Annotated in this window: 59 protein-coding genes, 1 tRNA gene and 1 pseudogene (2 of these 61 cut by a window edge); 18 read left to right on the forward strand and 43 right to left on the reverse strand. The window is 38.9% G+C overall.

All coding sequences use genetic code 11. The features are described from left to right. The 4 genes and pseudogenes from deoC to thrC all read right to left on the reverse strand — a co-directional run. Window positions 1-104, reverse strand: the start of a protein-coding gene (deoC, locus tag bhn_RS08750) for a deoxyribose-phosphate aldolase (RefSeq protein WP_071176338.1). Its footprint begins 556 nt before the window's first position; 104 of the gene's 660 nt are visible here — the first part of the coding sequence; its start codon is at window positions 102-104; its stop codon lies off the left edge, out of view. An 86-nt stretch (window positions 105-190) separates the two neighbouring features. Then, window positions 191-1562, reverse strand: a pseudogene (locus bhn_RS08755) (citrate/2-methylcitrate synthase). 23 nt (window positions 1563-1585) lie between these two features. Further along, window positions 1586-1927, reverse strand: coding sequence for a hypothetical protein (locus tag bhn_RS08760; RefSeq protein WP_071176340.1), 342 nt, complete (start codon window positions 1925-1927; stop codon window positions 1586-1588). A gap of 10 nt (window positions 1928-1937) precedes the next feature. Then, window positions 1938-3431 (reverse strand): threonine synthase, encoded by a 1494-nt coding sequence (thrC, locus tag bhn_RS08765; protein ID WP_071176341.1) that lies wholly within the window; start codon window positions 3429-3431, stop codon window positions 1938-1940. Between the two features lie 119 nt (window positions 3432-3550). Between thrC and bhn_RS08770 the strand changes: the two genes are divergently transcribed. Continuing rightward, window positions 3551-4348: a hypothetical protein gene (locus tag bhn_RS08770; RefSeq protein WP_083385860.1), complete on the forward strand. Its 798-nt coding sequence runs from the start codon at window positions 3551-3553 to the stop codon at window positions 4346-4348. Here the strand turns inward: bhn_RS08770 and bhn_RS08775 are convergent, their stop codons facing one another. The 3 genes from bhn_RS08775 to glyA form a co-directional block, all read right to left on the reverse strand. After that, on the reverse strand, window positions 4349-5230 hold the full coding sequence (locus tag bhn_RS08775; RefSeq protein ID WP_071176342.1) for a YitT family protein: 882 nt from the start codon (window positions 5228-5230) through the stop codon (window positions 4349-4351). Between the two features lie 104 nt (window positions 5231-5334). Next, window positions 5335-6618 (reverse strand): glycoside hydrolase family 3 N-terminal domain-containing protein, encoded by a 1284-nt coding sequence (locus bhn_RS08780; protein WP_071176343.1) that lies wholly within the window; start codon window positions 6616-6618, stop codon window positions 5335-5337. 757 nt (window positions 6619-7375) lie between these two features. Further along, entirely contained in the window at window positions 7376-8614 is a 1239-nt protein-coding gene (glyA, locus tag bhn_RS08785; protein ID WP_071176344.1) for a serine hydroxymethyltransferase, read from the reverse strand. Between the two features lie 125 nt (window positions 8615-8739). Between glyA and bhn_RS08790 the strand changes: the two genes are divergently transcribed. Further along, entirely contained in the window at window positions 8740-9711 is a 972-nt protein-coding gene (locus bhn_RS08790; protein ID WP_071176345.1) for a diacylglycerol/lipid kinase family protein, read from the forward strand. Between the two features lie 63 nt (window positions 9712-9774). Here the strand turns inward: bhn_RS08790 and bhn_RS08795 are convergent, their stop codons facing one another. The 15 genes from bhn_RS08795 to argC all read right to left on the reverse strand — a co-directional run bounded on the left by bhn_RS08795 (window position 9775) and on the right by argC (window position 25952). Beyond that, complete coding sequence (locus tag bhn_RS08795) at window positions 9775-10482, reverse strand: phosphatase PAP2 family protein (protein ID WP_071176346.1); 708 nt, start codon at window positions 10480-10482, stop codon at window positions 9775-9777. A gap of 70 nt (window positions 10483-10552) precedes the next feature. Beyond that, window positions 10553-11578, reverse strand: a complete 1026-nt coding sequence (locus bhn_RS08800) for a glycosyltransferase family 2 protein (protein WP_071176347.1) — start codon at window positions 11576-11578, stop codon at window positions 10553-10555. A gap of 6 nt (window positions 11579-11584) precedes the next feature. Then, a complete protein-coding gene (locus tag bhn_RS08805; RefSeq protein WP_071176348.1) occupies window positions 11585-12220 on the reverse strand; it encodes a DUF1653 domain-containing protein in 636 nt (211 codons plus the stop codon). Window positions 12221-12287: 67 nt separating this feature from the next. After that, window positions 12288-13313, reverse strand: coding sequence for a DNA polymerase III subunit delta (holA, locus tag bhn_RS08810; protein ID WP_071176349.1), 1026 nt, complete (start codon window positions 13311-13313; stop codon window positions 12288-12290). Window positions 13314-13389: 76 nt separating this feature from the next. After that, entirely contained in the window at window positions 13390-15705 is a 2316-nt protein-coding gene (locus bhn_RS08815) for a DNA internalization-related competence protein ComEC/Rec2 (RefSeq protein WP_083385862.1), read from the reverse strand. Window positions 15706-15725: 20 nt separating this feature from the next. Next, window positions 15726-16595, reverse strand: a complete 870-nt coding sequence (locus bhn_RS08820; RefSeq protein ID WP_161487314.1) for a GerMN domain-containing protein — start codon at window positions 16593-16595, stop codon at window positions 15726-15728. A 62-nt stretch (window positions 16596-16657) separates the two neighbouring features. Then, window positions 16658-18157: a sensor histidine kinase gene (locus bhn_RS08825; protein ID WP_071177486.1), complete on the reverse strand. Its 1500-nt coding sequence runs from the start codon at window positions 18155-18157 to the stop codon at window positions 16658-16660. A 14-nt stretch (window positions 18158-18171) separates the two neighbouring features. Further along, complete coding sequence (locus tag bhn_RS08830; protein ID WP_071176352.1) at window positions 18172-18852, reverse strand: response regulator transcription factor; 681 nt, start codon at window positions 18850-18852, stop codon at window positions 18172-18174. 18 nt (window positions 18853-18870) lie between these two features. Then, window positions 18871-19485 carry a helix-hairpin-helix domain-containing protein gene (locus bhn_RS08835; protein WP_071176353.1) on the reverse strand — a complete coding sequence of 205 codons (615 nt, stop codon included), beginning with the start codon at window positions 19483-19485 and terminating at the stop codon, window positions 18871-18873. 79 nt (window positions 19486-19564) lie between these two features. Beyond that, window positions 19565-21067, reverse strand: a complete 1503-nt coding sequence (locus tag bhn_RS08840) for a sugar ABC transporter substrate-binding protein (protein WP_071176354.1) — start codon at window positions 21065-21067, stop codon at window positions 19565-19567. After that, window positions 21064-22263 (reverse strand): aspartate aminotransferase family protein, encoded by a 1200-nt coding sequence (locus tag bhn_RS08845; protein WP_330393193.1) that lies wholly within the window; start codon window positions 22261-22263, stop codon window positions 21064-21066. The genes bhn_RS08840 and bhn_RS08845 overlap by 4 nt, the downstream gene beginning before the upstream one ends. A gap of 21 nt (window positions 22264-22284) precedes the next feature. Next, window positions 22285-23181, reverse strand: a complete 897-nt coding sequence (gene argB / locus bhn_RS08850) for an acetylglutamate kinase (protein WP_071177488.1) — start codon at window positions 23179-23181, stop codon at window positions 22285-22287. Between the two features lie 10 nt (window positions 23182-23191). Continuing rightward, the gene (gene argJ, locus bhn_RS08855; protein ID WP_071177489.1) at window positions 23192-24415 is read right to left on the reverse strand and encodes a bifunctional ornithine acetyltransferase/N-acetylglutamate synthase; all 1224 of its coding nucleotides are present in this window, start codon (window positions 24413-24415) and stop codon (window positions 23192-23194) included. A 14-nt stretch (window positions 24416-24429) separates the two neighbouring features. Continuing rightward, a complete protein-coding gene (locus bhn_RS08860; RefSeq protein WP_071176355.1) occupies window positions 24430-24873 on the reverse strand; it encodes a GNAT family N-acetyltransferase in 444 nt (147 codons plus the stop codon). A 23-nt stretch (window positions 24874-24896) separates the two neighbouring features. Further along, window positions 24897-25952: an N-acetyl-gamma-glutamyl-phosphate reductase gene (gene argC / locus bhn_RS08865; RefSeq protein WP_083385866.1), complete on the reverse strand. Its 1056-nt coding sequence runs from the start codon at window positions 25950-25952 to the stop codon at window positions 24897-24899. Between the two features lie 263 nt (window positions 25953-26215). On the opposite strand from argC, the gene bhn_RS08870 reads away from it, so the two are divergent. The 5 genes from bhn_RS08870 to bhn_RS08890 all read left to right on the forward strand — a co-directional run bounded on the left by bhn_RS08870 (window position 26216) and on the right by bhn_RS08890 (window position 29954). Next, a complete protein-coding gene (locus bhn_RS08870) occupies window positions 26216-27439 on the forward strand; it encodes an argininosuccinate synthase (protein ID WP_071176357.1) in 1224 nt (407 codons plus the stop codon). Window positions 27440-27442: 3 nt separating this feature from the next. Beyond that, window positions 27443-27736 (forward strand): DUF1294 domain-containing protein, encoded by a 294-nt coding sequence (locus tag bhn_RS08875; protein ID WP_071176358.1) that lies wholly within the window; start codon window positions 27443-27445, stop codon window positions 27734-27736. A gap of 20 nt (window positions 27737-27756) precedes the next feature. Continuing rightward, complete coding sequence (locus bhn_RS08880) at window positions 27757-28521, forward strand: LytR/AlgR family response regulator transcription factor (RefSeq protein ID WP_071176359.1); 765 nt, start codon at window positions 27757-27759, stop codon at window positions 28519-28521. Window positions 28522-28614: 93 nt separating this feature from the next. Next, window positions 28615-29451, forward strand: a complete 837-nt coding sequence (locus bhn_RS08885; RefSeq protein ID WP_071176360.1) for a DegV family protein — start codon at window positions 28615-28617, stop codon at window positions 29449-29451. 17 nt (window positions 29452-29468) lie between these two features. Next, window positions 29469-29954 carry a DUF5721 family protein gene (locus bhn_RS08890; protein ID WP_071176361.1) on the forward strand — a complete coding sequence of 162 codons (486 nt, stop codon included), beginning with the start codon at window positions 29469-29471 and terminating at the stop codon, window positions 29952-29954. Window positions 29955-29959: 5 nt separating this feature from the next. Here bhn_RS08890 and bhn_RS08895 read toward each other — a convergent pair whose 3' ends face one another. The 18 genes from bhn_RS08895 to bhn_RS08980 all read right to left on the reverse strand — a co-directional run bounded on the left by bhn_RS08895 (window position 29960) and on the right by bhn_RS08980 (window position 44934). Continuing rightward, a complete protein-coding gene (locus bhn_RS08895; protein WP_071176362.1) occupies window positions 29960-30319 on the reverse strand; it encodes an Hpt domain-containing protein in 360 nt (119 codons plus the stop codon). A gap of 90 nt (window positions 30320-30409) precedes the next feature. Further along, entirely contained in the window at window positions 30410-31477 is a 1068-nt protein-coding gene (prfA, locus tag bhn_RS08900; RefSeq protein WP_071176363.1) for a peptide chain release factor 1, read from the reverse strand. Between the two features lie 47 nt (window positions 31478-31524). Then, complete coding sequence (prmC, locus tag bhn_RS08905; protein ID WP_071176364.1) at window positions 31525-32364, reverse strand: peptide chain release factor N(5)-glutamine methyltransferase; 840 nt, start codon at window positions 32362-32364, stop codon at window positions 31525-31527. Between the two features lie 6 nt (window positions 32365-32370). Beyond that, the gene (locus bhn_RS08910) at window positions 32371-33429 is read right to left on the reverse strand and encodes a DUF1385 domain-containing protein (RefSeq protein ID WP_071176365.1); all 1059 of its coding nucleotides are present in this window, start codon (window positions 33427-33429) and stop codon (window positions 32371-32373) included. Window positions 33430-33509: 80 nt separating this feature from the next. Next, entirely contained in the window at window positions 33510-33716 is a 207-nt protein-coding gene (rpmE, locus tag bhn_RS08915; RefSeq protein WP_026488091.1) for a 50S ribosomal protein L31, read from the reverse strand. Window positions 33717-33825: 109 nt separating this feature from the next. Further along, window positions 33826-34449: an RNA polymerase sporulation sigma factor SigH gene (gene sigH, locus bhn_RS08920; protein WP_071176366.1), complete on the reverse strand. Its 624-nt coding sequence runs from the start codon at window positions 34447-34449 to the stop codon at window positions 33826-33828. Window positions 34450-34454: 5 nt separating this feature from the next. Further along, window positions 34455-35204 carry a 23S rRNA (guanosine(2251)-2'-O)-methyltransferase RlmB gene (gene rlmB / locus bhn_RS08925; RefSeq protein WP_071176367.1) on the reverse strand — a complete coding sequence of 250 codons (750 nt, stop codon included), beginning with the start codon at window positions 35202-35204 and terminating at the stop codon, window positions 34455-34457. Window positions 35205-35219: 15 nt separating this feature from the next. Next, the gene (locus bhn_RS08930; protein WP_071176368.1) at window positions 35220-35657 is read right to left on the reverse strand and encodes a Mini-ribonuclease 3; all 438 of its coding nucleotides are present in this window, start codon (window positions 35655-35657) and stop codon (window positions 35220-35222) included. Then, window positions 35642-37066, reverse strand: a complete 1425-nt coding sequence (gene cysS / locus bhn_RS08935) for a cysteine--tRNA ligase (RefSeq protein ID WP_071176369.1) — start codon at window positions 37064-37066, stop codon at window positions 35642-35644. Before cysS ends, bhn_RS08930 begins: the two co-directional genes overlap by 16 nt. Before the next feature lie 25 nt (window positions 37067-37091). Then, a complete protein-coding gene (gene ispF / locus bhn_RS08940) occupies window positions 37092-37637 on the reverse strand; it encodes a 2-C-methyl-D-erythritol 2,4-cyclodiphosphate synthase (protein WP_071176370.1) in 546 nt (181 codons plus the stop codon). Window positions 37638-37686: 49 nt separating this feature from the next. Continuing rightward, complete coding sequence (locus bhn_RS08945; RefSeq protein ID WP_071176371.1) at window positions 37687-37992, reverse strand: AzlD domain-containing protein; 306 nt, start codon at window positions 37990-37992, stop codon at window positions 37687-37689. Then, entirely contained in the window at window positions 37985-38701 is a 717-nt protein-coding gene (locus bhn_RS08950; protein WP_071176372.1) for an AzlC family ABC transporter permease, read from the reverse strand. The genes bhn_RS08945 and bhn_RS08950 overlap by 8 nt, the downstream gene beginning before the upstream one ends. 23 nt (window positions 38702-38724) lie before the next feature. After that, window positions 38725-39918 (reverse strand): alanine--tRNA ligase-related protein, encoded by a 1194-nt coding sequence (locus bhn_RS08955; protein WP_071176373.1) that lies wholly within the window; start codon window positions 39916-39918, stop codon window positions 38725-38727. Window positions 39919-40018: 100 nt separating this feature from the next. Beyond that, entirely contained in the window at window positions 40019-40537 is a 519-nt protein-coding gene (locus bhn_RS08960; protein WP_071176374.1) for a CarD family transcriptional regulator, read from the reverse strand. Between the two features lie 140 nt (window positions 40538-40677). Beyond that, on the reverse strand, window positions 40678-41232 hold the full coding sequence (locus bhn_RS08965) for a GNAT family N-acetyltransferase (RefSeq protein ID WP_071176375.1): 555 nt from the start codon (window positions 41230-41232) through the stop codon (window positions 40678-40680). A 1-nt stretch (window position 41233) separates the two neighbouring features. Next, on the reverse strand, window positions 41234-41671 hold the full coding sequence (locus tag bhn_RS08970) for a hypothetical protein (protein WP_071176376.1): 438 nt from the start codon (window positions 41669-41671) through the stop codon (window positions 41234-41236). Next, a complete protein-coding gene (locus tag bhn_RS08975) occupies window positions 41668-43569 on the reverse strand; it encodes an EAL domain-containing protein (RefSeq protein ID WP_083385870.1) in 1902 nt (633 codons plus the stop codon). The genes bhn_RS08970 and bhn_RS08975 overlap by 4 nt, the downstream gene beginning before the upstream one ends. 60 nt (window positions 43570-43629) lie before the next feature. Continuing rightward, on the reverse strand, window positions 43630-44934 hold the full coding sequence (locus bhn_RS08980) for an alpha-amylase family glycosyl hydrolase (RefSeq protein WP_071176378.1): 1305 nt from the start codon (window positions 44932-44934) through the stop codon (window positions 43630-43632). Between the two features lie 201 nt (window positions 44935-45135). Between bhn_RS08980 and bhn_RS08985 the strand changes: the two genes are divergently transcribed. Next, window positions 45136-45209, forward strand: a tRNA-Met gene (locus bhn_RS08985). A 119-nt stretch (window positions 45210-45328) separates the two neighbouring features. Here bhn_RS08985 and bhn_RS08990 read toward each other — a convergent pair. Both bhn_RS08990 and bhn_RS08995 read right to left on the reverse strand, forming a co-directional pair. Next, window positions 45329-46642 (reverse strand): tyrosine-type recombinase/integrase, encoded by a 1314-nt coding sequence (locus bhn_RS08990; protein WP_071176379.1) that lies wholly within the window; start codon window positions 46640-46642, stop codon window positions 45329-45331. Window positions 46643-47104: 462 nt separating this feature from the next. Continuing rightward, window positions 47105-48244: a hypothetical protein gene (locus tag bhn_RS08995; RefSeq protein ID WP_071176380.1), complete on the reverse strand. Its 1140-nt coding sequence runs from the start codon at window positions 48242-48244 to the stop codon at window positions 47105-47107. A gap of 203 nt (window positions 48245-48447) precedes the next feature. On the opposite strand from bhn_RS08995, the gene bhn_RS09000 reads away from it, so the two are divergent. The 10 genes from bhn_RS09000 to bhn_RS09045 all read left to right on the forward strand — a co-directional run bounded on the left by bhn_RS09000 (window position 48448) and on the right by bhn_RS09045 (window position 56326). Beyond that, window positions 48448-48909 (forward strand): hypothetical protein, encoded by a 462-nt coding sequence (locus bhn_RS09000; protein ID WP_071176381.1) that lies wholly within the window; start codon window positions 48448-48450, stop codon window positions 48907-48909. Between the two features lie 302 nt (window positions 48910-49211). Beyond that, the gene (locus bhn_RS09005) at window positions 49212-50027 is read left to right on the forward strand and encodes a hypothetical protein (RefSeq protein WP_148661933.1); all 816 of its coding nucleotides are present in this window, start codon (window positions 49212-49214) and stop codon (window positions 50025-50027) included. An 11-nt stretch (window positions 50028-50038) separates the two neighbouring features. Beyond that, a complete protein-coding gene (locus bhn_RS09010; protein ID WP_071176383.1) occupies window positions 50039-51649 on the forward strand; it encodes a hypothetical protein in 1611 nt (536 codons plus the stop codon). After that, entirely contained in the window at window positions 51612-52247 is a 636-nt protein-coding gene (locus bhn_RS09015; protein WP_071176384.1) for a hypothetical protein, read from the forward strand. Before bhn_RS09010 ends, bhn_RS09015 begins: the two co-directional genes overlap by 38 nt. 4 nt (window positions 52248-52251) lie before the next feature. Next, the gene (locus bhn_RS09020) at window positions 52252-52551 is read left to right on the forward strand and encodes a hypothetical protein (RefSeq protein ID WP_148661934.1); all 300 of its coding nucleotides are present in this window, start codon (window positions 52252-52254) and stop codon (window positions 52549-52551) included. 9 nt (window positions 52552-52560) lie between these two features. Beyond that, on the forward strand, window positions 52561-52887 hold the full coding sequence (locus tag bhn_RS09025) for a hypothetical protein (RefSeq protein WP_071176386.1): 327 nt from the start codon (window positions 52561-52563) through the stop codon (window positions 52885-52887). A 2-nt stretch (window positions 52888-52889) separates the two neighbouring features. Next, a complete protein-coding gene (locus tag bhn_RS09030; RefSeq protein WP_071176387.1) occupies window positions 52890-54407 on the forward strand; it encodes a hypothetical protein in 1518 nt (505 codons plus the stop codon). Between the two features lie 124 nt (window positions 54408-54531). Continuing rightward, entirely contained in the window at window positions 54532-55452 is a 921-nt protein-coding gene (locus bhn_RS09035; RefSeq protein WP_071176388.1) for a DUF5688 family protein, read from the forward strand. Window positions 55453-55688: 236 nt separating this feature from the next. After that, entirely contained in the window at window positions 55689-55991 is a 303-nt protein-coding gene (locus tag bhn_RS09040) for a nucleotidyltransferase family protein (protein ID WP_071176389.1), read from the forward strand. Continuing rightward, window positions 55991-56326, forward strand: a complete 336-nt coding sequence (locus tag bhn_RS09045; protein ID WP_071176390.1) for a HepT-like ribonuclease domain-containing protein — start codon at window positions 55991-55993, stop codon at window positions 56324-56326. Before bhn_RS09040 ends, bhn_RS09045 begins: the two co-directional genes overlap by 1 nt. Before the next feature lie 341 nt (window positions 56327-56667). Here bhn_RS09045 and bhn_RS09050 read toward each other — a convergent pair whose 3' ends face one another. Further along, window positions 56668-57671: the 3' portion of a cellulase family glycosylhydrolase gene (locus tag bhn_RS09050; protein ID WP_071176391.1), read on the reverse strand. Its footprint extends 595 nt past the window's final position; only the last 1004 of its 1599 coding nucleotides appear in the window; the start codon falls outside the window, past its right edge; it ends in the stop codon at window positions 56668-56670.

Raw genomic sequence — 57671 nt, forward strand, 5'->3', positions numbered from 1 at the left:
CCGTATTTAACAGCCTCATCACAAAGAGCCACAATTCCTTCCCATGTAGCATCTGCCTGAAGCAGAGTATGATCAATAAGTTTTAAGATTTCTTTTTCTTCCATTGCAATATTTCCTTTCTGAATATATAACACTAAATATTATATACTAAATATTCTGATTGTAGAACCCTATCAGTATATATGTATTTTTAGCGTTCATCAACAGGAATATATTCCCTTACGTGGTTCGATGGCCATATATGCAGGACGAATGATCTTGCCGTTATTAGCAAGCTCTTCCATTCTATGAGCACTCCAGCCAACGATCCTTGCAATAGCAAAGATAGTAGGATAAAGCTCTTCTGGAAGATCAAGCATTCTATAAACAAAACCTGAGTAGAAATCCACATTGGCACTTACGCCTTTATACATAGTGCGCTCTCCACTGATAACCTGTGGTGCAAGGCGCTCTACGAGTTTATAGAGCTCAAACTCTTTTTCTTTTCCCTTTTCAACAGCAAGTTTTTCTACAAAGCTCTTTAAGATAACAGCTCTTGGATCAGACTTTGAATAGATAGCGTGTCCAATACCATATATGAGTCCCGCTCCGTCAAAGGCTTCTTTGTTAAGGATCTTATCAAGGTAGGCTCTGACTTCTTCTTCGTCCTCCCAATCCTTAACATTGGCTTCAATATCATCAAACATGTGAACCACTTTGATATTAGCCCCACCATGTCTAGGTCCTTTAAGAGATCCTATCGCAGCAGCAATCACAGAATAGGTATCTGTCATACTTGAACTTACTACGTGTGTGGTAAAAGATGAATTGTTACCACCGCCATGCTCCATATGAAGCACGAGACAGATATCAAGAAGCTTGGCTTCAAGCTCTGTATACTGACTATCTGGTCTTAAGAGATAAAGGATAGTCTCTGCTGTTGATAATTCCTCCAGCGGAGGATGGATAATAAGTGAATTACCCTCGTGATAATGATTGTATGCATGATATCCATAGATTGAAAGAAGTGGAAACATGCTTATCAGCTGAAGTGACTGACGCAGTACATTTGGAAGCGAAACATCATCAGCATGATCATCATAGGAATAAAGTGTGAGTACACTTCGCGCCAACGTATTCATCATATCGCGGCTAGGAGCCTTCATTATTACATCTCTAACAAAGCTTGGTGGAAGGCTCTTATAAATACCAAGCAGTTTTTCAAACTCGAAAAGTTCTTTGCCAGTTGGCAACTTATCAAATAATAGCAGGTATGTACATTCCTCGAATGCATATCTGTTTTCCCTGACTGCAGCATCTATCAGCTGATGAACGTCATATCCTCTAAAAAAGATCTCACCATCTGCTGGCACTTCCTGTCCATCAACTACCTTTTTGGCTACAATCTCAGAAATCCTTGTCAGTCCTGTAAGTACACCCTTACCATTTAGATCACGAAGCCCTCTCTTAACGTCATATTTTAAAAACAGATCATTTTCAATAAGATCAGCTTCTCTAGAAAGATTGGAAAGTTCAACAATCTCCGGCGTGTTTTCTGAATAATATCCCTTACCTAAATCCATACGCACCTCCTTATAATTGTGTTTTAATAAAATCTAGCTTTCCCCTTTTCGATAAAAACATTTCCGATCACATAGAAAACCAAAACACCTATGTAAATATAGACGTGTAAATCTCCTCTGCTGTATAGATCGCAAAAAATGCCGGTCATACCAAGAAGCACAAGGATAAAGCCCTGAGCAAAATGCCTTGGGAAAGCATATTTCTTGAAGCCTTCCCTGTCCTTAAGCTTGTGCACATTAACCTTTGGAGAAATCATAAAACCGACTTTGATCACATCATTTACTCTCATCTGTTCTGCATAGTAAATGAGTAGAGCGCCGCCGAGAATTATCAAAATATCTGCAACATTACTAAATGAATTCATTTATCTCACCTCAGATTCCAAGAAAGTTCTTTACTGCCTTTTCCATTTCTGTTCTATCTACAACAGTCTTGTGTCTGATCTCAGCTGTTCTGATAGATGTGACAGCTTCTGGAATATCTACCTTAGAGATAGCTGAAAGTTCATCAGCAAGAGCAAAATCATCCTTAGAATCATCACCATGTCCAAGTGCATTCATAACGCTTCTTGTGAACTTAAATGGACTTGCTGTTGAAGCGATAACTGTTACCTTATCATCTCCTGTTTCTTTCTTGTATTTATCATAAACAGCGCTTGCAACAGCTGTGTGGGTATCAATAAGATAGCCTGCACCATCAAATACTTTTTTGATAGTTGCAAAAGTCTCTTCCTCTGTAGCATATCCGCCATAGAAAGAATCCAGTTTTGCACGCATATCATCTGTTATTTCATACTTGCCATCATTTGAAAGCTTAGCCATAAGATCTGCGTCCTTAACAGAATCATTGCCGGCAATATGATAAATAAGCCTCTCAAGGTTAGATGAAATAAGAATATCCATTGAAGGTGATGATGTTAAAACAAAATCACGGTTTCTGTCATATTCACCTGACTTAAAGAAGTCAAATAATACCTTGTTTGAATTGGAAGCACAGATAAGCTTAGCAATTGGTACGCCCATATTCTTGGCATAATAAGCAGCAAGGATATTGCCAAAATTACCTGTAGGAACTACAACGTTGATCTCATCGCCGTCAGCAATCCTGCCCTCTTTAAGCAGCTTACAATATGCATAAACATAATATGCGATCTGAGGAACAAGTCTTCCAATATTGATAGAGTTTGCTGAGGAAAACTGGAATCCCTTGCTATCCATAAGTTCTGCGAGAGCCTTATCAGTAAAGAGCTTCTTAACTCCAGTCTGAGCATCATCAAAGTTTCCTTCGATACCAATAACGCAAGTATTGTCACCCTTTTGTGTTACCATCTGTCTTTCCTGAATAGGGCTTACGCCGTGCTTTGGATAAAAGACAATGATCTTAGTGCCAGGAACATCTGCAAATCCTGCAAGTGCAGCTTTACCTGTGTCTCCACTGGTAGCTGTAAGAATGACGATATCATTCTTTACTGCATTCTTCTTGGCAGCTGTAGTCATAAGATATGGAAGGATTGAAAGAGCCATATCCTTGAATGCAATTGTTGATCCGTGATAAAGCTCAAGATAGAAAGCTCCGTCTGCTTCTGATAATGGAGCAATCTCCTGTGTATCAAACTTAGAATCGTATGCGTGAGAAATGCAATACTTAAGCTCCTCTTCGGTATAGTCTGTAAGAAGAAGCTTCATAACTTCGTAAGCTGTTCCCTGATAATCTAGATCTGCAATTTCTCTAAGTGATTTTTCAAGATGTGGAATATGGTCAGGAACATACAAGCCACCATCTCCAGCGAGGCCTCTAAGTATAGCCTCTGACGCTTTAATATTCCCCTTTTCCCCTCTGGTACTACTATACAAAACTTCCTTTGCCATTGCTTTTACTCCTCATTTATTGGTAAAATAATAATAAGTATACCATAATACTCTAGGAAATATCCACTTTTATTTTAGCGCTTTGAATCATTAAAGTTTTTTCTTAACTGGGGGATCTATTGAATAACAAGAAAATCGTTGGAGTATATTACACCTCTTTAAAAGATGGCACTCCGTCCTATAGAGCTTCTATAACCTACTGCGGAAGGCATATTGCCCTTGGTTCCTTTGACAATGACAAGGACGCTGGCAATGCCTATAAAGACGCAAGCAAGATTCTGAACAATCCAAAATATGACATAAGTTCATACGATAAAAAAATGACTCTTCCTTTCGATAAGTATGTCTCTTTGGTCAATTACAGAGACAAGGGTATGTACATTTCAAACCCTATCTATCTGGAAAAGAAGTATTTTTTGTATTACCTGTCTCCTGATCTGGCCCTTAAATTTGATATTGATGACCTCTTTTACTATTCATCTCACAAGATCATGAAAAGAGGTTCTCATCTTTTCGTAGCTGATTACGGCAGCCAGCTTTCAGTTCTACAGCGCTACGGTATCAAGAGCTACGCAGTTTTGGGAAGAGATTATAGATTTGCCAACAACGATCCAACGGACCTTAGATACGAGAATATTATTATTCTCAACAGATACCATGGTGTAAGACAGTTTGCAGAAAAAGGCTTTATCAGATATAAAGCTGTCATACACGTAAAAAGCAACTATGTTATAGGCAAGTATAACTCAGAGGCAGAAGCTGCCATCGCCTACAACAAAGCTGCTGATATGCTCATAAAACAAGGTATAGATAAAAACTATGAACTAAACTATATAGAAGAGCTCACTGCTTCACAGTACGCTGACATCTATATGAAAACGAAGATCTCTCCAAAGATCAGTACCATTACTGGATGATCAGTCACGAGGTTTCATGTAGAAGTTACCCATTATCTCTTCTGTTCTGATAGAATTGATAAAGGCGTTTGGATCAAGGGACTTTATCTTTGGAATAAGCTTTCTGATATCTGAAGCGCTTACTATTGAGTAAACGATCTTTTTATTCTTGTGGGCAAAAGAGCCCTCTCCATCAATAAGTGTTGCTCCATGTCCACACTCAGCATATATCATAGCGCATACTTCATCTGGCATATCCGTGATTATGAAAAGTGTACGTTGCTGGTATGTCTTGTAGAGCATGTGAAGTGCCTGTGTTGAAACATACTGGTAAATTATGGAATAAAGCGCTTTATCCCAACCAAACATAAATCCTGCAATTGTAAGAAGTACTACATTACCACCAAGAATTATAGGGAATGCGTCCATTCCTTTTTTCTGTGAAAGGAAAATGGAAATAAAATCTGTACCGCCACTGGTTGCATCAACTTCAAGACACATAGTGATAGCTATAGAGTTCAGGATACCACCAAATACTGCTACAAGAAGTGAATCATGAGTTACAGTCATAACTGGAATAAGGTCAACGAAGAAACCGTTGAATATAACCATGATCATTGAGAACAAAGTGAACTTCTTGCCTATATAACGGAAACCTATATATACAGGTATCGCATTTAATATGATATTGATCGGGGTGTAAGCAATCTGAATGCCACAATACTTGGCTGCTGCTCTCTGAATAACAATAGTAAGACCCTGCGCACCGCCAGGGATAAGTCCGCCACCATTGATGAAGGTCTGTATATTAACAGCCATAAGAAAAGCTGCTAGTAATACAACTATCAGCCTGATGGTGTCTCTTTTAAGAGTTGAGATGATCCTTGTTTGTTTCTCTGACATAAATATGCCCTTTACATTTATATATTTTACGAGCTTAGTATAACTCTTTATATGTAAACTGGCTAGATATTTTTTTGATTTATGTAAACAAATTCAAGGAAACGTCAGCCTACGATCTCATCTACTCTGTCAGCATATTTGATCCTGTATATCCTGATCAAAGACTCATTGATCCTGTCTTCCGAAATCTCTCCGCTATTAACTGCTGATAAAAGACCTTCATAAGCTGCTGTAAAATCTTCCGGACAATAGATCATGTCAGCGCCAGCCTTGATGGCTTCTACGGATGACTGCTCAGGAGTATAGTACTCTGTGATCGCACCTTCATTCATAGCACCTGTTATTACAATTCCTTCAAATCCAAGTGCTCCTCTAAGCTCATCATCTATGATTACTTTTGAAAGTGATGCAGGAGTGTTATCTCCAGCAACCTGAGGGAATGAAGCATTTGACATCTGTATTGCGCTGATATTAGCATTATCAATAGCATTTTTAAAAACTGTATACTCTCCGGTAACAAGTTCCTCTTTGCTCTTATCTACAACCGCCATCTGCTTGGATGTATCTGCACTTGCTGGAAATGCCACTGCGCAGGCACTTACTCCAGACTCCTGAATACCATTCACCAGAGAAGCAGTGATATCCTGGACTGCAGCTATATCTGTACCATAATCTCCACTCTCAGTTATATCCATGTAAGGAGCAAGATCAAAGTTAAATCCATAGCCAAACATAGCAGCACCAATGGCTGAACCTGCATTATAAGCCGCATCAGAACTATCTATGTCTGAAACGTCCTCAATACCGATAGCACTAGTTATAGCACCATTACCATTTTCATTAGTCATAGTAAAAAGAGGATACTTGCTCATAGACGCTGTAGTACTAAGCATCTCTGAAATCTGCTCTGCGGATTTGATATTCTTTTTGGAATATACGATTCCTCCAACAGCATAGGTAGAAAGGGCATCCTGTGTACCTGATCCTGCCTTGATCGCTGTATCAACACCTGTAAGCTGTTCTGGTGTTACTATGAAAAGAGCTGCCACCTTATCTTCAATTGGCATCTCACTTATACAACCGTTAACAACCTCATCCAAAAGGTCTTCTTGCGTCATTTCCTGAGGTTCCTGCTCAGTTTCAGGAGTTTCTATAACAACAGACTGCGCACTTGCTTCTTCTGCAGCTTTCTGTTCTTCTTCTGCCTGCTTTTCTACTTTATGACCATCAAATACTTTTTTGACACTTATAATGCCAAAAGCTCCTGCTCCAAAAATAACAAGAACAAAAACTGCCAAACAAATATATGCTATTAACTGACTACGCTTTCTTCTTTGTCTACGCGCCAATCTCTTTTCATCAAAATCCTGTTCGTCGATTCTACTCATAATATCCCCATATCAAAACTTAATTTCTAGTCATATTTTAGCATATATTAGTACCGTCTGCACAAAAAATCAGGGCAGAAGCTTCATCATATTACCTGCTTCTGCCCTTATACCGAGTACTCATCTTCTAAACTAAATATTTCGTCCAATGGACTGTTCCTCCGAATTTCTCAGCCATTTTTTCCATTTACTTTTGCATTCATATGCTGTGGCTGCAAGGTATTTATATTGCAATTACCACCAATCATGTACTCAAATTGCTGTATTACTACTTCTTTTGAACTTAGAACTTTTGATTAAATAGAACCTATTACTTAGTCTGGTGGTCCGTACCATCCTTTCTTCGAATATTTTAACTACCTATCCCTTTGGAGTGTACCTACCTTTCTTTCTCCCCGTCCCCAATTGTATATTTCGACTGGAGAAGTATTTTTTATGTTATTTTCTTGATGATTTTATTATAGATATGCCTCTATAATTTGTCAATACACTTTCTCATTTTTATTTAATTATTTTGAATATATCGTGCTAATTGTAAAATATTCTGCGTATTTTTATAATTGTATATGCTTTTCATACAATTATGCAGACTTTATATCACCAATCTCAAATGCAGAAAATAAGAGGATCTTCAGGTTATAAAATTTTTATACTTTTTACTTTTGGGTTAAAAAATCAAAAGGGCTGTAATTAGAATTGTTTTTCTTTTTAAAACAACTTCTAATCACAGCCCTAAATTATAGGAGTAAAAAATCGATCAATCTAAAGGATATTTATCAGTAAGAGTCTTGATGATAGCGCGGGCTTCATCGTTCTTTTCGCCCTTGCTCTTGATGACTACTGCTATTGCTTCAGCAATCTTATCCATATCATCAGTATTCATGCCTCTTGTGGTAACAGCAGGTGTACCAAGGCGGATTCCACTGGTTACAAATGGAGACTGCTGCTCATTTGGAATAGTATTCTTGTTTGCAGTGATATGTGCATCATCAAGCCATGCCTCAACCTCTTTACCTGTAAGACCATAATTTGTAAGATCTACAAGCATAAGGTGGTTGTCTGTTCCGCCAGATACGATCTTGATGTCTCTCTTCATAAGACCATCGCAAAGAGCCTTTGCGTTATCAACAACATTCTGAGCATATGTCTTAAATTCAGGAGAAAGAGCTTCTTTAAAGCAGACTGCCTTAGCAGCAATAACATGCTCTAATGGTCCCCCCTGTATTCCAGGGAATACTGCCTTATTGATCTTGAACTTATCCTGTGCTTCCTGATTCCAGAGAATAAGTCCGCCACGAGGTCCGCGAAGTGTCTTGTGAGTAGTTGTAGTAACTACATCAGCATATGGGAATGGGCTTGGATGAACGCCAGCAGCAACAAGTCCAGCGATATGTGCCATATCTACCATAAGGATTGCACCACAGGCATCAGCAGCTTCTCTAAATTTCTTGAAATCTATTGTTCTGCAGTAAGCTGACGCACCAGCAATGATAAGCTTAGGCTTATGCTCTACAGCAAGCTTGTACATAGCATCGTAATCAAGCACACCGTTCTCATCTACTCCGTAAGGTACAACTTTAAAATATGTACCAGAGATGTTAGCTGGGCTTCCATGAGTTAAATGACCGCCCTGGCTCAGGTTCATTCCCATGATAGTATCACCAGGCTGAAGAAGCGCAAACTGAACAGCAAGATTTGCCTGTGCTCCTGAATGAGGCTGTACATTTGCATAATCACAATTAAAGAGCTTCTTTGCTCTCTCAATAGCAAGCTTTTCTACTTCATCTACAACATAACAACCACCATAGTATCTTTTACCTGGAAGTCCCTCTGCGTATTTGTTAGTAAGTGGACTGCCCATAGCTGACATAACAGCCTTACTGGTCCAGTTCTCTGAAGCGATAAGTTCAATATGATCATTCTGTCTTGATACTTCTGCTTCGATCAAAGATGCAATCTCTGGGTCTACTTTTCTTACTTCTTCAAGCGAATACATTTCTTACTCCTCCCACTATTCAATTCTACAATTTAATGTGTTAAAGTCACATCTCGCATATCGTACCATACTATCCAAAAAAATGCTATAATGTTTTCGATTAATTCTTTTAACAGGAGTGTCTTATGTATTACTGCATAGTGAATCCTTCAGCCCGCTCAGGAAAAGGAAAAGAAATCTGGAACAAACTCGAGTACAAATTCTTAGAAAAAAAATTAGACTATAGACCTTACCTTACTAAGGGACCAGGTGATGCCACAAAGATAGTCAGAAATCTTATGGAAAACCCGGATGAAGGTATAGAAGCACCTTTTAAGATAGTAGTTCTTGGAGGAGACGGAACGCTTAATGAGGCCATCAACGGAATAACTAATTTCGATGATGTACTTCTTGGCTACATTCCCATCGGATCTTCAAATGATTTTGCAAGGGATCTGTCTTATCCTAAAGATGTGGATGAACTGTTGGATTCAATTATAAAGGGCGAAAAGACAAGATCTTTGGATCTCGGAAAGCTGACATACAACAATATGACCAAGCCTTTATCAAGGCTGCATGACGACACAGTATCAAACACAAGATATTTTGATGTAAGTTCAGGAATAGGTTTTGATGCAGCTGTATGCGAGGAAGCTTTATCTTCCGGAACCAAGAACTTTTTAAACAAGATTGGTCTAGGTAAGCTCACCTATGGTCTCATAGCTATCAGACAGCTTCTTAAGGCTGATAAGATACCCTGCGACATTGAACTTGATGACGGCACTACCGTGCATTTAAAGCGCTTTATCTTTATTGCTGCCATGGTACACCACTACGAGGGAGGCGGTTTTAATTTTGCACCAAAAGCTGACCTTACAGATGGTAAATTCGATCTGTGCTACGCAGGTGATATGCCTCCAGCAAGGATGATGTTTGCTCTTCCATTTTCATTTTTTGGCAATTACTACTGGATCAAGGGCATAGGCCATCACGTCGTTCAAAAAGCAACGATCAAGACCATGATTCCTATGTGGGTTCATACAGATGGCGAAGTATCTGTTAAATCTGACAATATTACAGTTGAATGCCTTCAGCAGAAGTTATCAATGATGTGCTGATAAACACTAAATATAAAAACCGGTATGAGTAATCTCATACCGGTTTTAAAATGTCATATCTGTTTAATTGTAATACGCAAGCTTTTCTTCTCTCTTCTTGCAGAAGGTTTCCATGAAGGATGTGTGATATATCAAAAGATAGAACACAGTAGCCATTATGAAGGCTGTTATCACATCATACATAGAATGCTGCTTGATGAAAAGAGTTGAAAGAATGATTGAAATTCCAATAAAATCACTTATTGCCTTTGCCAACTTATTAAATCTCTTACTGCGATGAATTGCTATCATTGTTCCAAGAGAATTATAAACATGGATACTTGGCCACAAATTAGTTGGTGTATCACTAGCATAAATAATGCCAACCATATGGGTAAAGATATTGTCTCTTGGAAATACCGCAGGTCTAAGCTGGTGCATATTAGGAAAGACTGTAGAAATAACAAGGAAAATAGTCATTCCAGTAGCTAAAAAAATGAAATTCTTGTAGTAATCTTCTATGTCACACATCAGCATAAAAAATACCAATGTAAGAGACACATACAAAAACCACATGTAGTACGGGATAACAAAGGCCTCAACAAATGGAATAATGTCATCTACTGCTGTATGGATCACTGCATAGTGAGCAAATCTATGTCTCTCTATACAGATAAACCAGATCATGTAGATTGGAGCATAGATCATGATCGGTTTAAAAAGCATAAGCAGATCATGGAAGTACTCCATGTCAAGCGGCCTTCCTATCCATCTTTCGATTTTTTCTTTCATAATAATATTGCCCCTCATGTAACAAAAACAAAACAAATTTGCTTGGAACTACTCTAGCACACTTTAATTATTAATTAAAGTGAAATATTTTCTGAAGGAGTTTATATCCTGCTAAAGTAATCTTTCTTCCGCCCTTTCCTGGAAGATAGATATATGTTCCTTCGATACTGTATCTGATCTTGACATAGAGCCAGAAATTCTTTTCCTTTATATAGTCAAGAAGTTCTTTTCTCTTAGCAAGATTTTCCTCTGTATCCTCAGTAATAAGGAGTACAGATGAAATAGCTGTAATGATCTCGAGATAGTTGAACATGTACTTATGTCTTTCTCTCTGAGAACGGATCATTCCATAATTTTCTACATAATAGTCGATCATAAGCTTGTTAACTCTAAGCTGCTGATCAATTCTTGAAAGCATGATCTTCTGGTTAACAGACTGATCTTCACGTCCAATGTAGTAATAATAGAAATTAACATCAAGGTAATACATTGTCTTAACAAATGGCAATGGATTGAAAACATAGATGTTATCCACATAGAATGTGTGCTCAGGAAGCTTTAGTCCACAATCCTTCAAAAGCTTTGTTCTAAAGATAACAGAATGCATTAACAGGTAATGTCCCTTAGGTGTTCTCTTAACATCTTTCCATGTAAAGAGCTCCTCAATAGGGAACATAGTGTTATAGCGCATTACCTTATGTCTTTTCTCTCCAACCTTGTTATAAACAAAGTTACTGATAAGAAGGTCAAGCTGTGTCTCTCCACCAGCAAGCTCTGCCAGTGTTGAAAGGATCTTTCTGTAAGCTATCTCTTTTACCCAGTCATCAGAATCTACAACCTTAAAGAAAAGACCTGTAGCATTCTCAATTCCGGCATTAACTGCGCTTCCATGTCCGCCATTTGGCTTATGAACTGCTTTAACGATGGTAGGATATTTCTTGGCATATTCATCAGCAATCTCTGCTGTTCTATCCTTTGATCCATCATCTACAATTATGATCTCGACTTCTTCTCCACCTACTAAAAGTGAATCAATACACTTGCTCATGTAGGCTTCAGAATTGTAACAAGGTATCGCAACTGAAAGTAATTTCATTATCTATTAACTCCTTAATCTAGTGCTTTCAAATTTTTCCATTGTTGTAAGGCAGGTACGAAGGTCTGCATATCTGTCATAGACATCGCCCTCTTCTACAACCACACCAAGAGACATGGCCATGATATCGATCATATCGTTGGTGATAACAGGTCTTAACTTGGATAAGATGTCATTTTTGTCCGCAGCAAGATCTGCATCCATGAACTCTATAACAAGTGGATCAAGATTGAGTTCCTCGGCTTCAGCATCTACTGTCTTATCCATTACCTCAGAATGTTTGTATGGCTCGTTTCTAAACTGTTCTCTTATAGTCTCAGTAGTTGAATGGTTCACTTTCTTTTCTTCTGCCTTGACTTCAGCCCCGCTCTCAGGCATCTTCTCGGTCTTTGGCTGTTCAAGCAAAGCCTTCTCAACCTTTTCAAAACGATATTTCTGTGTAACTTCAGGATACTTGACCCTGTCTACTTCAGACATAAACATTGAAAGAGGTCTGCAATATGTCTTGTAGTCGCCATAGAGCGCCTGGTAAACAACCAATTCCTCTCTGGTCTCTGAATGTATCGCTATAGTGACGATCTGATACAGATTTCCCTTAAAATGTCTGTATATCTCCTGTGGTATTGGTCTTGGTCTATCCACTGTGCTCCTCCTATAAAAACATTTTGCACATCTACCTAGTATAACCCTATAAATATCTTTTTTCAAATTAAGCCTTAGGTCTCTTGGTTGTGCATCCTATTATCACTATCTCAACGCAAATAACGTAATCAAGCTTACCCGTCTTAACTGCCTCATCATTGGAAGCACAAAGTTCCAGTGCATCACGAAGCTCGTTAAAACTAAATTCTCTTGCCCAGTTCTGATATTTTCCAACAAGGAAAGGCGCTATTCCTGCAGCACTTGCTATCTGTCCCTTCTCCCTATGGTTATCAGTCATTTCCTTTATCTGTAGCATAAGATTAAACTGTCTTGTAATAAGAGCCAGAATCTTGGCTGGTGGTTCCTTTAACGCAAGAAGATCATAATACAGGTCGATAGCTCTTTTTTGATTTCTGTCAGCTATAGCATCTGTCATTGCAAAGATCCTGCTGGTGATCCAGTTAGCACATACTGCTTCAATGTCCTCTTCTGTAACTTCGCTCCTATCTATGCAATAGCACACAAGCTTCTCTATCTCGCTACTTATATTGGACATATCAGTTCCAACACGCTCTATAAAAAAAGAAAGCGCTCTGCCTGATATATTCTTGCCCTCAGACTTAAACTTGCTGTAAACCCACTTTTTAAGGGTTTCTTCATCCTGCTCGTCGCATCCCATCTCGAGTCCTAACTTAGAAGCCGCCTTAAAGATGTCTTTTCTCTTATCTACTTCTTTCTCAACAAATATAAAGAAGGTTGTCTCTGATGGGGCCTTAAGATATTCTGCAAGCTCAGCACATCCGCTCTTAAAAAAACCACTGTTCTCAACAAGAATGACTCTTTTATCTGATAAAAAAGGAAGTGTCTCAGCCATATCAATGACTTCAGCTGGATTGATGGAATCTCCCTCATACCTTGTAAAATTCATGGAATCAGCTCCGCCTCCAAGGGCTTTAACAAGCTTATCCCGATTCTGCAATCTAAGGTATGCTTCCTGTCCATATATCAAATAGCACTGCTTAAAAGTACCATTCTTGATGTCTTCATTAAGTTGTCTTTGCTTAGCAGGAAAGTCTGATGTCTTTACAGCCATTTGTCTAATCTCCCAAAAAACTTGCTTCAGGAATTATTCTAACAGATATGGAAGATCTAATGCAATAAACACGGTTTTAGTCCAAAAATGCACGGATATTCATTTTATTGCCGTTGATCTTTACAGTAATATTACCTGATTCATCTGTTCTATATATCCTGGTCCCTGAATTCTTCAGCCTTTCAAGAAGCTCAGCATGTGGATGGCCGTAGGAATTACCTTCACCGCAGCTGATACATGCAACTTTTGGACTTAAAAGTTCTACAAATTCAGTATCTGTAGTATATCTGGATCCATGATGAGCAACCTTCAATAATGTCAGATCCTCATATTCAGCTTTATCTTTTTTGATGTCTGCCACAAGGTGCTCCTGCCCTTTTCCTTCAACATCTCCTGTAAAAAGAGCTTTGAACTGTCCATACTTTAGATAAAGAACCGTAGAATACTCATTTGCTCCTTCTACTGTCATATCTTTTTGTGGATTAAGACAGGTAAGTTCAAGGTCCTTGAATGCTATTTTTTCGCCGCAGCTGATGTAACTAACAGGGATTCCCAGCTCTTTTGCTGCCTCCTCAAGTTCCAGATAGCCCTTTTTCCTGCATAACTTATACACATCTGGAAGTATCAGATTGTTGATAACAAAATCATCTTTTTTCACAAGATCAAAGATCTCTAATATGCCTGAAATATGATCTAAATCTTCATGAGTTATTACCACAGCGTCAAGTTTCCCAATGCCTTCATAGGATAAATATGGAATTATAGAGTATTTTCCGACTTTCTTTTTGCTTGTACTACCTCCGTCTATCAAAATGGTTTCATGGTGCGTTCTTAATAAAATGGAGTCTCCCTGGCCAACATCTATCATAGATATCTGAAGGTCCGGGAGATTTTTATATAAAAGGATGACGGTAGCTGATATCAAGACTAACCACTTCCCACAATATCTATAACGAAGTACCTTATTATTTATCTTCACTTTTGGAAATATGATAATAAGTGCCATAAGCACATAATACAAAACTATCTTCCACTTCTGAGAATGCCCAAGATAAAGGATCTTGCCTGGAAGAATGCCGGTTCCAAGACATAGTGTACTGTAGATCTTAAGTATCACATGTATCAAAAAAGCCTCTATATCAACAAATATCCCTACTCCCATTCCTAAAAGAGCCATAGATACAATGGAAAGCAGAAAATATGCTATGCAGCCAGTAAGTAATAAAATGATCCCAAGAATCATAAGTGGTTCCATTAATGGCAACACAACAATATTTAGAAAAAATGAGTATATCGGAAATGTATAATAAAAGCTGACATAGACTGGAAGCGTCATGATAGTGACACAGATTCCTACTTTCATGCTCTCCATGGTTTTATCAGCATATCGTTTAATAAAGCCATCTTTCTTATCATCAACAAACCTCATTTTTCTTAGCCTTTTCCCATCATTTTGTGAAAAGAGATTTGGCTTAATAAGTGCTATTGCAACTACCGCAGCAAAAGAAAACAAAAAGCCACTGTTATACAGATATAATGGCTGATCAAAAATAAGAAGCAGTTCTGAAAGAGCCAGGGCTGAAAGTACATCATAGGTCCTTCCTAGCACCTTTGAAAGTATCATGACCACAAACATGCATATCGCTCTAAAGGCTGATGTACTAAGACCACACATACTACCATAGAGAAACATTATAGCTATAGATATTGATGTTCCTAACACCATAGGAAGCTTTAGTTTTTTTAGAAGTTTATATACTCCCATTCCCAGTATAGAGATGTGGAGACCACTAACAGCTAAAACATGCATAATACCACTGTTTTTGTATAGTTCTTTTACCTCATCATCCATAAAAGCCTTGTCACCCAAAAGGACAGCCTTCATGATAGAGGAATCATTCTTATCAAGCCTGTTATCCAGGATATATTCCAGGAACCGTCTAAGCCTATAAAGATTTTCCTTGATGAAATCTCTTTTGCCATCTGAAGCGTAAATCCTGGCATTATACAATCTATATGCAATTTTTAATGACGAATAATACAGACGACTGTCGAACTCTCCAGGATTTCTGGGAGATGAGAAGGCGCTTACTTTGCCGCCCAAAGAAACCATCTCTCCAACAGAAGGCTTAAAACCATCATTTTCGAGATAGCATTCAACATATTTAAAATTTCCTTTTAACCTATCACTGGGAATCAGATAGATAACTAGAACTTCTTCTCCTGTAAGCCCCAATCTGACTTCCTTCTCGGAAACAATTCCTGTCATTTCAATGAAGGAGCCATCTTCCGCCACAGGAGAATAGTTCGTTAATGTAGAAACAGAAAATTCAAGATAGATAAAGACAATCGCCGTAATGATCAAGGAAATGAAACATAACGGCCGTTTCATAAAAACAAAACTCCTAAAACTTATTCTATAATATCCAGATTCCTCTCATATGAACCCGAAATAACAAAATCCATGTAAGTGAATGTAAGCTCACCGTTTACGGACAATACAACCTTATTCACATTCGAAAACTCAACGATGGAGTTTACTACTGAGTAAAGTGCAACCTCAGCTGTTACATTATTGGGCTGTGTCAAAAATGCCGAGTCAAAGTCTACATAGCAGACACCATCTTTGATGCTGATACTGTTAAGCTTACAATCCTTGTTGATAGTCGGAAAAGCTATGTTGGTATTTGGTCCGCCAATGACCTGCTCTACCACAAGCCTCTCCATGGAAATATTACTGTTGTATACTACAGATCTATAAACAGGAACAAGCTTGTCTCCTGTTTCATTTGCAAAATAAAGCTTAAGCTCGATCTTTTCATAGGTGTTGATCTCATTACCAACATTATAGATGAACTGATCCGCAGACATATTGCCAATGATATTGCCATAGTGGTCAGTAAGCGGCGTTCCTTCAATCTGAAATGTTACGTAATCAATAAAATCAAGCTGTGAGAAGGTTCTTACTATTGCAGCTCTGTTTAGTATCTCAATAGTTCTTCCAAGCTCGTTGTAGTTTCTTCCAAAATTAAGTGTAAGTATCTTATCCTTTAAAGAATAACCTGAAAGCGTGACATTCTTGATAGGTGCCACGTAATCACGCTTGTCTGAATCCGTCTTTAGCACATCAAGAAGTTCATTTATTATGCCTTCTATATCATCTTCACCAGCTTCAATATTGTAGACCTTTGAAATGATGCCGGTCTCCTCTGGATTGATATAATATACCTTAAAGTTTTCTTCATCTTCGCGGCTTCCATTTCCACAGGATACCATGGACATAAAAAGACTGACACAAAGACCTAAAGATATTATTTTTTTGATTTGATGTCTGATCTTCAACTTCATAATACTTTTGAGCCATTACTGATAAGAGGAATCTTAACAGTAAATGTTGTCCCTTCATCAACTGTACTGGTAACATCAATTGTTCCTCTGTGCATGAGCACAGCATTTCTAGCAATAGCAAGACCCAGACCGGTTCCACCGATTTCTCGTGATCTGGACTTATCTACACGGTAGAATCTCTCATAAATATGATCCAAAGAATCTCCAGGAATACCAATACCTGAATCCATAACCTTCACTGTGAAATACTGGTGATCAGCGTCAAGCTCAACCTTAACCCAACCATTGTCTCTATTATATTTAATAGCATTTTCAACAAGGTTCATAATAACAAGCGATATCTTAACCTCATCGATCTCAGCAGTGATAGTCCTCTTACTCTCAAGTGTAAGATCTATGTTGCGTCTCTGAGCTATAGGTTTCATCCTCTTAAGAACCACCTCTGTTAAAAGAACTACATCTACAGAAGTAATATTAAGTCCAGAAGCCTTTTTATCCATCTTAACAAGAGCTAAAAGATCATTGATGATCTTATCCTCTCTGTCAATCTCAGCTCCAATATCCTGCATGAACTCTCTATAGACTTCATTTGGTACATCCTGCTGAGATAAAAGAGAATCAGCAAGAACCTTGATGGATGTAATAGGTGTCTTGAGCTCATGAGAGACATTTGATACAAATTCCTGTCTTGAATCATCCAAAACCTTCATTCGTCTCAAAAGAGCATTAAAAGCATTGATGATCTGTTCAGTCTCATAATAGTTAGGGCCAATAACAGGGTCATCAGTATAACCAGCCTTAACATCATTGATAGCTGCTGTAATCCTGTCGAATGGTTTAAGAAGTGCCTGTGAAACAAGTACTGCAAATACAAGGATAACTAAAACAATGATAGTTTCAAGTGTTGTAGCTCTTTTACTAAGGATAGACAAAGTAGTATCAATAGTATCTGTTGATACACTTGTAAGTAAAACACCTCTTACAACCTCATTGGATGTTGAACTTCCGGTAACATCGCCCTCTTCTATCATCTCTGTTGTAATGATAGGCGTAATCATCTCAATATAGCCATTTGCACTGTCATATTTTGAGACTGTTCCCTTTGATCCAGTCTTAAGGCACTTAACAACTTCCTCAGAGATAATAGTCTTTCCCTGACTTATATTATAAGTATCCTTTACAACCTTAAGATCGTCGTTGATAACCATTACACGACCATCATAAAGATTGGCAAGCATATCAAGTTCTGCATTTATAACTTCTGAAGAGGTATCCTGGAGATAATTATATGTGATCAAATGATTTGCCAAGATTCTGAGCTGAGTTTGAATCTCAGACGATCTAACATTGACAGCACGATCTTCATAACTATCCAAAATAAGGGTATGCATCGCAAAACATGACGCAAAACCTGTTATAAAGACAATTATGAAAAATCGTACTCGTAGACTTTTTAGTATATTTCGAATGTTGATTTGTTTAAAAAATTCGGCCATATCGCTAGTTGAAATCATCCCTGGAAATAGTATCCGCTTCCCCACTTAGTTCTCACATATCTTGGCTCACTTGGATTAACTTCAAGCTTTTCTCTAAGTCTTCTGATATGTACATCTACTGTTCTCTCATCGCCTGGATACTCTGACCCCCAGATAGTTTCAAGAAGCTCTTCTCTTGAATAAACCTTTCCAGGATTGTGGATAAGAAGTTCCAAAAGCTCATATTCTCTACTTGTAACGTTGATCTCTTTTTCCTTAACGAATACTCTTCTATAAGCCTCATTAAGTTTAAGGTCTCCAAAGATCAGGCAATGCTCATCTGAAGGAGCTTTTGTTGTTCTACGGATGATTGCTTTGATCCTTGCCTTTACCTCAAGAATATTGAAAGGCTTGGTAATATAATCATCTGCTCCATACTCAAGGCCAAGGATCTTGTCCATGTCATCGCCCTTAGCTGTCAACATAATGATAGGAACAGTTGAAAATTCACGAATCTGCTGGCACACTTCAAAACCGGTAAATTTAGGAAGCATAACATCAAGTAAAATAATGTCATACTCATTGGCCTTAGCCATATCTATTGCTTCCTGACCATCATATGCACAATCAACAACCATACCATCCTGTTCAAGGCTGAATTTGATTCCTTTTACTATTGCTTTCTCATCATCTACTACTAGTGCCTTCTTGCTCATTCCCTCACCACTTTCTTTCTATACAGTTATATGATCCTTTATCTTAGAAAAAAGTTTTTCTTTTATTCCAGATACTTTCATAATATCTTCAATGGTACTAAAATTCCCATTTTGCGTGCGATAATCAATTATCTTATTGGCTATCCCGTCGCCGATGCCAGGAATAGTCTTCAGTTCTTCCTTGGAAGCTCTGTTGATATTAACAAGCCCTGATCTTGGATCAGAATTCGAAAAGCTATCTGATATTTCGGGCTGTAAAGTACTTACTTCTTGAACTGTTGGGATCTGTATCTTGATACCATCTGAGATAGGTTCAGCCAGATTAACGTAGTTATGATCAGCTTCTGCAGAAAAACCTCCCGCAGCCATCACTGCATCATTTACTCTACTCCCCGCAGGAAGCTCATAAACTCCAGGAGATACCACTGCTCCACAGATATAGATAACCATTGTCGTTTCTACTAGTGTATTACTGGCGCCCTCATTTGAGTCACAAAGGTCAGAATCCGAAGAATCAGAAAATGTTTCATTCTCCGTAACCTCTGTAAGAATTATGTCAGAACCGTTGTTAGCATTAGTGCACCCAGTCAAAAGTAGTCCCAGTGCTACGATCAGTACTAAAAATTTACGCATGTTTCCTCCAAATAAGAGGACCCCGCCATGCATTATTTTATTCTAGACGATTGTAAAAAAATTCGCAAGTGATAACAGATCAATCACTCTCTTCAGTAAGGCCTTCTGTAATAGACCCATCATCAGGATCAGGAAGAGTCTCCTCAGTATAAGCATCACCTGTAACCTGAGTCATGATATTCTCAGAAACTGCCTTAAGGATGCTGTTACAATCTCCACCGTTCCAGATATCTGTAAATGCTATCTCAAGCTGCATCCACAGGTTACTTGTCTCAATAGTCTTAGGCATAGGAACCGAATTGCTATATACCTTAACAAATGTGTCAAGGTTGGCATCACCATAATTTACACCATTGTGAGCTGCTACTTTACCACCAAGCGTATAGATATCTCCTGAATTATCATTGAGAAGATACTTGGCAAAAGAGTTTGCTTCAGAAGGATGCTCTGAATAACCATTAACCACGATACACTGAGTAACGGACATTGTCCTTGTACTAAACTTCTGTGAAAGAGCTGGGATCTCAGCTACCGCAAATTCATACTTGCAGTCTCCAGAAGCCTGAGCAGCCTGTATCTTTGCAAGAATATCTGTTGTTGCTACTGTAAATACAATTTTACCATTAATGAAATCATCTGTAACCTTATTGTAATCAATATCATCTGCATCGATAGCAAAGAACTGATTAAGAAGCTGATAAATCTTCATACAGCTGATGGTATCTGTATTGTAAATATCAATCTGATTAACGTCATCACCGGCTTCGCCGCCTACGTTCATATAATTACCTACAAAGAAATAATTATAAAATATATCTGTAACATCCCATTTAAAAATAGCATCAACGCCATCTGGCACATTGTAGCTCAAAGAGAATTTCAAAATATCTGCAATTGAACGAGGAAGTGAAGCATTTACATACTGATCGATCTGCTGCTGAGAAATCTCTGCTTCTGACGCTTCTTCTACAGCAGCTGTTGATTCAGAAGTTGATGCTGAATCTGAAGATTCATCAGCCTGTTCCTGAGCCGCCTCTCCGTCTGCCTTATCAATCTCAGCCGCAATATTCTCTCTTGCCATTTCATCAAGATATGTCTTGTTATAAACAAGAGAACTGGTCTCAAAATAGAATGGGTAAGCTATGAGCTTATCCTTGTAAGTAACAGAATTAATAGCTGCTGATGGAAATACTTCCGGATTAAGATAAGCAGCGCCGTTGTCAATTTCAAGGGCAAGACCTGCAAGATAAGCTTTTTCAAGCGAGTCGTTTGTTATTATAAAAAGATCTGGGTAATTATCATCTTCCAAAGAAGCTTTGTTGATGTTTTCAAGATATTCAAGACCTGAAACAAGAACAGGTTCGATCCTGACTTTTTTGCTAGATTCAGAATAAGCCACTGCCCTACTCTGAAGGTATGGAGTGAGTGCATCATCCGTATACCATATTCTGACAGTAGTCTTTTTCTTTTCAAAGAAAGATCTATCTTCAAAGACACTCTGTCCCAGGCGGGCATAGATCATAGTGCCCACCAAAGTACAAAGTATTAATATTACTGAAAAAATTCTAATCCTTGCTTTCATAAACTCCCCAGACATGAGTCTAAGATTTCTATCATGTCATCCACGTTTTTCTTTGTAATTACGAGGGGTGGCACAAATCTTATGATCTCAGCGCCTGCGTTTATCAAAATAAGGCCTTTTTCAAGAGCTTTATTGATAACTTCAGCAACAGGTCTGTTAAATACAAGTCCCTGCATCAGACCTACGCCTCTTCTAGTTAAAATAAAGTCATATTTATCAACAAGTTCATCAAGGCGCTTTTCAAGATATGGTGCTACCGCATTCACATTCTCTATTATATTGTCCTGCTTAAATAAATCAAGAACTTTGTTAATAGCAGCGCATGCAAACGGGTTTCCACCATAGGTTGTTCCATGATCTCCTGCAACAAGTGAATTGGCTCCAACTTTTTCAGTCATAAGGAAAGCTCCAACTGGTACTCCACAGCCCAAAGCTTTGGCAGTTGTCATGATATCCGGCTTGATACCATATCTCTGCCAGGCAAACATAGAGCCTGTCCTTCCCATTCCGCACTGGATCTCATCAAGGATCAGTAAAATATCCTTCTCGTCGCATAATTTTCTTACTTTAGCAAGGAACTCTTTGTCTGCAGGAAAAATACCGCCTTCTCCCTGGACAGTCTCCATTATAATAGCACATGTTTTTTCATTTACACATGCAAGAACGCTATCAAAGTCATTTAGATCAGCAAATTTTATGTTTCCGATCATTGGTTCAAAAGCTTCTCTATAATGTGGATTGCCTGTTACTGATAAAGCTCCAAAGGTCCTTCCATGGAATGAATGATTCATGGCTATGATCTCATGATCATTTTTACCATCCTTAAGATATGCATATTTCCTTGCTGTCTTAAGCGCTCCTTCCACTGCTTCTGCTCCACTGTTAGTAAAGAACACCCTGTCCATCTGGGATACTTCCTTAAGCTTTTTGGCTGCCTCGATGGCCGGAACATTATAATAGTAATTAGATGTATGAAGAAGCTTATCTATCTGATTTTTCAGAGCATCATTATAATCTTTGCAGTTGTAGCCAAAAGCAAACACAGCGATTCCAGCCACAAAATCAAGATACTTTTTTCCATCAAGATCATACAGATATACACCATCACCTTTGTCCAAAACTATCTGATATCTGTTATATGTATGAAGAAGTGCCTTTTCAGCTTCATCTATGTATTTCTTCATTGTTTCGCTCATGTCACTCTCCTTAATCCTGGATCATTCATTTTCAGCAAGGTCATCATTATCAGGCATAAACATGGTTCCAACACCCTTATTAGTAAAGATCTCAAGCAAAATACAATGCGGGATCCTTCCATCAAGGATATGCACTCTGTTAACGCCTTCCTTTATGGCATCTGTGCAGTTGTTAAGTTTTGGAAGCATTCCTCCACCTATGTTGCCGCCTGCGATCAGAGCATCCGCCTCTGAACATGTAAGTCTTGAAATAAATGTAGACTTATCATTTATGTCTTTGTAAACGCCTTCAATATCAGTAAGGAATGCAAGCTTATCAGCTCCAACTGCCTTGGCAATAGCACACGCAGCGTCATCAGCATTGATATTGTAAGTGTCAAAATTATCATCAAGTCCGATAGGTGCAACGATTGGAAGATAATCATTATCAAGAAGATCGAATAATACCTGCGGATCAACCTTATCAACCTCTCCCACAAAGCCAATGTCCTGGCCCTCGGAGTATTTCTTTGTGACATGCAAAAGACCTGAGTCCTTGCCGCTTATGCCAATTGCCTTAACTCCAAGTTCCTGAACCATTGTCACCAGCTGCTTATTGACTCTTCCAAGGACCATCTCAGCTATTTCCATGGTCTCCTTATCAGTTACGCGAAGTCCGTTGACAAACTGTGCTTCTTTACCTACCTTTGTTACCCAAGAGCTTATGGCTTTGCCGCCGCCATGGACGATAATAGGTTTAAGTCCTACCAGCTTCAAAAGAGTGACATCAGTTATCACATTCTTTTGTAGTTCCTCATTACTCATGGCACTTCCGCCATATTTTACTACTATGATCTTCTTGTTGAATTTCTGAATATAAGGAAGAGCCTCTACAAGCACCTCCGCTTTTTTAAGTACGCTTTCCATATCCTTATCCATAGTCGTCTCCTTAGCTTCTGTAATCAGCATTTATCTTGACATAATCATATGTGAGATCGCATCCCCAGGCTGTAGCTTCTTCATTTCCTTCATGCATATCCACAAAAACAGTTACTTCATCAGCCTTCATAATATGAAGTGCTTTATCTTCATCAAATTCAAGGGGAGTTCCTTTGTGAAAAACTTCAAGTCTACCATTCTTACTTTCAAAGAACAGCTCCACATCGTTTTGATCAAAATCAGCACCAGAATATCCCATAGCGCACAGGAATCTTCCAAAATTCGCATCGCAGCCGTAGATAGCAGCCTTTGACAGATTAGAACCTACGATGGATCTGGAAAGTGTTCTTGCATCAGCCTTGGACTTAACATTCACAACCTTTGCTTCAAAAAGCTTTGTTGCGCCTTCTCCATCAGAAGCCATCTTCTTTGCAAGGAAGGTACAAACAAAGGAAAGAGCTTCTTTGAATGTTTCATAGTCTTTTCCCTTATCCTTGATGCAGCTATTTCCTGCAAGGCCATTTGCCATGCATAGAAGCGTATCGTTTGTGGATGTGTCTCCGTCAACAGTTATCATGTTAAAAGAATCCTCAACAACGCTGCTTACTGCCTCCTGTAAAAGACTCTTTTCTATAGAAATATCAGTTGTAAGAAATGCGAGCATCGTGCACATATTAGGATGGATCATTCCTGAGCCCTTACTCATTCCTCCAAGAGTGACATTCTTTCCATCAATATCAAATGTTACTGCAATTTCCTTATTTACAGTGTCTGTGGTCATTATAGCTTTTGATGCATCTGTTCCAGCGCCTATACTCTCATCAAGCGTTTTGCTCATCATTCCAACACCAGCAACAAGCTTGTCCACAGGAAGCTGCATTCCAATAACTCCCGTAGAAGCAACTGCAACAGATGTGTATGGAACCTTAAGGCTCTCTTCTACTGCCTTAGCAGTAGCTTCGCAGGCATCAAAGCCTTCTTTGCCGGTGCAGGCATTGGCAATTCCTGAATTGATGACAACTGCATGCATTGCATCTCCAGACTTTACTATTTTCTGATCCCATTTGACACAAGCTGCTTTAACAACATTTGTTGTAAAGGTTCCTGCGCAGACACAGGGCTCTTTAGAAAAAACAAGCGCCATGTCAGTTCTGTCTTTGTACTTGATATTTGCCTCACAGCTACTTGCTGCAAATCCCTTCGCTGCAGTTACGCCGCCTTCGATAATATTCATACTCTCATCTCCCATTATTCATTAAAGATAGTAAGATTGTCCTCATTCAAAACAAAATCGTAATAGTTCATGTCGCTTCTCATAGACCATCCCATCTTTTGCCAGAACTTATTACCTATCACGTTTGTAACAAAAGCATTAAGGCACACCTTATTAATATGCTCTTCCTTTAGCTTTGATACGCAAAATTCCACCATTTTCTTGCCTATTCCATGCATTCTGTACTTTTCACTTACGCATACATGATAAAAGCAAGCTCTCCTTCCATCATGGCCGCATAAAATGGCTCCAACTATCTTTCCGTCCTCGACATCTACTGCGCTTGTTGTTGGATTTCTTTTTAAAAATCTCTCAACGCCTTCCCTGGAATCATCTATAGATCTGATGCCAAATCCATGGATTGACATCCAAAGCGAATACACTTCATCATAATCATCGATAGTCATTACACGAACCATAGTCTCACCTGCTGTCTTTCTAATTATGGGAAAAGAGGTACTATCTTAAGTCCTGTATCCTCTTTAAGACCAAACAGAATGTTCATATTCTGAACTGCCTGTCCAGCTGCGCCCTTTACCAGATTATCAATAGCGCCCATCATTATGATCCTTCCAGTGCGCTCATCGATCTTAAATCCAATATCAACATAGTTACTGCCCTCAACCCATCTGGTCTCAGGATATACACCATCACCAAGAATTCTGATGAATTCCTCATTTCCATAGTACTTTTCATATGCAGCCTTGATATCTTCTGACGTTGGAAGGCTTCCATCTTTCTTTGGCAAAAGAGTTGCATATTCCGTTGCCAGAATTCCTCTGTTCATAGGAACCAGATGAGGTGTAAAGTTTATAAGGATCTCTTTTCCCGCTGCATATCCCAGCTGCTCTTCAATCTCAGGAGTATGTCTGTGATTAGTAACTCCATAAGGCTTGCAGCTCTCATTGACTTCGCAGTACAGGTTATTTACCTTTGCGCCTCTTCCAGCTCCAGAAACACCGCTTAAGGCGTCAACTATAAGAGTTGTTGTATCTATAAGTTCCTCTTTTACAAGTGGGTATGCTGTCAATATAGAACAAGTTGTGTAGCAGCCAGGATTAGCAACAAGCCTTGCATTTTTGATCTTGTCCCTGTTTATCTCACAAAGTCCATACACTGCTTCATCTATATATTCAGGGGCCTTGTGCTCTATCTTGTACCATTTCTCATATATTGAAACATCCTTAAGTCTAAAGTCCGCTGAAAGATCAATGATCTTTACCTTACTAAGAATCTCTTCATTAACAAGGCTTGCGCACAGTCCCTGTGGTGTTGCCGTAAAGATGACATCAACTTCTTTTGCAAGCGCATCCATATTGTCATCTAGGCATTTAGCATCCACCATCTTAAAGAAGTTTCCATAAATGCTGCTGTACTTTTCATCTATGTAGCTTCTAGATCCGTACCACACAACCTCTGCATCAGGATGTCCCATAATAAGTCTTACTATTTCAGCACCTGCATAACCAGTTGCTCCAATAATCCCAACTTTGATCATTTTATTCATCCTTCCTTTATATGGAATTTTTGTAAAAACAAGCTAAAACCCTTGTATAAACAAGCTCAGTATACGACCGTAAAAAAAATAATGCAATAGCTTTTTAAATATTTATGCAGGAATTTTGTAATTTTTAAATATTTATGCATTTTTCTATTGCATTTTATGCATGAGTGTTTTATATTATGGTCAAGTGCTACTAAACGTGCACCAATAAAACAGATTATCGAAAAATAACATAAAGAAAGATGAGGAGAAATGATATGGCAAAAGAAAAGGTAATTCTAGCTTACTCTGGTGGACTTGATACAACAGCTATCATCCCATGGCTCAAGGAGAACTTCGATTATGAAGTTGTATGCGTATGCATCGACTGTGGTCAGGAAGAAGAACTTGATGGTCTTGAAGAAAGAGCTACAAGCTGCGGCGCAAGCAAGCTTTACATCTTAGATGTAGTTGATGAATTCTGCGACGAATATGTAGTTCCTTGTGTTATGGCACATGCTGTTTATGAGAATAAGTACCTTTTAGGAACATCAATGGCTCGTCCACTCATCGCAAAAAAGCTTGTTGAGATAGCAAGAAAAGAAGGCGCTGTTGCAATCTGCCACGGTGCTACAGGTAAAGGAAATGATCAGATCCGTTTTGAGCTTGGTATCAAAGCCCTTGCTCCAGATATCAAGATCATTGCTGCTTGGAGAAACGACAAGTGGACTATGGATTCTCGTGAATCTGAGATTGAATACTGCAAAGCACATGGAATCAATCTTCCATTCTCTGCTGATTCAAGCTATAGCCGTGACAGAAACCTCTGGCACATTTCTCATGAAGGTCTTGAACTTGAAGATCCTTCACAGGAGCCAAACTACAAGCATCTCTTAGTTCTTGGAAAGACCCCTGAAGACGCTCCTGACGCTCCAACAACTGTCACAATGACATTTGAAGGAGGTATCCCTAAATCAGTAAATGGCAAAGAGATGAAGGTATCTGATATCATCAGAACCCTCAATAAGCTTGGCGGAGAAAATGGTATCGGTATCGTTGATATCGTGGAAAACCGTGTAGTAGGCATGAAATCACGTGGTGTATATGAAACTCCTGGTGGAACTATTCTCTATGAGGCACATCAACAGCTTGAGGAGTTGATTTTAGACCGCGATACCTATACAATGAAGAAAGATATGGGCAACAAGTTTGCTGATATAGTTTATGAAGGGAAATGGTTCACTCCTCTTCGCGAAGCACAGCAGGCATTTATTGAGTCAACTCAGAAATATGTCACTGGTGAAGTTACCTTCAAGCTCTACAAAGGCAACATCATCAAGGCTGGAACCAAGTCTCCATATTCTCTCTACAACGAGAGCATTGCTTCATTTAAGACTGGTGATCTTTATGACCACCACGATGCAGAAGGCTTCATCAACCTCTTTGGCCTCTCATCCAAGGTTCGTGCTATGAAGATGCAGGAAGTGGAAAACAATAAGTAATCCATGAATTCACTTTTTTACATAATAATATATTTTGTAGTTGTAAATATTTTTGGGTTTGCCTTAATGGGAATTGATAAAAGGAGGGCGCGAAAAAGCGCCTTCCGCATTCCTGAGGCGACCCTTTTTTCTGTAGCAATCATAGGTGGCTCCTTAGGTTCTACTATTGGGATGTTTTTCTTTAAGCACAAGACCAAGCACTGGTACTTTAAGTTCGGTCTGCCACTTATTTTCCTTATTCAGATAGTTATTATTGTTGTTCTTTTCTTTTTACCGCTTGAGATCAGATTTATCTAAAACAACTGTGAGGTACACTTATGCATATAGCCGTATGTGATGACAACATTGCTGATAGAAAGCAAACAGAAAGATTATTAGGAAGACAGTCTGACCGTATTTTCAAAGAATCCGGTGAAAGGCTCTATATAGATTCCTATGGAAATGTGGATGCCTTCATGATCCATCCTCAGATGTACCATGGTCTTTTTGTTGACATGACATCCAGTGAAAAGAATGGCATTGAGATTGCCAGGATGCTATTAGAGCGCGGTGTGACCAAGCCGATCATTCTCTGCTCTTCTACCATTGATTACGAGCAGGAAGCCACAAAATTTGGTTTGACAGAGGAAAATATCCTTTTTCTAAATAAACCGATCAAGGTAGCTGAACTTACTGAGGTAATGGATAAGATCAAGCTCATGATGGGTGATCCTATCAAAGTTTTGGAGCTTCGCGGTCAAAAGGACACTATTTACGCCAAGGGCGATGATATCATCTGCGTAAAAAGGAAAGGCTCAGAGCTTGAGATCACTCTCACAGAAGGTAGGTCTATCTCTATCATTGCTGATATCTACAATTTCTACGATCAATGTGCCATTTTCCCACAGATCTGTCCTGTTTCAGATGCAGGTCTTATCAATATCAATCACATTGCCTCTACCTCTTTTGGCAAAGTAACTCTTGATAATGGCATGGCACTATCTATCTCACTCATTTACAGAAATTCGATCAAACAAGCAAAAGAACTCTTAAAAGAACTCCAAGAGCAGGCAAATTCTGACATGGATCAACGACATAAATAATTCATTATTCTAAGGTTTACCTGTCGATTTTATCGTGGTATCATCAGTATGTAGTATTTAATACTACGTCCAATAACATTACCTGGAGGACCTATGAGTTTTAAAATTGTAGTAGACAGCTGTTGTGATCTGCCAGCTGAATACAAAAAAGATCCTAGATTCGAAGTTGTACCGCTTATTTTACAGGTGGATGAGCACGTAATAGTAGACGATGACACTTTTGACCAGCAGGACTACCTTGCTAAGGTTGCTGCTTCTTCTGAATGTGCCAAGACTGCATGCCCATCTCCTGAATTATATATGAAAGCATTTGATTGTGACGCAGACGATATATATGTTATCACTCTTTCTTCCAAGTTAAGTGGCAGTTATAACAGTGCCCTTCTTGGCAAGAATCTTTATCTTGAAGAGATCGGTGAAAAGAACATCCACATCATTGACTCTTTATCAGCAAGTAGTGGTGAAGTAAATATTGCCTATAAGGTCGTTGATCTTGCCGAGTCAGGTCTTAAATTTGAAGATGTTGTTACTAAGATTGAAGAATATCGTGATGAAATGAGCACATTCTTTGTTTTGGATTCTCTTGAAACCCTTCGCAAGAATGGACGTCTTTCAGGCATGAAGGCTTTAGTCGCTACTACTCTCAATATCAAGCCTATCTGCTACGGCACAAATGGATCCATTGACCAGCGCGGTCAGGGAATCGGCATGAAAAAAGCCCTCGTAAAGATGGCTGACATTATTGCCGCTGAAGTAAAAAATCCAGAAGAAAAAAGAGTTATGATCGCTCATGTTAACTGCTATGAAAGAGCTTGTGTTGTCAGAGACCTTATTCTCAAAAACACTCCTTTCAAAGAAGCTGTCATCTTAGATACAGCCGGCGTTTCAACAACATATGCCGGAGATGGTGGAATTATAGTTACATACTGATCATATCGGAGAACTAAATGATCGCACTAAAAGTAAAGCAGCAAAAAGTATTTATGGCTAAGCTTCTCACAACAGAAGCTTTTGATGATTTCCTTGTAACAGAAGCCACGATAGATACCTATAACACCTTTCATATCGATGGCAAGATCAATAAAGAGTTCTATCATGACGGCGAGCTTCCAGCTACAGATTATTCTAAATGGTCTACTATCCGCCCTATCGCTTTAGAACTCATCAAAGGTAAGATAACTCCTTTAGGTTTTAAGTTTGTTCTTCAGTTAGATTCCAAGAGAAAAGAAGAACTTCTTAAAAACAGCGACGCCGATCTAAATCCTGATCAGGTAAGCCTCGGCATCAATATTCGCTTCGCAAATGGAGAAGTTATCATCACTACAGGAATCTCCTATAGCCTTTTTACTCTTGATAAAAGTGCAGAAAAGGCTTGGGATGAATATATCCCAAGCCTTTTAGATTCATATGATATTCCTAACGATATTCTATAATTATCTCAAGTATTATATTTCTGCAAGATAGCAATAAGAGCGTCATACTTTGGCTTTATCTGGTTATACTTCTCTTCATAGCCATCCATAGAGCCCGCTCTTAATATCTCTGTAAGCTCACAGACCGGAGTAATAAATCCCTTAAGTCCCAAATTGGCACCAACGCCCTTTAGAGTATGTACCGCTTTAAATGCCTCAGAAACATTACCTTCTCCAAGATACCTGGTAAGGTCATTCATACTCTGATCATTCAGAAACTTAAACATAAATTTAGCGATCAGATCTTCATTACCCATGAATCTGTCAAGGATTTCGTCCCAATCAACGCCCCATTCAATTAGTTCAGCTTTAAAACCAGCGTCCATAGCTCTCCTACTTGTTTACGACATTGTGCAAAAACGCTTAACCATGTATTAATTTTACACCATTTGGTACAACGCTTCAACATATCAATTTCAATTTAATGTGGTAAGCTTCTCAGCCTGATCAGCAGCAATAAGAGAATCTATCAGCTCATCGATATCTCCATCCATGATCTGGTCTATCTTGTAAAGAGTAAGATTGATCCTGTGATCAGTTACTCTTCCCTGATGGAAATTATAAGTTCTGATCTTCTCAGATCTGTCTCCGCTTCCTACCTGGCTTCGTCTAAGCTCTGCTTCATCGTTATGCTGCCTTGCAACTTCCATCTCATAGAGCTTGGCTCTAAGGACCTTAAGAGCCTTTGCCTTGTTTTGCTGCTGGCTCTTCTCATCCTGACAGGAAATGACGATTCCTGTAGGAAGATGCGTAAGTCTTACAGCAGAATCTGTGGTATTGACGCACTGGCCACCATTTCCTGATGCTCTAAATACATCAAATTTGCAGTCATTCATATCAATATCCACTTCTACATCTTCTACTTCTGGCATGATAGCCACAGTGATTGCAGAAGTATGTATACGTCCGCCTGACTCAGTGGCAGGTATTCTCTGAACTCTGTGAACACCGCTTTCAAACTTAAGTCTGGAATAAGCGCCGTTTCCCTTTATCATGAAGCTTACAGCCTTGATGCCACCAATACCGATATCCTCTATACTCATAGTCTCGACACGCCAATTATGTCTCTCGGCATATCTCGTGTATACCCTGTACATATCAGCTGCAAAAAGCGCTGCTTCATCTCCGCCTACGCCTGCTCTTATCTCAACAATAACGTTCTTGTCATCATTAGGATCTTTTGGTAAAAGAAGTATCTTAAGTCTTCCTTCTATCTCAGGAAGCCTGTCCTTTGCTTCAGAAAGCTCTTCTCTGAGCATTTCCTTCATATCAGGGTCTGACTCCTCATCCAACATAGAAAGAGAATCCTCTATAGTCTCTTTACACTTCTTGTATTCTGTGTAGCACTCAACAAGAGCCTCCAAGCTCTTTTGTTCCTTCATAAGGTCTCTGAACTTATTCTGATCCGAAACAACAGCAGGATCATTAAGTTCCATAGTAATATCCTCAAAACGCCTTAATATATCTTCTAATCTATCAAACATAGTCCTATCCTCGCATATTAGTATTAACTGTTACAAAAGCTACTCAGCTAATAAAAACATGCGCTTACGACTCTGTCATTACCTGCATAATCCTTAAGTACCGTAATATCATGGAACTTACCATTAGCTTCCATAAGTTCCTTAACAGCATCAGCCTGATCATATCCGATCTCAAGGAAAAGATATCCATTAGAATACAGATAATCTCCGATATTTTCTATGATTCTCCTATAGAATGTAAGCCCATCTGCATCCCCATCAAGAGCAAGTCTAGGCTCATAATCCTTTACTTCAGGAGCAAGTGTCTCAATAACATCGCTTGCGATATAAGGAGGGTTTGAAACCACTATATCAAACTTCTCTCCCTTAGCTGGGAAAAGATCTGCCTTAATGATCTCAGTCCTTTCACCAAGTCCCAGAAGTGCTGCATTTTCTGTAGCAACAGCTAAAGCAGCATCTGAAATATCAGTACATACTGCCTTGGTATCATTGGTGTAGTTCAAAAGGCTAAGGGCAATACACCCGGAACCTGTACAAAGATCTAAGACCTTCATTCCGTCTTCAAAGAATCTAAGAGCCTCTTCTACCAGTATTTCTGTGTCCTGCTCGGGAATAAGCACGTTTTCATTAACAGAAAAAGTAAGGCCCATAAAATCCCATTTTCCAAGAATATAGGCAACTGGTTCTCTCTTAGCTCTTCTTTCAATAAGTTCCTGATATCTGCTACTTTCAGCGTCAGATATCTCTCTATCTGGATGAGCGAATAAAGTGCTATGATCTGTGTTACATACGTATTCCAAAAGGAGTCGGGCATCCAACTTAGCTTCTGGAATTCCGACTCTCTCTAAAGTATCTGTTCCTTTTTCAAACAAATCCTTGTAAATCATAATTACTTACTCTTCATCAATACTAGCTGTGCTATCTTCCAGCTCGAGTTCAAGGTCATCTGTATCCTCGTCATCGTCAGAAGATGGCTCATCATCATTTAACCAACTATCATCAATTTCATAACCAAAAGAGTCCTTAAGGTACTGCTTCCAGTCAAATACAGCCTCAACAGACTTGATAGCAACCTCTATCATGCTATCATCAGGCTCCTTGGTTGTAAGCTTCTGAAGCCATAACCCTGGAGCAGAAATGAGACTGACTAAAATAAAATCTGTCCTACCTGCAAGTCTGATGATCTCATAAGAAATACCAGAAATAACAGGGATAAGTGCTATTCTAACCACTACTCTAAGTACATAAGAGTCAACTCTTATAAAGAAGAAAAGCACGATACTAACAAGCATTACGAAAAGAATAAAGCTGCTTCCACATCTTTTGTGGAGTCTTGAGCTCTTTCTGACATTTCCTACTGTAAGAGGTCTACCCTTTTCAATACAGTTGATGCATTTATGCTCAGCTCCATGATACTGGAAAAGTCTCTTGATATCTTTCATTCTGGAAATAAGAAGAATGTAAAGAATGAAGATCAAAATACGAAGAACACCCTCAAAAATAGCTACTAAAGAAGTGTTTCTTACGAACTTAGCCAATACTTCTGATAATGCATATGGAAGCACCATAAACAACGCGATGGCAAACACAAAAGATAAAAGTGTTGTAACCACCATAAGGAATGTATCCTCGTGTCCACCTGAAACCTGATCAAGTCCTTCATCAAGCTTGGATGGCTTTTCTTTTTCTTCTTCATAAAATGAAGAAGAATAATTTAATGATTTAAGTCCAAGTATAAGAGAATCAATAAAAACGAATATTCCCCTGATAAAAGGTATGTTAAGGAGCTTGCTTCCATAAGCGATACCATGGTACTCATCTATCTCCACTGCAATATCACCGTCAGGCTTTCTGACAGCAACCGCATACATATCCTTATTTCTCATCATTACACCTTCAAGAACTGCCTGTCCGCCAATTCCTGAGTAATGCTTAACTTTACGTTTTTTCATAGTCACCTCTGCATAAATAATGGAAAAAGAAAAAGGTTGAGGCCCTAGCCTCAACCTCTCTTATTCTACATTTCTATGAATTACTGGTTGTTCATGCCGTATTTCTTGTTGAACTTATCAATACGTCCACGAGCAGATGTAGCCTTCTGCTGGCCAGTATAGAATGGATGGCACTTTGAGCAGATTTCTACGTGAATCTCACTCTTTGTTGATCCAACTGTGAATGTGTTACCGCAGTTGCAAGTAACAGTGGCCTGATGGAATTCTGGCTGAATATCCTGTCTCATCTCTTCTCACCTCTCTATATACAAAGAATCTTCTTATTAACTATAGTTACCGCTGTAACAACAGCTATATCAATATAGCATTACCAGAAATAAAAGTCAAGGGTTATTTTCATTTCCTATTCAGATACTTTTTCAGCTTGTGCCTTATTCTCTGCATAGCATTATCAGTAGACTTTTCATCTCTTCCAAGAACGGCAGATATCTTTTTTACACTCATTCCCGTAATATAAAGATCTAAAACCTGTTTTTCCAGGGAACTAAGCTCCTTATCAATTGCATCTTCAAGAGCCATCAGATTTTCTTTATCAATGATCTGCTGTTCAGGTATATTGCTGGAATCCGATTCCAGGACATTTTCTAACAGTCCGGTATCGTCTTCATCACCCTCTCTGTTAGAATACAGAGAAATATAGCTATTTAATGGAGCATGCTTTTTTCTGGCAGAAGCCTGTATCGCTGAATACATCTGCCTGGAAATACATAGGTCAGCAAATGTCATAAAGCTGGCGTCTCTGCCTATATCATAATCTCTTATGGCCTTAAAAAGCCCGATCATGCCCTCCTGGATCAGATCATCACGATCTGCCCCAAGAATATACATGGATCCAGCTTTCTTTTTAACCAGATTCTTGTACTTATTCATACAATAATCGATAGCATCTGGCTCTTCGCCATCATGAATCCTTAAGATAAGCTGCTCATCTGTAATATCTTTAAACTTGTTTTCACTCATATCAATCAGTTCAGTCTCTGTCTGACAATCTCAAAAGCGAGAACTCCAGTTGCAACAGAAGCATTAAGAGAATCAATATCGCCCTTCATAGGAATTGAGGCGATCATATCACACTTTTCCTTAACAAGCCTTGAAACTCCGCTTCCTTCATTACCAATAACAAGCCCTATAGAGCCCTTGAGATTAAGCTTGTACATAGTCTCTCCGCCCATATCTGCGCAAACAAACCACATACCCTTATCCTTTAATTCCTCAATAGTCTGGGCAATATTAGTCACCTTAGCTACTGGTGTATAATTTATCGCTCCTGCTGAAGCCTTTGCCACTGTAGCAGTAAGTCCTACTGCTCTGTGCTTTGGAATGATAACTCCATGAGCACCAGCAAGGTTGGCAGTACGAATGATAGCGCCAAGATTGTGTGGATCTTCGATATTATCAAGAATAATGATAAAAGGATCCTCATTCTTATCCTTAGCCCTCTTTAGAATATCCTCCACTTCAGCATATTCATAAGAAGCAGCATAAGCAATTACGCCCTGATGCTTGCCAGTTTCAGAAAGCTGGTCAAGGCGCTCTTTTTTAACAAAGCTTATGACAGTATCCTTATGTTTCCTAGCTTCTCTTAATATAGTCTGTACAGGACCATCCTTACATCCATCAAGGATAAAGAGCCTGTCTATTGTCTTGCCTGAGCGAAAAGCTTCAAGTACGGCATTACGTCCTTCTACGATTCTGCTCTCAAAATTTTCTTCCATTGTAAATCCTCATCTTTATAGAATATCAAGCTCAAGCTTCTCAATACCAAGCTTGACCAAAGCACAGGCTCTATCCATATCATTTTTCAGATAAAGATAGCCCATTACCGCTTCAAAACCTGTAGCCTCCAAATAGTCCATAGTAGTGGCATTTTTGGCCTTGGTATGTGGCTTGGAGTTACGACCTCTTCTGTAGATATCTTTCTCATCCTCTGTAAGCTCATCCATAACTGCAGCTACAATTCTGGCCTGTGTAGGTGCCTTAACAATACTGCTGGCTCTGGTGTGAAGCTTATTGACCGCAGTATTGCCCTTGTTTACCAAAATAGACCTGATGATCACATCAAAGATAGCATCTCCGATATACGCCAGAGTCAGAGGCGAATAAGTCCTGATATCCTGGGCCTTAATATTAAACTGTCCGTTTAAATAATCATTTAAACCAGCTGCCATTTTACTCCTTCTCTTGTATCCTTGATCTCTACCCCCTTTGCAAGAAGCTCGTCACGGATAGCATCAGCTGTTGCAAAATCCTTAGCCTTTTTAGCCTCTGTTCTGCGTGCAATAGCATCAAGGATATATGCCTCAAGCTCTGGATCAACAGAAACGCCCTCTTTAAGAGCCTTTGCATGTCCAATAAGATCGAGTGAAAGAACCTTATCAAAGCTCTCAACTAATGCAAGCTTAGTTGCATCGTTAGTTTCAGCCTTGAGTGCATCATATAAAACAGTAATAGCCATAGAAGTATTAAGGTCATTGCATACAGCATCGAGGAAGCTGGCCTCAAACTTAGCCTTAACAGCCTCATCTACTGCTCCATCCTCTTTGAGTTCAGAAACTCTCTTTACAAGCTTGTTATAAACAGCTGCTACCTGGTCAAGAGCATCAAAAGAGAACTCCAAAGGCTTGCGATAATGTGACTGTAAGCAGAAAAGTCTGTAAGCAAGCGGATCATAGCCCTTTTCCTTTAATACTGATACTGTGAGAACAGCCCCCTTTGACTTACTCATCTTGCCTGCTCTGTCATTTAAGTGATTGCTGTGGAACCAGTAATTGCACCATTTATGTCCAAGGTAGCTCTCAGACTGCGCAATCTCATTGGTATGGTGAGGGAAGATATTATCTACACCGCCACAGTGAATATCAATATACTCTCCAAGATGCTTCATTGAAATGCATGAGCACTCAATGTGCCAGCCTGGATATCCTACTCCCCATGGGCTATCCCATTTAAGAGCCTGATCTTCAAACTTAGACTTTGTAAACCAGAGAACAAAGTCAGTCTTATTCTTTTTGTTTACGTCCTCTTCTACATCATCACGAACACCTATCTGCAGCTGTTCTTTTTCAACTTCAGAAGAGAAAACATAGTAATCATCGAGCTTGCTGGTATCAAAATAAACATTACCACCTGCAACATAAGCAAATCCCTTATCAAGAAGAACCTGCACCATGTTGATAAACTCAGGAATGCAGTTTGTAGCTGGCTCGATCACATCAGGACGCTTATTGCCAACAGCATCAAAGTCAGTAAAGAAAGCGTCTGTATAGAACTTTGCGATCTCCATAACAGTCTTGTGCTCTCTCTTAGCACCTGCAAGCATCTTGTCTTCACCAGTATCAGCATCAGATGAAAGGTGTCCAACATCAGTGATATTCATAACACGCTTAACATCATATCCAGCATACTCAAGTGACTTGATAAGTGCATCCTGCATGATATATGTACGGATATTTCCGATATGAGCATAGTGATAAACAGTAGGTCCGCAAGTATACATTGCTACCTTTCCTGCTTGCTTAGGAACAAAATCTTCTACCTTCCTGGATAAGGTATTATAAAAGTTAAAATCATGAGCCATTTCGTATATTTCTCCTTTACCTCTATTACTGGCATCCTCCACAGCAGCCGCCCTTTGGCTCGCCTGCCTGGAAGGTAACATTTTGAGAATGAAGTTCTATAGGACTTGTCAAAAGGCATATCGCCTGTGAGGAAATTCCCTGTCCTTCACCTGTAAAGCCAAGTCCCTCTTCTGTTGTAGCTTTAACATTGATCTGAGCCAGTTCGATACCAAGAGCATCTGCAATATTCTGTCTCATTTCATCAATGTAAGGTCTCATCTTAGGAGCCTGAGCTATTATAGTAGCATCAATATTCTCAATTAGGAATCTGTTTTCGTCAAGCATCTTCCCAACCTCTTTTAAAAGAGCTATAGAATCAGCACCTTTGTACTTTGGATCCGTATCAGGAAAGTGCTTTCCAATATCTCCAAGAGCTGCCGCTCCAAGAAGAGCATCCATTATAGCATGTAAAAGAACATCCGCATCTGAATGTCCCAAAAGTCCCTTTTCGTAAGGAATCTTAACTCCTCCGATGATAAGGTCCCTGCCTTCTACCAGACGATGTACGTCATATCCCATTCCAATATGCATAATTACCTCGCATCAAAAAACTAATATAAAAATACTACCTCATAGCATATCATCTTAAAAACAATTCCACAACAAAGGCAGTAATGCAGGCAAAACCTGCAACTGTAAGAAGGCTCTTTTTCTCAAAAGCCAAAATAAGCGCAACAGCAAAGCCGGCAATCGCTGAATATAGATGATCGGTTGCTGAAAGAATTCCCGGAAATGTCATGGCTGCCAGTGTAGCATAGGGTACGTAATACAAAAATGACTTTATAAAAGGACTCTTTATCTCTTTTCTGATAAGTGTAAGAGGCAGCGCCCTGATAAGATACGTAACACCTGCCATAAGCAGTATATAAAGATATACTCTACTCATGCTCTTCCTCCTTAACTGGCGCATAGACTGCGGCTATAGCTGCCACAAACACCGTAATGATGATAATTCTAAATCCGGAAGAAATAGCCTTTAAATATGGAGCAAATGTAAATATAGTAGACAGGGCCATAGCAGCTATTACAACCATAAGCACTGGCTTACTGGTTCTGGTATCTGGAATGATGATTGCAATAAACATTCCATATATTGCAAGTCCCAGACAGCTAATGATCCTTTGAGGCATTATCTGTCCAGCAAAGGCTCCAAGGCCTGTGCCAAGAACCCAGCCAAAAACAGAGATAAATATAAGACCATAGGAATATAATGGATAAAGCTTACCCTTTTTTAATACAGAAAGTGCAAAGATCTCATCAGTAACTCCATAGGATATTCCCAGTCTGTAGCCTGTTCCAAGCTCTGGATCAAGCTTCTGTGAAAGAGCCGTACTCATGAGCATATATCTAAGATTTATGATAAGCTGTAATATAGCCAGCTCAATAAAGCTTCCGTTTCTTGCTATGATCTCAAGTGCTGAGAACTGACCAGCACTAGTGACATTTAAAAGCGATGTCATGATAGCCTGAAATACACTCATTCCAATCTTGGAGCTTTCAATTCCAAAGGCAAAAGACACTGCGATATATCCCAGACATACTGGAATCGCATCTCTGCATCCATCCCTAAAATCTACTATTGTACCTTTTTTCATAATTTTCCTCTTATGTCAAAACCTTAAAGCTGCTCTAATTTATTTAACAGTTCCTGTACATTTAGCTTTTCTATGCTTCCCTGGATCATCTTGGCGTTTCCACCGCCTCTGGCCGCAAATTCATTCTTTAATAATTCCTGAACAGCCTTAAGATCCTTTCCTAAAGCTCCCGTGGAGATTATATACCTGTAGTTTTCCACATCGTCGCCGGCAAAGACACCGCAATATCCACCATGAGCCTGAGAAAGCGCATTAACCATCTTGCGCATAGTGTTGCCATCGTATGTGGAAGGCTTGAATAAAAAGACGTCCTCCTTTGATGGATCTATCTCTTTTAGTTCATAACTGGCAAGCTCATCCATGGCTTCTGCCAGCTTCTGTTTTGAGCTTATGTTTTCATCTGATAGCTTTTTTACTGAATCTACTATCTTTTCTTCAGAGGTGGTAAAAATAGAAACCAGCTCTTTTACTATATTCTGCTGGGAATTTACATATTCAAGAGCTCTCCCTCCGCATAAAATATTAACTCTGACGCCGCCCTTGTAATTCTGAAGGCCAACGACCTTCAAAAGACCGATCTCTCCTGTCTTCAAAACATGTGGCGCGCAGCAGGCGCAAACATCGTAGCCGGGAATCGTAACTATACGCACATCTCCTGACAGTTCCTTCTTGCTCCTGTAATCTATGGAGCTGAGCTTATCAGCATCAGGAAATTCACAGATAACTTCCACATTAGCCCAAATAGCCTTGTTAACCTCAAGCTCAATGTCCCTGATGTCTTCTTCCGTGAGGACACCACTGTAATCCATGGTAACTTCTGAATCGCTTAAGTGAAATCCAACGTTTTCAAAGCCATATCTTGAATGAACTATTCCTGAAAAGATATGCTCTCCTGTGTGCTGCTGCATATTGCTAAATCTGTGTTCCCAGTCAATACAACCGTGGACTTTGGTCCCTTTGGCTATTGGTGAATCTGTAATATGCCTTATAAGGCCTTCACCAGATGATATAGACGTATGTAGCACCTTGTGTTCTTTTTGCTCCTCATCAATAAGGCATCCTATATCAGACGTTTGTCCACCCTGTTCAGGGAAAAAAGCTGTTTTATCAAGAACAACCTCGTACTTAGCGTTATTTCCTTCCTGACAGGAAATAACCTCAGCGTCAAATTCTTTAATATATGCACTTTCATAATATAGTTCTAATGTATTATCCATGGGGAATATTTTAGCATAAAACACACTTTACTGCACTAATTAAGAATAGTGCAATGCAACATATTCTTATTTTTCCTGCAAAATAAGAAAGAGACTGCAATCATGCAGTCTCTAATGGTAATTGTGATAGCTCATAGACAACTCTGCTCTTTACTTCATCTTTTTCTGTTTTAAGAGCAAAGGCCATTTCAGTATAAAGAAGCTTTTCAGCTATATTTAAGTATCTCTCATTTAATGCAGCAAACTTCTTACCTTCAGCCTCACGAATAGCCTTGATCTTGTGTAATGCTTTGACAAGGCTCATCATTTCGTCAGCAATATTTCTTTTGACTACTTCAGCGATAGCGGGCTCAGCTTTCTTGCCCTCAGGAAGATCCATTTCCTCGATCACATCAATTTCGTCAATCAATCCTTCGGCGTCATCAGCGCTCATAACTTCACGAACCTTGTCCTCAGCACCATCAACTGGCACATAGAGAACACTGCCCGCATCAACGGCAGAAACCATCATGTAATACTGCTTCTCATTTCCCCTCTCAAGAAACGATGGTACAAGAATCTCTTGTACTCTACACAAACCATGACTACCGTAAATTACGCACTCTCCTACATTTAACATATTGTTCCTCCTTCTGAAAAAAACAATCTGCCATGATGTCATGAAAGCGCTTTCACCTTAAAGGATATAAAAAATTCCAACTTTCTCGGAATTTTGCGGCGTAGCATCATTATACCATAATCTTAATTATTTTGTAATAGTTAATCGTTTAATTTTTTCCACCTATCAAAGGATATAGCGTTGATGTACTCTATTCTTTCTTCTTCTAACATAAGGACTTTTACGTGAGACTCTACGTGGTGAAAAACAAAACCACACTTCTCCTGAACACGCTCAGAATTGTGGTTTCCCAAAAAATAACCGCAGTATATCTGATGGAGTCTTAAGTCTTCAAAACCGTGACGTAAGAGTTCCTTTACAGCCTCAGGTGCAATGCCCTCTCCCCAATGCGGATAGCCTACCCAGAATCCTATTTCGCCTTCACTCTGTCCAAGCATTTTATTTTCATTTCCATAGAGATCAAGACTAATACTGCCTATAGGCTCGTTTCTATGCCCCTTAAGGCAGATAGCATATGTCTCCGGCTTTTTAAACACAGTCCTGATGATGGCCCTAGAATAGCCTTCATCCAGGTGTGGTATCCAACCAGCACTATACGCCACTCTTTCATCACTGGCATACTTATAAAGACTGGCAGCATCTTCATCCTGCCAGCCTCTTAGTATCAGTCTGTCTGTCTCCAACGTCGTTATCATATCACTGACTCATGTAAGTAAAACCAGTCTTTGCAGTGAACACTTCAAAAGCTTTTTTGAACAAAGTAAAGTATGCCTCCTCCTTGTACATTGCTTCTGGTGACAGGAAGAAAATAACCTGTCCGCTCTTGATATCCCACTCTATATCATGTCTTGGATCAAGTGCGTCTATATCCTTGAAAGAAAGGCCATATTTGGCTCTACAATATTCATCACGATTTTCCAGGTCCATGGTAGCCTCGATGATCTGAGCTTTAGTCTTTAAAAGGTGATCAAGCTGCTCAAGCATGATCTGATGAACAATGTTAAGTGGTGTAAGTTCATAGCCCACAAGCTTCATGTCGCCAATGATCCTATCGAAATCCACCTGGCAGTACATAAATGGATCCACCTTCTTTTCTCCGTAACAAAATACCGCTTCGTACAATCCCTCGTTCATCTTTTTTCTCCTTTCAAGTCAGTCAAGAATTTAATGTATTCCTTTTCAGGGATTGGTCTTGAATAATAAAATCCCTGTAAGTACTCAACACCATTTTCTATAAGTATTTCGGCTTGTTCTAGAGTTTCTACACCCTCTGCCAAAATATGAAGGCCATAATCCTTTAAGAATTTAACCGTATACTTAAGCATCTTCATATTTTCCGGTTTGTTCTTATCAAGACAGTTCCATATGAATTCCTTGTCCATCTTAACTATCCTGTAATCCATCTTTAGTATCTCTAACAGATTCGAATATCCTGAACCAAAGTCATCCATGGAGAATGTACTTCCTTTTTCCTTTAGCTTACGCACATTTTCTTTGAATGCTTCATCATTATTGATATACGCTGTCTCTGTGATCTCAAAGTTTATAAAGTTCGGTGGAATATGGTACTTTTCCATTTTCCTTATAAGTCTGTCATAAGCCTGGAAATCAACCACTTCATTTCCAGAAAGGTTTACTTCTATAGCCTTTATGCCGTAGCTTGAAAGATTATTCTCTGCAATAAATGAACATACCTTTTCAAAAACAAGATCATCAATTTCAAGAATGAGTCCGCATTTTTCAGCAATTGGAATAAAGTCTTCAGGAGATATATAGTTCTCAGAATTGGTTCTCCTTAATCTGACAAGGGCTTCAGCTGATGAAAAAGAGCCATCTTCCACCTTAAGAATTGGCTGATAATAAACTTCAAAAGCTTTCTCCTTAACTGCTTTTCTGACTACGTCCTCAATAGTGTTCCTATAGAGCATTTTGTCCACTACAGCTTCTGTTATTACAAGATTAGGTGAAGACTGGGTGTTAATATATTCACAGGAAACATAGCTAAGTATCTGCAGAGTCTCATCTGCTTTTTGAGAGTATTTCGGAATTTCAAGTATAGAAAAAGTAAGCTTGTAGTTGCCGCCTCCTCCATCATAGTTATTGATAAAATCCATGAACTCTTCTATGCGTTCTGTTTTTTTCACTATAAAGCTTAGAGTGTTCCAATCAGTAAGATACGCAGAGGTTCCAAGTCTGACACGTCCATAATCTGCTATTGTTTTCTGCACTGCTCTGAGCTCTTTGGTATCAGAAGCACTAAGAACATTTGTCTTTCCTGTAAAAATAACAGATATTATGTAAAAATTTCGCTTGAGTCCAAATAGTTCAAGTAATAGAAGTGTAAATGCATCCTTGGTCTTAACATTTATAATGGACTTTTCATATAGCTCTTTTGGATTCTCTATGACCAAAAAAAGAATGAGTCCCATGAGCATCATAGCTATGGATGATACCTGCACTCCTTTTTTCAGACTCTGCAACAATCCAAGGAACACCCACAATATAAGTGCTCCTTCCAGAGCAAAAAAGTCTTCTTTTCTTAGTCTGCTCCTTTGGATAAAGACAGATATTATAGTAACGATGATGTAGGTAAGACCTATAACATAGCAAAGAGTTATCATCGGACCATAATTATAATAATATCCAGTCTTACTTCTACCATATTCTATCTTGCCAAAAAACAGTGTAACAACGCTGATGAACATAGGGATCGCCGTTAGCACAACCAGCACATTTGAAACTATCCTGTTCTTGGTGATCTTGGAATATGCATATATCCATATACTATAGATAGCAATAAGCGTAGATGAAGCATAAAGCCACTGCATAGTCTTACGAAGCGACTTAAATGCTCCCGTCATGTCTGTAAACACAAAGCATTCAATTATTTCTATAAGAACATTTATAAATGCCGCCACCAGAAAGCCAAAAAATAACCGCGCTGAATAAAGCTGCGGCACTGTCTTCCTCAGGTAAACTAAGATCAATATTCCTAATACCAAAATTGCAACAATTGGTGAACGTATTTCCATGTATAAATTATAATATATTTCCTTTCCTGCAACAACAATTTACGTGCAAAATCGCGTCATTTAAATATGCAAAAGATATCCTGTATATGGTGGAATATCAAGGCCTCCTCCAAAATCTATCTCGTTTCCTGATATCATATCTGTCGCCTTGCCAGCCCTTGCATTAAAGTCCGCATGAAAAGAGTTTTCATCGGCGTTTATCACAACGATCACTCTATCGCCATCTGTCTCCCTCTCGAATATGCACTGCCTGTTTGTTAAAAGAAGTGACGCAAAGCCTCCATAACTAAGGGCCATAGACTTCTCTCTGGCTTTGCATAATGAAGCTATGGTATCAGTAAGGTCATTCCACTTAGGGCTATCAAAACAAGGCCTAAGGGCAGGATCTCCCTGGGATTTGTCAGCTTTTTCTCCCCACTCACTGCCATAATAGATCGTAGGTATTCCAGGCATTCCAAACATAAGAGTATAGATGAGTTTTAAATGTTCTGGTCTGTTTAATACACTGGCAATCCTGCTCACATCATGGTTATCCACAAAAGAGAGGAGATGTTTGCCCCTATATAAGGTCCAGTTCTCCGGCCCAAACTGTCTAAGGAGCGAATGAATGATCTCAAATAAGTTCATGCTGTTAAGGGCCGAATACATTCCCTTATAGCACTCATAGTTTGTGGCGCTGTGGCAGAGCTCATCCCCCATTATCCTGTTGTAGTCTCCACCTATCATTTCTCCCATAAGGAAGAAATCTTCCTTGAACTGACCAGTCTCGTAGCGAAGCCTTTTTAAAAAGTCTGTATCTACGCAATATGCAACATCAAGTCTAAGGCCATCGATCCCAAATTCATCGATCCAGAATTTCACACTGTCTATGAGATAATCCGCAACTTCAGGATTTCTGAGATTAAGCTTTACAAGGTCATAGTTGCCTTCCCAGCCTTCGTACCACAAGCCATCATTGTAGTTACTGTTACCGTCAAAGTTTAGATTAAACCAGTCCTTATACCGGGAATCCCACCTGTTTTTAAGTACATCCTCAAAACCAAAAAATCCTCTTCCAGCATGATTAAACACTCCATCAAGAACTACTTTTATACCCTCTTTGTGAAGTGCTTTGCACACCTTCTTAAAATCCGCATTGGTTCCAAGGCGAACGTCTATCTTTTTATAATCCCTGGTATTATATCCATGAGTATCAGATTCAAATACAGGGTTAAAGAGAATTGCACCCACTCCAAGTTTCTTAAAGTGAGGGATCCAATCTATTACCTTTAGAATCCTGTGTTCAAGTTTTCCATCATTTTCAAAAGGTGCTCCGCAGAAGCCTAACGGATATATCTGATAAAAACTGGTTTCATAAGCCCACATAGTCAACTCTCCTTTACATAATTTTGATATATTATTAATCTTAACACATATAAAGAATCGTAGTTTAGATAACTTATGTTCGACCAAGAATTCATGGGCATCTTTTTGAAAAAAAATATAAAAAATCTGTTGACAACACTATTAGTATTGAGGTATATTATGTTGGTCGGCTGCGTGAGGCAGTCAGGCACAACAACATATGGCGAGGTAGCTCAGCTGGCTAGAGCACGCGGTTCATACCCGCGGTGTCGAGGGTTCGAGTCCCCCTCTCGCTACTACATATGAGCACCTGAAACCTTGATAAAATCTTGGTTTCAGGTGTTTTGTTTTTGAAAAAAACTCGGTTACTTTTTCTATTCTTTGTGTTTTCTTTGGTTACTTTTTGTAAAGCTCCTTAAGCTGACGCTCCATTCTTGCCGTAAAGGCTGCTCTGGTAGCCATCCAAAGCCTTTTTCTTGTAGGCCATTGTCTTTACATCATAATCGTAATACCTGTCATTAGTCTCCTCTGTATGTCCAAGCATACTTGATACTACAGCACGGGGAAGGATAGCTCTGAGATTAGATGATACAGTTCTTCTAATATCGTGAATGCTCTTTTTTTCTATACCTGCATCAATACATCTCCTGTAAACAGCCTGAGATATAGAGTGCTCAGAATATCTTCCTTCAGTACCAGCAAAAACAAACTCACTGTCAATTCCGTTTGCATTCTGCACAGCCTTAATTCTTTCCATTAGCACCTTAATGTCATCGGTCATTGGAAAAAATCTGTGTTTTCTGTTCTTAGTATCTCCAATAACAATGACTGTTGTACCGTCCTTATAATCAAAGCGTCTTTCTGCATATCGGATATGAATTCCATCTTCACTTACGCATTCCCATTTAAGAGCTGCCAGCTCTCCGACACGCATCCCTGTAAGAAGTGAGAGTTCAATAGCGTAGTTTGGCATATAGAGTTCATTCTCATCCTGAGCCTTATGGATGGTAACAAGGAGCTTAATCATTTCTTCAGTTGTCAATGTTCTTTCTGAATCCTTTTTATCGGAAGTTTCACAGAGGTTACGGATGGGGGCGATATCCACCTTCTCATAAGGATTCTTCTCAATGTCATCATTCTTGCAGGCATACCCTAAAGATGAACTGATATATCCTGCCACATTCGTGAGACATTGCTTCTTTGGATGATAGGTATCTACCATACTTTTCAGGAAATGTTCAATAGTGATTGCCGTTATCTTTCCAATCTTCATTTCCTCAAAGTCAGTTCCCTTTATGAACTTGTCGTAATCTCTTAGATATCGTCTGTAAGTGGTAGGACTTAAGTTCCCATCCTTTGTTCCCACGTACTCACTCTTATAATCAAGCCAGTTCTGGAACAATACCTTATAGGTCATATCTGGTCCTTTGTTTACAACGGTGCTTTCCTTAGTCTGTTCTTTTTCAGACTCCTCCAGATATTTAAGATAGGCTTCCTTTATCTTTTCCTTCTCCTTACGGGCTACTATCTTTCCGTCTTTAGTTTTGAATTTCCAGCGTTTGTCATTCTCTCCTTTCGCTTGCCATATTTTATTATTATCAAGGGCAGTTTGGAATATATTATCTTTTTTCACTATTTTAGCTATTTCCAGAAGCTGCCTCTCATCAAAGTCACTGTTCCTTATTAAGTTAAAAAGGTTCTCTACATTTACGCAATTTTCAGTATTCATTTAACCATCCTTTTCAGGATGGTAGTTCGTTACGTTGGGTTCATTAAGCTTTCAACTACCAGCCTATATGTATTTTATTTAGGGATTTAAGCCCTATGTTATGTATTATACCTGGTCAAATTTTAAATTTCATGATTTGTAAGAAACTTTTAGACTTGTATTTTGTGAAAAAAAATGATAGTGGATCTTGACATTTGTGTCACACAAAAAGGAGAGGCGAAATTCCTCTCCTTTTTGCAAGAATATGAAATTAGTCATATTTTTTTCGAAAAGCAGTTAACCCATCAGTAATTATCAACTTTTCGGTTTGTGGAAGACAATCTATGTGCGAGCCCTACATGGCTGCTATGATTTTCTTTCGCAAATACTTTCTGTACAATACGTACGGAATCAAAAATTAAGGGTTACAGTAAAGCTAAAAAATCTAAAAATTGTTACTCATATTCAGTTTTTTTGTCAAACTTATTTAAAGTAATAAGTCCAATAACCACCAGCAGCATCAGGATTTGGCTGATAAATCTGAGAACCTCCAACAGACCACCAAGCATCCCAATCTTGAATAACTTCACTACCTGTGTAGCAATCAGTATAAATAACATTATAAAGTGCAGTACCATCAGGACTTAAGTATTCAAGAACTTCCTTAATACCGCTCCACTGGTATTCAGCAGGATTCTGATAGATAACAAGTGACCAATAAGAACCTGTGTTTCTGAACTCCCAAAGAGCAACACCTTTCTTATCATACTCTCCTACACCATCAGTAAAGAAGAAAATAGAGTCATTGATTGTTCCTGCAGGACGAGGATAATAAGTTCCACCATCACAAGTACTTCTCTTATAGTCGTAAGCCTGCTTGTAAGCAGCTACTTGTGAATCATTAGGGTCAATTGAAGTTCTCTTATAAGAAGTGTTTGGAAGTGTTGCATTTACATTAGCTGAAAGGTCTGTAGCGTTATAAGCACCATTTGGACCATACATAGCTTCATTAATTGCTTTGTTCCAAGCAGAGTTTGGCTCCAAATCTTTTCCTTCACCATCTGAGATTGGCCAATAAATAGGAGTATCACCATTGTAAGAAACAACTACTTTAATAGTTACTCCATTTGATGCTGTAAAGGCGATTATATCATTAAAATTTCCTTGGATGTTTTTATCATTTACATAATCATAATCATCACGCCAAGCAAGACCAGGTCCATTTCCATCGCCCTTATAACCACTGATTACAGGCCATCCATTTGCACCAGTTTTGCCTGTAGGAGTGCTTTCAGACTTTATTGTAGTAGTATCGACAACTTCAGTTTCTTCTGCTTGAGCAGTAGTTAAGTCGATTACTTCAGTTGAGCTTTCTGAAGAAGTAACTTCTGTTTCAGTGCTGATTTCTTCTGTTGAAGAATCAGTTGAAACTTCCTTTACCTCTTCTGAAGTTTCTGTAGTTGCTTTATTTTCTACTACTTCAGACTTAATAGTGTCTCCAGTTGCAGCTTCTGCAACATCTGATGTAACTTCATCACCAGTAGCTGTATCCACAGCCGTATTAGCACAGGCTGTTAATACCAGTGCCAATCCCATAGCAATAATTATTGTTTTCTTATTCATGATATCTCTCCTTTTAAACCTTGGAAATTACGTAAATTATACTGCTAAGCAAAAGAGTGTTCAAGGCGATGAATTATTGCTCACATTACCCTTTCATTGACATCTTGCTAGAACACTTTTTTGTAATAATCTAACGTTCCCCAAAGTAGTATCTGATATGTTCACAAAAAGTGAGCAAATACTATAAAAAAGGAGATAAATATATGCAGAATTATGTATATGATGGATTCCTTAAAGACTCCATCGTTCCAGATTTAATGTTTACAAAAATGATTTACTTCAAGAAAGGAACTGTCAGAGATGCTTTTGAGCAGGCAGTTGATGAAATCCTATCCGATGAGCAGGAACTCATCTTCGACTACGCTTATAGTTTTGAGTACTACATTGATGACTATTTCAAGTCATCCCAGACATCTGGTAAGGTATCTGAAGCCTTAAACAACGGCATGCGAGAGTATCTGTTTGACTGCCTAAAAGCCAACCTCTACACGTTCCTGGAAAACCGTGTAGAAGCAGAGCTTACAGCCTGTGGTTTTTCAGGAAAAGCCATCAAGTCCATACATTCCAGCCTTCTTCGATTTGTGGAATATCAATCCTTGGAAACAAGGCTCGATGTAATCGTTGCTAATGTTGAACGTTTTGCAATTACATTACAGCTCCCTTAACTATACTTATACAAAGTCCAGCCTAAGTGTCTGTATAGTCAATCAACAATCCTAAATTCCCCTACAAACACGACAATAAATAAAAAATGAAAGTTAATGCTTTGTGTCGGGACTCGGGTATAAACCTCTCTCCAGGCTGGAGAGTTTTATACCCTCGCACCACCCGTGGGGTTGCCACGATAATACTTCGTATTATCATTGGCAATTTACTATTTTCTCTTCCGTTGGTCGAGAAAATTTGTATCTTGTAGATACAACCGTAAATGGTGTTAGAGTCCCGACATCTTAGCTATGGAGTCAACATGAAAAGAAAATCAATACAATTAAACTTGGGTAATCCTACACAGGTAGGCATAATCAAACTCTTTTCCCTTACTGAAGGAAGAATGGCTAAGGCAGATATAATTGCCCATTCCAATAAAGCCATATTTTACCGCATGAAGAATGGTCATTATATAACCGAATGCCCCAAAGGTAGCGGTAATTATAAAGCCACGGTAAAGCTCAAGAAGCTTACTATGAACAGCTATGATAAAGCCTATAACAATGGCTGTTCAAATAAACATAGCAAAATCCTACTTAAAGCCTCAGGCTGCATTCCACAATCTGTTATTGCGGAATGTCGTTTCAAGGGGCAAAACGAGATAAAATCTGATGCTGTCAAATATATGGCTACTGACAGCTATAAATCCAAAGTTAATGACATTAAACAAAGCTTGTCACAATCAGCAAATAGTTTACAAGACAGGCTAGACCACCCTTCATCATATCAGGACACCATTGATACCAGACGTGAACTGGAAACCACCTTACTACGTGAAGAAATCATAAATAGCAGTGTTCCATTTTATACTCCAGACATCATGGTAACTGTCACAAGAGATGAAGCATATGCCATACAAAATTATTTTTCTGATGCCGCACAAAGCTCTTCTGGTAACGAATCTCAATATATGGAACAAAACAGTGCACGATTACAAGATTTGTTGAAATCAGACGCCTCAAACTCCCTTGTTCTCGGGATTGAGGCAGTTACCAACACTTACGGTGAACGTGAAATCATAATGCATGAAAACTACCAGGAGCTATTCGGCATCCCTACACTTTACATTTCATGAAAGGAATACATATGAATACATATATAAAAGAACTAATCACTGGCAAAGAAAAAGCCAGAGCTGTGGAGATGGCTGCACTTATGCATACAGATAACCTCCCAGTACTCAACAAATTTAATACTCACTTAAGCGAGTTGAGCGAAACAATAGTAAAATCCATTTATTCAGCTGGTGGCATGTACCTTACAGACATCAAAATGATGCTGAGCTTCAGTTATGAGGAGCAAACCATAGAAAAAGCTGTCAAGGAGCTTATATCTGATGGATACATCATCAAGTCTTCCACACCTTATGGCATCCTTCTTGGGCTCAGTAAAGAAGGAGTGTCTCAGATAAAGATGCACCCTGACTATTATGACGGAAGCTTCCAAGTCAACGTTCAGGATATGGATTTAAGCGGCGAAGCCTCCTACCTAAAGAGAAAGTGTTGTTCCTATGCCATAGCAGATTATGTCTTTAACAGAAGGCTCATCATGCTATGGAACAAGTTTTGGTCAACTGATAAACTCATCCGAAACCATTACCTGATGAAGCAATACATAAAAAACATCCTTTACAGGGTTTATCTTGATATGGATAAAGACAGCAGACTCACATTCCTAACTGATGCAGGGCTAAGCGAGAAAGAACAAGCTCTTTTCCTTGATAACACATCCTTTATCGTGTGGACTGCTCAGAAGTTTGCCGAGCTCATATTCATCAAAGTTGGATTTGACCGCATACGAGCAACTGATGAATATAGACAGTACATAGCCATCATAAAGCGGGATGCCCTCAAAACGCCAAAATTTGAGACTTACTATCTGCTTAAGGATATGCTTTCCGATGACGAAAAGAAAAACTACATAGAGCTTAAGATTCTTCTCACCTGGAAATGTAATCTAATAGCTTTGGCAGATGACAAAGTAAGAAATACACTATCTGGCACCAAAGAGCTTGTAGAGAAGGAAAAGAAGCTGGATACCGTCAATATGTACCTTGGCACTCTGCAAAACAAAAAGCGTAGTATCACCAGCAAAAATGCTTTTAAAGGTAAAGGTAACGAAAGAGAAGTTGCTGAAGCTGTAGTAAATCTTGCTATGCTCGATAGTGCCATAAACGAATGTAAAGAAATAAAGTCTACACTTGAAGCCGATTTTTCTTTTGCCGTGCTTCGTTCATATGACGGAAATGAGAATGACTACGAAGAAAGAGTCTTAACTCTCCTTCGTCTTAAACAGAACTGTGTATATCTCCATGCCAGGTCCCCAAAAGAACTAAAACTCTATCTGATTCAGAACCAAGAGGATTACTTTGACCTCTTGTCTATGCACAGAAAGCTCTCTATAGCTTTCCAGCTCATAAAAAGGTTATGGCCCTATGTGTCTGTAGAGGTCGGGATATATACCTATTCAGATGAGCAAGCAGCATTTATTGAGAGCGTCATCCCAACACTCATTAAGAAGTTATTGGAATCAAAGGAAACAGCGTTCTTTGGAAACATACTCTCCGATGTTGTCTCGATAAAGAAAGCATCCAAAACCATAAAGCCCAGATACAAATACTATCAGACAATCTTAGATGAAATGAAAGGAGTCACAGATAATGACGAGAAAAGAAGTTATGAAAGCCCAGAAAATTGAGGCTATTGAACAGTTTATTGAAGAAGACATATACACCTATGTTGAGAGAAACCTAGGTCTAGACTATCGCGTATTACTTGAGGATGATATCATCACACCATATATCCAGAGGCTCATAGACCAGTCAGAGCACTTTAAAAATCAGGCAGGAAGCAGGTCTTACATTGATTTTTTAAAGCAGCTTATTTACTCCAGATGTGTGGAGATACGCCTGTTAAAGAAGTGGGGAAAGAAAGCTGAACTCAACGGCTCAGACAGACTAATGCTAATATCAAAGTTCAGCTCCTACTCACCTGATATCAGAGAGACCGATGTCGATTACTACTATGAGGTCATGTCAACTTATAATGGTCAGTTCGTCCTCAACAGCAGCCTGTTAATAAAAGCAGAAAAGCTTGACCACCTTTGCGAATTTGCAAAATATCACAACACCTATATCGTAGCAATAGACGTTCTTGCCAAGGTATACTGCTTTATCCCTATACTCCCTGATAAAGATGAGATGTACAAGAAAGTAATGATTACACCCGCAGGAGTCCAAATCAGCTTAAAGGAAGTCGACTGGTTCACACTAGGTGAACCCGACCTTGTGGGATGAGCCTATGGAAGTATATGTAGAAAACAATGTTACTGGAGCAGGCAGATGGCTTGCTATCCCTCAGAATAGTTCCACACTAATGTACGAGCTTATAAAGCACAAGCTAAGCTCAAACGGCGAGTATCAGCTCACATACATAAAACTCGATAATTTCGATATCCAACCCTGTGTCGGGAATCTATTTATTCTCAATAAGAAACTATCCAAATACATCAAGCTCCCAGAGAAGGTGCAAAGCACAATATATGAATATTCCTTCAACAATGGCATCACCTTTGAGGAGGCCATATGTACATTTTTATAGGAGGCAATTATGATACAAGATTTTAAAAAAAGATATAAAGCATGCTGCACCAGTAAAAATGATGCTGAGTGCAACAGATTGTTAAGCGACACGATAATATATATTTTGAATAAAAAATGGGAATTTATCTTGGATATAATAGAATTTCCATTCACAACCACTAAGGAACGATTCATCGTACTAAGATATGTAGACCAGAAAAACGGTCTATTGCAACTAAAACTGATATCACTGGACGATGTAATAAAAGGATGTGAAAGCTATGACTCTTTTTCTATCAATGAAAAGCTTAATTATGTGAAGCGTCTGCTCCCTCTAATCCCAGAGGGAGGTTAACAATGGACTTTATCACATTTAATGAATCAGTAAAAACAAAGCTAAAGCAGATTGATGCAGAGTACAGAGGTATTTATAAAACATACACTCCCTCATTGGAAGAATTAAAGTTTAAAGCTTTCCTAGATGATATCTGGAAACCAAGATATGAAAGTGATGATTTATCAGAAAAACTCTATGCTTACGGGAACATTCAGGTGTTTTTTCACTACAGTAAAGATACCTCTGTCCATATATCAAAAATCTTTTCCCTACGTAAGTTGCACCCAAAGAAACCAAGCACTGCTCCATTATGGTACATGCTATTTAGGCTATCTCAAGAAATAGCTGAGTGCAACATTTACCTATGTCCCAACATTATGTACCACAGCGGTACAACTCCCTGTGAAAAGAATGTTATAGCCAGCAATTGTTATTTTGTAGATATCGACAATGCCAATACCAAGAAGCCCGTCTATAACATGAATCAGGAATCCATAAAAAAGTACCTAAAAAAGAATTATCCAATCTATAGTGAATTAAAGCCTAAGTATATCCTGATGTCGGGACGAGGTCTTCACCTATACTTTATCCTGGAACACACTGAGATGCTTGCCAGCAGCAATAAAACAAAACCAATAAAAAAAGTGCATAAATGGATTACTTCAGACCTCATTACGCTTTATGAAGCGGACAGGGCTTGCAAAAATCTAAACAGACTGATGAGAATTCCTTACAGTACCAATAATAAGGTAAATCTACAAACCAAGTTATATATTACAGATGATAAAGGTCATCACTCTATCAGCGAGATAATCGATACTATTAAGCGGCATAAAACATGTAAAAATGAAGAAGATAACTCGCAACAGTTCTATGATATTGCAGAAGCAGCCAAGGAATTAAATGCATCAGGAGCTGAAACAGATAATAAAGCAGATTCTGCATCCTCACGAGACATTACCAAAAAGAGAAACAACAATCATGGAATCAGCTCCTTATGCAAAATCCGTAAAGCTGACCTTGAAAAGTGGTTTATGCATCATCTGGATGACCTTGACGGTCGTAGACACACTTTCTTCTGGATATATATTAACAACCTAAAAAACATGCGTACCTATAAAGGAATCATCTATAGAGAAGCTTATTCGCTGAATTTACAGCTTGTCAATCCGCTTAGCAGTAATGAGCTAGATGCGATAATAGAGTCTGATAAAAAGATATACAGGCTGACTAACGGGTCTATTGCAAATATGCTTCTTATGACTGAAACCGAGGTCCATGAACTGCGAAGCATATACACAGAAGCTGAACGCCAGTGCAGGCTGGAAATCAAACAACAAGATAAAGAGCGTAGGCGTGAAGAAAGGCTTGAACATAACAAAGAGATTCGTCACAAAAACTGGGAAAAATACTTCGAGTACATAAGGGCACATCCTGAGAATAATTACGCTGTTATGGCTAAGGACTTTGGAATTTCAAAGTCCTATGCCTTATTGATAAGAAGGGAGTTCAGGAAAATATTTCCTGATGCAAGCTAATAGTATTTGTTCGACACTTACAGTGAATAAATATAGTTCTTCCTCCATAGGATATATGGATAACAAAAATCCGTTTCTTACAAACGGTTGTTTACGGCTTTTATAGCCAGAAGGAGGAAGAACTATGTTGTATAACGAATTTGTAAACTCAGTAGCTAAGGACATTACTTCATTTCTTGAATATGATGAGAACAGACAAGTCTTTGTTAAAGATGTCAGAAAGAACAATGGGGTACTTTTAAAAGGACTAACGATTAAATCGGATTCAGAACAGATAGCTCCTACAATCTATTTAGAACAGTTTTATGAGCAGTACTCTCACACAGGTGATTACGACGAGGTACTAAGGACAATCGCCAAAGCCTACGAGAACAGTAAACTTGGCAGTATCCCAGGCTTTTCAGCTGATGACCTGTCAGAAAACAACATCTATGGAGTGCTGGTTAACACAGACAGTAACGAAGAGCTTCTTAGAGATATACCCAGTGTACGTGTCTTGGACGGAAGATTCTCTGTAGTCTTCAGGTATAGCCTTGGTGAATTTGATGATAAGGCAAGCGTCCTTATCACTGATTCTATAGCAGAAGTAAAAAAGCTCACACCGACAAAACTTTTGGAACTTGCTCTATGTAATACTGGAAAGCATCAGGAAATATCACTTGAACCAATGGAAAACATAATATGCTCCGTGATTGGTATGGATTACGATGAACTCGCTAATAAGAACAAAGCCTGCCCAATGTATGTACTTTCCAACACTGATAACATCTATGGTTCATTTATGATTCTGCGTCCCGATGTAGAGCAAAAGCTTATGTCCACCTTTAAAGGAGACATCGTGGTAATACCCTCATCAGTCCACGAACTAATCCTCATCGACAGTGAGCTGGTCTTTGAAGGGACCATAGAACATCTTAACGAGATAATCACATCAGTCAACAAAGAAGTTGTCAGTCAGGAAGATTTTCTGGATAACAGGTATTTCGTTTTGGAGCGTAATGATGAGGGGTACGCATTTGCAAATGAGCTTGCCAACGTTTCTTAAGCATAGTTCTTCCAAAGTCAGAATCTATGGCTTATGGATTATGACTCAAAGAGAAAAGTCAGGATAATTCCTGGCTTTTTTCTTTTACCATCATTTCATTACAATACTTTTTTAGAGCATATTATATGTATTATTGAGTATATTAGCTTTAATCAAAAAGACATAAACCTAAAAGAAATGCTATAATAGGCTTGTAAGAATGTTTTTCCTTGTGTGTAGATTAAGAGGAGTTTAGGATGATTGTATTGGAAAAATATACAGTTGAAAATATCAAAAAGCTTGTCAAACCCCTCCTAAAGAAATATTCAGCAAAGGGAGCTATCCTATTTGGTTCTTATGCCAGAGGAGAGGCTACTGAAGAATCTGATATCGATATTATGATTTTAGGAGGTAAAAACTTTGACCCTACAGATGTGTTCTGTATAGCTGATGAACTATATGACTTGTCTGGTAAAGATGTCGATGTCTATGAAGAGAGAGAAATTGATAAGTCTTCTGAGTTCTATAAAAACATATTGAAGGATGGTATTAGATTATAATGCAATACACTGATGAACAACGAATCGAAAAGATAAAAATCACAGTAGATAAGCTTATAGCTTACGTTAATGATAGTAAGCTTACCAGAGAACAGGTTCTTGAAGATGAAACAATAAGATGGACTCTTACCACTCCTTTGTACAACATTGGAGAACACGCATATAACCTGTCAAAAGAATTCAAGGAAGCACATAATGATATTCCTTGGAGTAAAATTTCAGGTCTTCGTCACAGACTTGTTCACGACTATGACAACACAAGCTGGACTATCATATGTGACATCGTTTTTAGTGTCATCCCAGAGTTTAAGAAACAACTTGAAAGTATAAAATAGTCTTCGGTTACTTTGTATTTTTTCATAGGTTACTTTGATGATTGGCAGTCCTGAAAGCCTCCTTTCTTGTGGGTTCTAGGACTTGTAGGATAGGGTTCGAGTCCCCCTCTCGCTACTAAGAAGGAAAGCAATAATTGCTTTCCTTTTTTGTTGCCCTGAAATGGACCTAGGGGACGGGGTTAGTGGACCATTTTTTTCAAAAAATGGTCCACTAACCCCGTCCCCTAGGTCCATTTCCGTCATCACATCAACACGCAAAAAGAAGCGATGCACCAATATGCACCGCTTCTCTTTTCAGTTTACAACTTTCATTAGATTAGTATAAGTATAGTTAATTAGATTTATTCTACTGTAACGTCTACAGTATCTCCGATAGAACCTGTTCCCTGGATGCCAAACTCTGCAGAAGCACCTGGCTCAAGATTTGAATTCCAGAAAAGTGGTGTGATCACATAGTAATCATCAGTTTCTTCAATGTTTACGCACCAGCTTGTATCTATCTTTACGTCTTTTTTGCTGACCTTTACAGTCCAGCCTTCTATCTTGCTATCAGATTCATTCTTAACCTTGATGATAACCTGATATCCTGACCCCCAGTTGTGGATTGTATAATCAGCCTTAAGTCCTTCTCTGCCAGGTGCCTGAGCTGGTGATGGCTCTGGATCTGGATTTTCAGGTTCTGGCTGTGGATCCGGCTGTGGATCTGGCTGAGGCGTTGGAACCTTGTTACCATCGATAGTAGCAGGTGTTCCATCAACATGCTTCATGATAGCTGTGATGATCTCAGGATCTGCCCATGTAAGACTCTTTCTATCAAGATATCTATGGCACTCTCCGTTTGAACCAGAAGCATCGTTATCATAGAAGTTGTTGTCCCAGAGACACATAGCAAGATTGCTGTACTTAGAAGCTGCTGACCAGTAATAATCAGCCCACTTCACTCTGTCTGCTGTATTATTTCTGTTAGAAGCACTTGTCTCTCCTACAACTACAGGAATACCCTTTGACATGAACTTTGAATTAAGATCATTAAAGAACACATCAATATCTGTCTTGTTGCTCTGGTCAAAGTTTGTGATGAATGAATCACTTGCAAGAGCAAAGTTATAAGGAATATAAGCATGTACTGAAAGGATAAGTCTGTTAGATGCTGAATCCTTTGGCATCTTAAATCCATCTGTCATGCAGCCCTCGATTGAAGCATCGTAGCCAGGAACCATTACGCATCTGTCTGCGTTATTTCCGCCTGTTGCTCTGATAGCATCAAGTGAAACCTGGTTGTAATCATTGATGCATTCAATAGCTTCCTGAATGTCGCTGCTAGGATTATTTCTTGGGAACCACC

This window comes from Butyrivibrio hungatei (assembly GCF_001858005.1).
Classification (GTDB): domain Bacteria; phylum Bacillota; class Clostridia; order Lachnospirales; family Lachnospiraceae; genus Butyrivibrio; species Butyrivibrio hungatei.

Bases quoted from the DNA above. Each gene is read 5' to 3' on its own strand.
- bhn_RS08760 (WP_071176340.1), bottom strand. From the start codon at position 1,927: ATGAATTCATTTAGTAATGTTGCAGATATTTTGATAATTCTCGGCGGC.
- thrC (WP_071176341.1), bottom strand. From the start codon at position 3,431: ATGGCAAAGGAAGTTTTGTATAGTAGTACCAGAGGGGAAAAGGGGAAT.
- bhn_RS08775 (WP_071176342.1), bottom strand. From the start codon at position 5,230: ATGTCAGAGAAACAAACAAGGATCATCTCAACTCTTAAAAGAGACACC.
- bhn_RS08780 (WP_071176343.1), bottom strand. From the start codon at position 6,618: ATGAGTAGAATCGACGAACAGGATTTTGATGAAAAGAGATTGGCGCGT.
- glyA (WP_071176344.1), bottom strand. From the start codon at position 8,614: ATGTATTCGCTTGAAGAAGTAAGAAAAGTAGACCCAGAGATTGCATCT.
- bhn_RS08790 (WP_071176345.1), top strand. From the start codon at position 8,740: ATGTATTACTGCATAGTGAATCCTTCAGCCCGCTCAGGAAAAGGAAAA.
- bhn_RS08795 (WP_071176346.1), bottom strand. From the start codon at position 10,482: ATGAAAGAAAAAATCGAAAGATGGATAGGAAGGCCGCTTGACATGGAG.
- bhn_RS08800 (WP_071176347.1), bottom strand. From the start codon at position 11,578: ATGAAATTACTTTCAGTTGCGATACCTTGTTACAATTCTGAAGCCTAC.
- holA (WP_071176349.1), bottom strand. From the start codon at position 13,313: ATGGCTGTAAAGACATCAGACTTTCCTGCTAAGCAAAGACAACTTAAT.
- bhn_RS08815 (WP_083385862.1), bottom strand. From the start codon at position 15,705: ATGAAACGGCCGTTATGTTTCATTTCCTTGATCATTACGGCGATTGTC.
- bhn_RS08820 (WP_161487314.1), bottom strand. From the start codon at position 16,595: ATGTCCATGGTATCCTGTGGAAATGGAAGCCGCGAAGATGAAGAAAAC.
- bhn_RS08825 (WP_071177486.1), bottom strand. From the start codon at position 18,157: ATGGCCGAATTTTTTAAACAAATCAACATTCGAAATATACTAAAAAGT.
- bhn_RS08830 (WP_071176352.1), bottom strand. From the start codon at position 18,852: ATGAGCAAGAAGGCACTAGTAGTAGATGATGAGAAAGCAATAGTAAAA.
- bhn_RS08835 (WP_071176353.1), bottom strand. From the start codon at position 19,485: ATGCGTAAATTTTTAGTACTGATCGTAGCACTGGGACTACTTTTGACT.
- bhn_RS08840 (WP_071176354.1), bottom strand. From the start codon at position 21,067: ATGAAAGCAAGGATTAGAATTTTTTCAGTAATATTAATACTTTGTACT.
- bhn_RS08845 (WP_330393193.1), bottom strand. From the start codon at position 22,263: ATGAGCGAAACAATGAAGAAATACATAGATGAAGCTGAAAAGGCACTT.
- argB (WP_071177488.1), bottom strand. From the start codon at position 23,181: ATGGATAAGGATATGGAAAGCGTACTTAAAAAAGCGGAGGTGCTTGTA.
- argJ (WP_071177489.1), bottom strand. From the start codon at position 24,415: ATGAATATTATCGAAGGCGGCGTAACTGCAGCGAAGGGATTTGCAGCA.
- bhn_RS08860 (WP_071176355.1), bottom strand. From the start codon at position 24,873: ATGGTTCGTGTAATGACTATCGATGATTATGATGAAGTGTATTCGCTT.
- argC (WP_083385866.1), bottom strand. From the start codon at position 25,952: ATGATCAAAGTTGGGATTATTGGAGCAACTGGTTATGCAGGTGCTGAA.
- bhn_RS08870 (WP_071176357.1), top strand. From the start codon at position 26,216: ATGGCAAAAGAAAAGGTAATTCTAGCTTACTCTGGTGGACTTGATACA.
- bhn_RS08875 (WP_071176358.1), top strand. From the start codon at position 27,443: ATGAATTCACTTTTTTACATAATAATATATTTTGTAGTTGTAAATATT.
- bhn_RS08880 (WP_071176359.1), top strand. From the start codon at position 27,757: ATGCATATAGCCGTATGTGATGACAACATTGCTGATAGAAAGCAAACA.
- bhn_RS08885 (WP_071176360.1), top strand. From the start codon at position 28,615: ATGAGTTTTAAAATTGTAGTAGACAGCTGTTGTGATCTGCCAGCTGAA.
- bhn_RS08890 (WP_071176361.1), top strand. From the start codon at position 29,469: ATGATCGCACTAAAAGTAAAGCAGCAAAAAGTATTTATGGCTAAGCTT.
- bhn_RS08895 (WP_071176362.1), bottom strand. From the start codon at position 30,319: ATGGACGCTGGTTTTAAAGCTGAACTAATTGAATGGGGCGTTGATTGG.
- prfA (WP_071176363.1), bottom strand. From the start codon at position 31,477: ATGTTTGATAGATTAGAAGATATATTAAGGCGTTTTGAGGATATTACT.
- prmC (WP_071176364.1), bottom strand. From the start codon at position 32,364: ATGATTTACAAGGATTTGTTTGAAAAAGGAACAGATACTTTAGAGAGA.
- bhn_RS08910 (WP_071176365.1), bottom strand. From the start codon at position 33,429: ATGAAAAAACGTAAAGTTAAGCATTACTCAGGAATTGGCGGACAGGCA.
- rpmE (WP_026488091.1), bottom strand. From the start codon at position 33,716: ATGAGACAGGATATTCAGCCAGAATTCCATCAGGCCACTGTTACTTGC.
- sigH (WP_071176366.1), bottom strand. From the start codon at position 34,449: ATGAGTGAAAACAAGTTTAAAGATATTACAGATGAGCAGCTTATCTTA.
- rlmB (WP_071176367.1), bottom strand. From the start codon at position 35,204: ATGGAAGAAAATTTTGAGAGCAGAATCGTAGAAGGACGTAATGCCGTA.
- bhn_RS08930 (WP_071176368.1), bottom strand. From the start codon at position 35,657: ATGGCAGCTGGTTTAAATGATTATTTAAACGGACAGTTTAATATTAAG.
- cysS (WP_071176369.1), bottom strand. From the start codon at position 37,066: ATGGCTCATGATTTTAACTTTTATAATACCTTATCCAGGAAGGTAGAA.
- ispF (WP_071176370.1), bottom strand. From the start codon at position 37,637: ATGCATATTGGAATGGGATATGACGTACATCGTCTGGTAGAAGGCAGG.
- bhn_RS08945 (WP_071176371.1), bottom strand. From the start codon at position 37,992: ATGAGTAGAGTATATCTTTATATACTGCTTATGGCAGGTGTTACGTAT.
- bhn_RS08950 (WP_071176372.1), bottom strand. From the start codon at position 38,701: ATGAAAAAAGGTACAATAGTAGATTTTAGGGATGGATGCAGAGATGCG.
- bhn_RS08955 (WP_071176373.1), bottom strand. From the start codon at position 39,918: ATGGATAATACATTAGAACTATATTATGAAAGTGCATATATTAAAGAA.
- bhn_RS08960 (WP_071176374.1), bottom strand. From the start codon at position 40,537: ATGTTAAATGTAGGAGAGTGCGTAATTTACGGTAGTCATGGTTTGTGT.
- bhn_RS08965 (WP_071176375.1), bottom strand. From the start codon at position 41,232: ATGATAACGACGTTGGAGACAGACAGACTGATACTAAGAGGCTGGCAG.
- bhn_RS08970 (WP_071176376.1), bottom strand. From the start codon at position 41,671: ATGAACGAGGGATTGTACGAAGCGGTATTTTGTTACGGAGAAAAGAAG.
- bhn_RS08975 (WP_083385870.1), bottom strand. From the start codon at position 43,569: ATGGAAATACGTTCACCAATTGTTGCAATTTTGGTATTAGGAATATTG.
- bhn_RS08980 (WP_071176378.1), bottom strand. From the start codon at position 44,934: ATGTGGGCTTATGAAACCAGTTTTTATCAGATATATCCGTTAGGCTTC.
- bhn_RS08990 (WP_071176379.1), bottom strand. From the start codon at position 46,642: ATGAATACTGAAAATTGCGTAAATGTAGAGAACCTTTTTAACTTAATA.
- bhn_RS08995 (WP_071176380.1), bottom strand. From the start codon at position 48,244: ATGAATAAGAAAACAATAATTATTGCTATGGGATTGGCACTGGTATTA.
- bhn_RS09000 (WP_071176381.1), top strand. From the start codon at position 48,448: ATGCAGAATTATGTATATGATGGATTCCTTAAAGACTCCATCGTTCCA.
- bhn_RS09005 (WP_148661933.1), top strand. From the start codon at position 49,212: ATGAAAAGAAAATCAATACAATTAAACTTGGGTAATCCTACACAGGTA.
- bhn_RS09010 (WP_071176383.1), top strand. From the start codon at position 50,039: ATGAATACATATATAAAAGAACTAATCACTGGCAAAGAAAAAGCCAGA.
- bhn_RS09015 (WP_071176384.1), top strand. From the start codon at position 51,612: ATGACGAGAAAAGAAGTTATGAAAGCCCAGAAAATTGAGGCTATTGAA.
- bhn_RS09020 (WP_148661934.1), top strand. From the start codon at position 52,252: ATGGAAGTATATGTAGAAAACAATGTTACTGGAGCAGGCAGATGGCTT.
- bhn_RS09025 (WP_071176386.1), top strand. From the start codon at position 52,561: ATGATACAAGATTTTAAAAAAAGATATAAAGCATGCTGCACCAGTAAA.
- bhn_RS09030 (WP_071176387.1), top strand. From the start codon at position 52,890: ATGGACTTTATCACATTTAATGAATCAGTAAAAACAAAGCTAAAGCAG.
- bhn_RS09035 (WP_071176388.1), top strand. From the start codon at position 54,532: ATGTTGTATAACGAATTTGTAAACTCAGTAGCTAAGGACATTACTTCA.
- bhn_RS09040 (WP_071176389.1), top strand. From the start codon at position 55,689: ATGATTGTATTGGAAAAATATACAGTTGAAAATATCAAAAAGCTTGTC.
- bhn_RS09045 (WP_071176390.1), top strand. From the start codon at position 55,991: ATGCAATACACTGATGAACAACGAATCGAAAAGATAAAAATCACAGTA.